Source organism: Curtobacterium sp. MCBD17_034 (genome assembly GCF_003234515.1).
Lineage (GTDB): Bacteria > Actinomycetota > Actinomycetes > Actinomycetales > Microbacteriaceae > Curtobacterium.
The window spans coordinates 569,964-627,117 of record NZ_QKTN01000002.1; the positions used below are offsets into that span (position 1 = coordinate 569,964).

Sequence of the window (57,154 nt, forward strand, 5' to 3'; positions counted from 1 at the left end):
GTCAGGCGGTCGTCGTGGTTCGTGTCGAGTGCCGCGATGTCCATCGCGTTCGCCGAGGCGAGGCGACCGGCGGCCTCACCGAAGGGGTAGCCGGAGCCGTAGGAGGGTGACCAGACCATGCGGGCCTTCGACGTCCCCGCGTGGACGACGCGTGCGAGCTGCCGGAAGGCGCTGACGAACTCGGTCGGCTGCTGCCCCCACCGGACCCAGGTGCCGTTCATCTCGGGCGCGAACCGGACGAGCTGCTCCGTGCCGTACTGCTTCCGGACCTGTTCCAGGAGTCCGTCGGCGCGCCGGGCGTCGGCCGCGTCCAGTCGTGCCAGGGAGGTCCTCGGTTCGAAGCTCACCACGAGGACGGCGCCCTGCGCGGCGGCCTGGCGCGCCGCGGTCCGCCACTGCTCGGCGGCGCGCGCGTCCACCGGGTAGTCGACGTCGATGCCGTACATCGACGGCGTCGCGCCGAGTCGGCCAGCGTAGCCGTCCGGAGCGTCGTTCGCCCAGTCGAGGTCCGGGCCGAACCAGGTGCCGGACCCGCGCGGGGTCCCCGAGGCGGTGACGCCCGCGGGCGTCGACCGGGTGGCCGCCGACGCGACCGGTGCGGTCCCCCCGAGCACGAGCACGACGATCGCGATCACCAGTGCGACCGCGCGCGCCGTGCGCTGCTTCATCGTCGACACACGAGCGTCCAGATGTTGCGACCGTGTTCGTGGCGGTAGTCGAGCCGCTCGAGGCTGGCGAGCGCCAACGCCAGGCCGCGACCGCTCTCGTCCTCGACGTCGGCCATGGTGACGGCCGCGAGGTCAATGTCGGCGGGCAGTCCGTTGTCCTGGAACTCGGCGGTGAGGACCTCGTCCGTCGCGTCGAGGTCGAGGGTGTACCGGCGGCCGCCGACCTCGGCGTCGCTGCGCCGCGAGTGCTCGACGATGTTCGCGGCGATCTCGACGATCGCCGTCTCGAACGAGAACCGCGTGGCGATCGCGGCGTCGTCGCCGAGGTCGCTCCACCAGCGGTCGAACGCGTCCTGCAGGGTCTCGATGCTCTCGAGGGTCGCGGGCACGTCGATGTGGACGCGTCGACCATCGGCGGTCGGGGCGGGCTGCTCAGTCACGGAGGGCGTCCTCGACCGTCGCGCGGGGCTGGAGGATCCGGTCCAGGTTCGTCAGGCGGAGCACCATCGACACCTGCTCGGACGGCGCCACGAGGCGGAGGTCGCCGCCCGCCTGTCGCGCCGACTTGAGCAGGGACACGAGCGCGCCGAGCCCGGACGAGTCGACGAACGTCGTGCCGGAGAGGTCGACGACGAGCATCTGGTCCCCCGCCTCGAGCTGCTCCGTGGCGACCGCACGGAGCTTCGGTGCCGATGCGACCGTCAGCCGGCCCTTCGGCGTCAGGACGACGCCGCCCTCGACGGGTTCCACGTCCACGGTGATCATGCTGTCTCTTCCTTCTCCCGGAGCGCATCCCGCCCCGTGTAGCGAACGGCCCGGATGACGATGCTGAAGATCGCGAGGTCGAAGACGACCCATGCCGAGTTGATGAGGGGGGCGATGCCGTGCGCCTGCCCCGCCGCGTAGCGGACGGCGACGAGCACGAGCGCAGCGACGAGGCACCCCATGGCGACGAGCTGCGGCCGCACGAGGTCCCACCGGTGGCCGGTGAACTCCTGTTTCGTCTTCGGGGTCACGCGGAACCCGAGCGGCTGCCCGAGGTACACGTTGCGGAACGCGGACGTGACCGACTCGATCCAGACCGGGAACAGCGCGAGCGAGTACTGCTGCCCGCGCCACGTCGGGCGTCCGGCCGCGACCACCCAGAACAGCACCTGGTTGAGCACGAGGAACGGGATGAGCCGCGCGAAGAAGTCGACGCTGTACGCCTGGACGGGGACCACCCCGAACGCCAGGCAGAGCACCGGCGCGGCGATGTACACGACCGCGGCGAACCCGGAGAGGTAGCTCCACATGGTCGAGAAGTACATGAGGCGCTGCGCGAACGACAAGCCCCGCTGCACGAGCGGGTTCTCGCGGAAGAACACCTGCATCGTGCCCTGCGCCCAACGGAGTCGCTGCGTCAGCATCGTCGGCAGGTCCTCGGGGGCCAGCCCGCGTGCGAGGAGCTCGTCGTGGTACGCCGACCGCCAGCCGAGGCCGTGCAGGCGCATCGCGGTCGCCATGTCCTCGGTCACCGAGATCGTGGCCAGTGGCATGATCGCCTGGGCCTCGTCGCCACGGCTGACGTCGAGCGCGCCGACGAGGAGCGAGATCGCCTCGATCGCGACGATCGGCGACGCGTCGCGCTGGCCGAGCAGGTCGAGCGCGGAATCGTCGATGGCGGCGAACGTGTCGGCCTCCACGGACAGCGCGGCGAGCTCCGCCAGGTCCTGACGCATGGCGGCGAGGTCGGCGCCGGCGAACCGGAACGCGATCGCGTCGATGCCGCGCTGGAACCGGTAGGTCACGTCGGCGATGCCGTCGCCGTTCGCGAGCTCGGCGCGCGCGCGGTCGACGATCGCCCCGGCCTCGTCGAGCGCCTGCAGCACGCGCGGCTGGCCCTCGGCCTCCTCCCGTGCCCGCGCGAGCAACCGGCGCGAGGTGCGGATCGCGCGGTGCACGCCCTGTTCGACCTCGTCGACGTACCGGGACACGCCCAACTGCATCAGGGCCTCCCGGCGGAGGATCGCGTTCGACCCACAGAAGAACGCGGCGTTCCAGCCGTCCTTCGACTGCTGGATGGGCCCGTAGAAGAGCGGCGCCTGGCTGCCGAGCACGTCGGACTCGGGGACGTTCTCGAACCACTGCGGCGTCTGCACGAGCGCCATCCGCGGCTCCTTGAAGTACCCGAGGGTGCGGTCGAGGATGCGCGGGTCGGGCACCTGGTCGGCGTCGAGGATCAGGAGGAACTCCCCCTCGGTCGCCAGCAGCGCGTTGTTGAGGTTGCCGGCCTTGGCGTGCCGCGGCCGGTCGATCCAGTCCGACGACCGGGTGATCACGCCGATGCCCGCGGCCTCGGCGGCCTCGCGGATCTCCGGCCGCGCACCGTCGTCGAGGATCCACGTGGTGTGCGGATGCCGGATCGCCACCGCGGCGAGCGCCGTGCGCATCACGAGCTCGACGGGTTCGTTGTACGTCGTGATGAAGACGTCGACCGTGACGTCCTCGGCGGGTGGGGCCGGTGGTTCGCCGCGTTCGCGGATCCGCCAGGCGCCGAACGCGAACAGGAGCGAGTCGATGACGCTGTAGGTCTCGGCGAGGATGAGCGGCACGGCGATCCACCACGAGTGCCAGTTGACGGAGGCGACCCAGCGCCATCCGACGTAGTCCGCCCCGGCGAGCGCCGCGAGGACGACGACGACCCGGATGGTGACGAGCCGCCGACGCGAGGTCGTGTGCTCGAGGAGCCGCCGGTCCCGGCGGGTCATCTCGAGGGTCACGGGCGGTACTCCGCGACCACGACGGTGACGTCGTCGAGCGGCACCCGCTCGGCGCTGAGTGACCGGATGCGTTCGACGAGGGCGTGGATGTCGGCCGCCTCGCGCGTGTAGCCGGCGAGCTCGTCCGGCCAGACGATCTCGTCGTCCAGCACGTCGAGCACCCCGTCGCTCACGAGGACCAGGCGGTCGCCCGGGTACAGCGTCGTCGTCTGCGCGGTGTGTGGCTGCGGCAGGATCCCGATCGGGAGGCCCGTGCCGGTGAGCTGCTCGGCCGTCCCGTCCGCGCGCACGAGGATCGACAGGCCCGCTCCGGCATCGACGTAGGCGAGGCGCCCGGTGTCGAGGTCGATGGTGGCGTGGAAGTAGGTCACGAAGGCGTTCGTGCGCTGGAGGTCGCCGGTCATGGCCCGTTCGATGCGGTCCACGGCCGCGCCGAGCGAGACCTCGTCGGTGATCGAGGGCACGATCGTCCGGGCGGCGGCACGGGTGGCGGCTCCGAGGATCGCCGCCGCGGTGCCCTTGCCCATGACGTCGCCGATCGCGACGTGCACGAGGCGGCCGACGACACCGTGGTCGTAGTAGTCGCCGCCGACGCCGAGCGACGGGATGCAGACGCCCTCGACGCGGACCTCGTCCGTGACGAGCGGCCGCTCCGGCAGCAGGGCCTGCTGGGTGTCGCGCGCGCGCACGGCTTCGGCCTCGGCGAGGAGTTCCTCCTGGGCCCACGCAGCGAGGTCGGTGAACTCCTGCATCTCGCGGGGGGAGAGCGTCCGGGGCTCCTTGTCGATGAGGCAGAACGACCCGACGACGTTGCCGGAGGCGTCGGTGAGCGGGTGCCCGATGTAGAAGGCGAGTCCGTTCTCGACGAAGGGCCGGATGTCGGCGAACCGGGGGTCGAGGCGCGCGTCGTCCGTCGTGATGACCTCGCCCGTGTCGGTGACGAGCTTGCAGGGGGTGTCCCCCCGGCCGGACTCGGCGTCGTCGAACCCCGCCCGGCCCATGTAGAGCGCGCGGTCCCGGTCGATCACCGTGACCGAGGACATCATCACGCCGAACATGGCGCGCGCGATCCGGGTGATCCGGTCGAGGCGCGGGTTGCGGTCCGGTTCGGTGAGCCCGAGGCTCTCGACGGCGCGCTGCCGTCGGTCCTCGCGCACGCGGGGCTGGTCGGTCGTCGCGTCGTCGAGGGTCGGTTGGGTCCCCACAGCGCATGCCTCCTGATCACGAGCACACGGAAAACGGTGGCGCGTCCGGGCGGGACCTCCAGGGGGTCCCGGTCGACACGTGCCGCCCGCGCCGGCCGATGGCTTCGGATCCAGCGCGTACCACTCTGTCTACCGCATGATCGGGTGCCGTGCGAGCCGTGCGGGGCGCGCCGGGGTCATCTCGCCCCTGGACTGGGGCAGACCAACCGGGCCGCGCCGCCGCTACCGCACCTCGTCGAGCAGCCGCCCCCGCCCCTCAGCCAGTCGTCCGCCGCGCCGGTACTCCTTGGCCACCATGTCGAGGACCTCCTCGGCCGAGACCTCGTCGGTGCGCTTGTCGAGGGTGATCTCGCCGTGCTGCAGCAGGTTGACGCGGTCGCAGACGTCGAACACCTGCGTGTAGTTGTGCGCGATGAGGATGATCGACACCTCGCCGCGTTCGCGGAGCATCGAGATGAAGTCGAGGATGATGCCACCCTCCTTCGCCCCCATGGCCGCGAGTGGTTCGTCGAGCAGCAGGATCCTCGCGTCGGAGTACACCGATCGCGCGACCGCGATCGCCTGCCGCTGGCCGCCCGACAGGTTCGCGACCTCGTCGTTCACCGACGCGATCCGGATCCCGATGTCGTCGAGGTACCGGCGGGCGTTCTCGCGCATCTCCGAGCGGCGGAGGAAGGGCCCGCGCCGGAGCTCCTTGTTGAGGTAGAGGTTGAGGTACACGGGCAGCGTGTTGACGAGCGCCAGGTCCTGGAACACCGTCTCGATGCCCCGCTCCCGCGCGTCGCCGATGCCGGTGAACGTGACCGGGTCCCCGTTGAGGAACAGCTCGCCCTCCGTCGGCTGGTGGTACCCGGTCAGGATCTTGATGAGCGTGGACTTGCCCGCGCCGTTGTCGCCGATGAGCCCGAGGACCTCGCCCTTGCCGACGTGCAGGTTGATGTCGCGCAGGGCCGTGACGGACCCGAACCGCTTGCTGACGTGCCGTGCCTCGAGGGCCGGTGGCGTGCCTCCCGGCGTGCGGTCGGTCGTGCCCGTACCCGTGGTGGTGGTCATGGCTACTGCTCCTTCGCTCGCTGCCGGAAGCGCGCGAGGTAGATGTTGAGGATCATCGCGAGCAGGATCGCCGCGCCCTCGACGATGACGAACGTGGTGGCGGAGATGCCCTCGATGTTGAAGCCGTCCTGGAGCACGGCCAGGAGCAGCGCACCGAGGAAGGCGCCGACGACGGTGCCGGAGCCGCCGATGAGCGACGTCCCGCCGAGCACCGCGGCCGCGATCGCCATGAACATGAGGTCGTTGCCGCCCGCGTTGGGGTCGAACGACTTGGCGATGTTCGTGCCGTCGAGGATGCCGGCGAGCCCGGCGAACAGCGACGTGAGCATGAACGCCCGGATCTTGACGCGCCGGACCGCGATGCCCGCCTCGGACGCGCCGACGAGGTTCGCGCCCGTGGCGATCGTGTGCACGCCCGACCGGGTGCTCGTCAGCACGACCTGCATGACGATGACGATGAGCACCGCCCAGATGAGCTCGGACCACTGGTACCCGCCGAACACCGCGACGAGTGCGCCCTTCGTGGGGGCCGGCAGCGGTGTGCTCCCCGCGATGGCGAGGGCCACGCCGTGCAGGCCGTACAGCGTCCCGAGCGTCGCGATGAACGACGGCAGCTTGAGGTACTGGTTCACGACCCCGTTGAACAACCCGATGAGCGTCGCGACGACGAGCGCCAGCAGGAGCGCCGTCCACAGCGGCATCGCGTCGGCGAACGTCACCATGAGGATCGGCGTCAGCGCGAACGTCATGCCCGCGGACAGGTCGATCTCGCCGCAGATGAGCAGGAACACCTCGCCCGCCGCGATGATCGCCGCCGCGCTGAGGAAGTTCGCGATGTTGCCGATGTTCGACCCCGTCAGGAACGCGTGGTTCGTCGCGGCGAAGTAGATGATGAGCGCGACGTCGACGACGAGCACCGAGAACTCGCGGATCCGGAGCACACCCCCGAGCGGCCCGCCGCGGAGGCCGCGGCGAGCCGGTCGGGGTGCGGACGACATGGGTGCCGGGGTGGGCGACTCCGTCTGGAGGCCGATGGCGTCGTCGCTCACGACGTGAGGTACTTCTGCGCGGACGAGCTGCCCTCGAACCGGTTCGTCGACTTGAGGTACGGCTTCACGTTCTTCTTCGTGACGAACTTGAGGCCGGTGTCGGTGAGCGGTGGTGCGACGAGCGTGCCCGACAGCTTGTACAGGTACAGGTACAGCGTCGGCAGGAACCCCTGCAGGTACGCGGACTGGTCGATCGTGAAGCTGAGGATGCCGTGGCGGATCGACTTCTCGGTGGAGGCCAGGAGGTCCCACCCGCCGCCCTTGTAGCCCTGCGATGCCAGGTCGTACTTCTTCATGACGTTCGCGACGCCCTGGGTGCTGCCCGCATCGACCGCGAACAGGCCCTTGTAGTCCTTGTTCCCGGTGTAGAACGCGTCGATCGCGCTCTGCTCCTTGCCCTCGTCGGCCCCGGTGGCGATCTGCTTGACCTGGAACCCCTTGTTCGCGGCCTTGAGCGCCGCGATCGCACCGTCCGCTCGCGGCTGGATGTTGAGGGCACCCGGCGTCGCGATGAAGATCGCGATCTTGCTGCCGTTCGGCAGGAGCTTCGCGATGTGCTCGCCGGCGGCCTGCCCCGACGCGTACAGGTCCTGGCCGATGTAGTTGAGCCGCCCGTTCCCGGTGACGTCCGCGTTGTAGGACACGACGGGGATCCCCGCGGCGAGCGCCTTCTTGACGGGCTCGTTGAAGGCGGTCTTGTCGACGAGTGACACGGCGATGCCGTCGACGCCGCCGCTGACCGCGGTGTTGAACGCGCTGACCATCTGCGACACGTTCGAGGTCTCCGAGCCGGTCCACTGGGGCTTCGGCAGACCGAGCATCGAGGCGGCGTCGGCGAGTCCGTACTGCGTGGCCTGGAAGAACGTGTTCGTGGTCACGTGGTTGATGAACACGAACTTGAACCCGGGCGTCGACGGGAAATTCCCTGCCTTCCCGGCCGCGCTCGCCATGTCCCCGCCGGAGAACGACAGCAGGCCCGACGCCAACGCGGCGGCACCTGCCAGCCCCGCTCCGCGGACCAGTCCCCTCCGGCTCGGGCCGGGCCCGGCCCCCATCGCCGCAACTGCGTTCTCGACCGCGTCGTCTTCCACGGATACCTCCTCGTATCGGGCTGCGTGCGGCACCGACGACGAGGACGGCGTCGGTGTCCGACGCGTCTCCCCCGCGCTTCGGTGCCACGGATTGGGGCATTCCTAGACCCGGTCTCTCCGAGCGGTCAAGAAAGCTGAGCGAACGTTCCCATCCGCTGGTTCGTGAACGGTGCTCACACAGGCTTGTCCCCCGAAGGAGGCCCGGTCGCCGGACGACAACGATGTCGGTGCCCGGTCGGGCGCGGTCGCTACGATCACGGGATGGCGGAAGTGAGCGCATCGCAGGCGCGGCGGAAGGACCTGGGACGTCACCAGAACCTCACGTCGCTGCTCCGTCGTGTGCACGCCACGCCCGCCACCAGGAGCGACCTGACCCGGTTCAGCGGCCTCAACCGCTCGACGGTCGCCGGGTTGGTCGGCGAGCTCGTCGACCGCGGGCTCGTGGTCGAGGACGAGGTCCGTGGCGCGGGATCGGTCGGCCGTCCGAGCCCCACGGTCCGGCCCGCCGACCGGGCGGTCGGGATCGCCGTGCACCCCGAGATCGACGCCGTCCGGGTCGCCGCGGTGCTGCTCGGCGGCCGCGTGGTCCGGCGCGTCCGTGTCGACGTGGACCAGCCTCCGACACCGGAACGCGTCGCCTCCATCGCCCAGGAGGCCGTGGCCGCCATCCGCGCGGACCTCCCGCCCGGTGCCGTGGTCGTGGGCGCGGGCGTCGCCGTCCCCGGGCTCGTGCGCGTCGCCGACGGGGTCGTCCGCCTGGCGCCGCACCTGGACTGGCACGACGTCCCACTCGCCGCCCAGCTCGCCTCGGCGCTGGACATGCCGGTCCGCGCCGCGAACGAGGCCTCGCTCGGGGCCGCGGCCGAGTGGGTGTTCGGCGCCGGCCGGGGTGCGGACGACCTGCTCTACGTCAACGGCGGGGCGAGCGGCATCGGCGGTGGGATCGTCACGGGCGGCGTGCCGCTGCTCGGCGCGAGCGGCCACGCCGGCGAGATCGGCCACGTGTCGATCCGGACGGACGGATCCCGCGACAGCGCCGGCCTGGTCGGGACCCTCGAGGCCGCGGTGACCCGGGCTCGGCTCGCCGCGGTGCTCGACGTGCGCGAACCCGACCCCGACACCTTCGAGCGGATGCTCCTCGCCGCGACCGAGGGCGGCAGCAGCCGGTCGAGCGCCGTGGTCGCGGAGGTCGAGCGCCAGATCGACACCCTCGCGATCGCGCTCGCGAGCGTCGTGAACGTGCTCGGCTCGGAGCGGATCGTCCTCGGCGGGTTCCTGGCAGCCCTCGCGGCGGCCGACGGTCCGCGCCTCCGCAACGCGTTCGACGCGCACCTGCTCGCGCCGCTCGTCCCCGACGTGCAGATCCGACGGGCGGAGCTCGGCGCGGACATCCTGCTCATCGGCGCGGCGTCGCTGCCGCTCGAGCACGTGCTCACCGAGCTGCCGACGCTGGGCTGAGCCCCTCGACCGACCGCTCCAGCCGCGGGGTCGCGATACCGAGCGCACGTGCGGTGGCGAGCATGTCCTCCAGCACGGCACGGGGCTCCGCCGCGTGGGGATCGGTGTGTGCTGCCAGGCTCGCCCGTGCGATCGGGAGCAGGCGGGTGGCCCACGCCGCCGATGCGGCCGTCATCCCGGGGAACCGAGCGGGCATCGTCGCGCCGCGGTGGCGCCCGATGTCGGCCCCCCGCGCCGCGAGGACCGGGAGGAGCTCCCGGCTCGTCAGGAACGCCCCGCGAAGCGCGCGGCGATCTCCGATCATGGCCGCCAGGCCGCCGCTCGTCAGCGCTTGGGAGAACATGCCCGCGTCCATGACGAAGTGCGACCACAGCCATCCGCGCATGTCCGGCTCGTCCCGGACCACGAGTCCCGCCTGCTGCAACGTCGTCCGCACCTCGGGTGCCCGTCGATCGCCGGGCGTCCCGCACGAGCCGAGCACGACCGAACGGAGCAGCGCGCCGTGCAGGACGCCGTCGCCGTCGAATCCCCCGCCTGCGCCGGGGAACCCGAACACCACCTGATCCGCGGGGAGCGGAGCCACCGCGGCGACGGGGTCGTCCCACACGTTGCCCAGGACCAGCACCGTGGCCGCGTCGACCACCGGAGCCAGGGACGCCACGGCTTCCCGCAGACGATGGTGCCCGACACTGAGCACGACGAGATCGAAGCCGTCCCCCGGCTCGACGGACTCGCGCAGCCGGGTCGCGAACGTGGTGCGCCGCCGTCGGCCGAGCAGCCCCCGCCTGCCGTCGACGAGATCCGTGCGGACGCGGGCCCCGTACTCGCGAGTCCGGCCCGGGCGGACGAGGAACTCGACATGGTGCCCGGCCTCCTGGAGCACCTGGCCGTGGATCGTCGCGATGACGCCCCGGCCGACCATGAGGATCCGCATCATGCCTCCGATCACTAATGTGGAGACGATCTCCGGTCTGGACGATACGGAGGTCGTCTCCAGTTCGTCAACCGGGAGGGCACATGGCCGAGGAGCGGGCCCTGCGCGCTGACGCGCGCCGGAACCGAGACGCCATCGTCGCGGCCGCGCGATCGGTGTTCGAGCACGACGAACAGATCCGGTTCGACGACTTCGCGGAGCGGGCTGGCGTCGGGGTCGGGACGCTCTACCGCCACTTCCCCACACGGGAGGCACTGGCCGCCGCGGTCTACCAGGACGAGGTGGCGGCGCTGTGCGAGCGTGCCCGGGACGCATCGCGGCCGGCCGGCGAACGGCTCGCCGGGTTCCTCCGCGCGTTCGTGGACCACGTGATCGAGCACGTCGCCCTCGCGCGCGCCTTCGCCGCCCTCGTCAGCCCGGCGACGCAGGCCGAGGGTGGGAGCGAACTCGAGCGCACGGTCGCGGACCTGATGGCCCGCGCGGCCGCGGACGGCACCATCCGCGATGACGTGACCCCGGGCGCGGTGATGATCGCACTCCACGGCATCGGCTCCGCGATCGACCGCCCCGACTGGGCGATGGAGGCCCGCTCCGTCGCGGAACTCGTCATCCGCGGACTGGAGGCCCGCTGACCGAGCGGCGAGACGACGCGCCAGAGGGCCGGCGATCGGTCCGGAGCCGACGCGCCGCGGCGCCCTTGCGGACCCGTCCGTCGTGCAATACGTTGTGACTCACAACAAACCCCTTCAGGAGCGCACCATGGCAACGAAGCCCACCCGCGACGACAAGTTCTCGTTCGGTCTCTGGACCGTCGGGTACAACGGCACCGACCCGTTCGGCGGTCCGACCCGTCCCCCGCTCGACGTCGTCGAGGCCGTCGAGAAGCTCGACGAGCTCGGCGCCTACGGCCTGACGTTCCACGACGACGACCTGTTCGCCTTCGGCTCGACCGACGCCGAGCGCCAGAAGCAGATCGACCGCCTCAAGGGCGCGCTCGAGTCCACCGGCCTCGTCGTGCCGATGGTCACGACGAACCTCTTCAGCGCCCCGGTGTTCAAGGACGGCGGGTTCACCTCGAACGACCGGCAGGTCCGCCGGTTCGCCCTCCGCAAGGTCCTCCGCAACATCGACCTCGCCGCCGAGCTCGGTGCGACGACGTTCGTCATGTGGGGTGGTCGCGAGGGCGCCGAGTACGACACCGCCAAGGACGTCCAGGCGGCGCTCGAGCGCTACCGCGAGGCCGTCAACCTCCTCGCCGACTACGTCACCGACAAGGGCTACGGCATCCGGTTCGCGATCGAGCCGAAGCCGAACGAGCCCCGCGGCGACATCCTCCTGCCCACCCTCGGGCACGCGATCGCGTTCACCGAGACCCTCGAGCGCCCGGAGCTGTTCGGGATCAACCCCGAGGTCGGGCACGAGCAGATGGCCGGCCTCAACTTCACCGCGGGCATCGCGCAGGCGCTCTACCAGGGCAAGCTCTTCCACATCGACCTCAACGGCCAGCGCGGCATCAAGTACGACCAGGACCTCGTGTTCGGGCACGGCGACCTGCAGAACGCGTTCTCGCTCGTCGACCTCCTCGAGCACGGCGCACCGCAGGGTGGCCCGGCGTACGACGGCCCGCGCCACTTCGACTACAAGCCGAGCCGCACCGAGGACTTCGACGGTGTCTGGGACTCCGCCGCCGCGAACATGCGCATGTACCTGCTCCTCAAGGAGCGCGCGCAGGCGTTCCGCGCGGACCCCGAGGTGCAGGCGGCGCTCGAGGCGTCGAAGGTCGCCGAGCTCCGCACCCCGACGCTCAACGAGGGCGAGTCGTACGACGACTTCCTCGCCGACCGCTCGGCCTTCGAGGACTTCGACGCCGACGCGTACTTCGGCGGCAAGGGCTTCGGCTTCGTCAAGCTGCAGCAGCTCACCCTCGAGCACCTCATGGGCGCGCGTGGCTGAGTCGCTCGCCAGCACGACCGACCCCGGTGACGAGGACCTCCTCGTCGCCGGGGTCGACTCGTCCACGCAGTCCTGCAAGGTCGTCATCCGGGAGGCCCGCAGCGGCCGGGTGGTCCGCTCCGGTCGTGCGAGCCACCCGGACGGCACCGAGGTCGACCCCGCCGCGTGGTGGGACGCCCTCGGCGCGGCGATCACCGACGCCGGCGGGCTCGACGACGTCGCCGGGATCGCCGTCGGCGGGCAGCAGCACGGCATGGTCGTGCTCGACGCCGACGGCCGGGTGATCCGCCCCGCGCTCCTGTGGAACGACACCCGCAGCGCCGGTGCCGCGGCCGACCTCGTCGACGAGCTCGGCCCGGAGCAGTGGGTCGAGCGCACCGGCCTCGTCCCGGTCGCCTCGTTCACGGCGACCAAGCTCCGGTGGCTCCGCGACACCGAACCCGACAACACCGCCCGGGTGGCCGCGGTCGCGCTCCCCCACGACTGGCTGTCCTGGCGCCTCCGCGGCTACGGCCCGGCGGACGAGAGCCCGCTCGGACCGGACCTCGACGCACTCGCGACCGACGCGTCGGACGCGAGCGGCACCGCCTACTGGGACCCGGCCCGCCGCGCCTACGACGCCGACCTGTTCGAGCGGGCGCTCGGGCGGGTGCTCCGGGAGGCCCGGCCGGGCACCGCGACGGACGGCGGCGACGCGGTGGTCGTCCCCCGCGTCGTCGAGCCGTCCGCCGCCATGGGCACGCTCGACCGGGAGGTCGCACTCCCCGGTGGCGCCGTCGCGCACGCCGGTCTCGTGGTCGGCCCGGGCACCGGGGACAACGCCGGGGCCGCACTCGGCCTCGGCCTCGGGCCGGGCGACGTCGCCGTGTCCCTCGGCACCTCCGGCACCGTGTTCGGCGTCACCACGGCCTCCCTGGCGGACCCGAGCGGGACCGTGGCGGGGTTCGCCGACGCGACGGGGGCGCGCCTCCCGATCGTCACGACGCTCAACGCGGCGCGCGTGCTCGAGGTGATCGGCGGGGTGCTCGGCGCGGACCACGGCGAACTCGGCGCGCTCGCGCTCGAGGCCCCGGCCGGCGCCGGCGGGCTCGTGCTCGTGCCGTACTTCGTCGGCGAGCGCACCCCGAACCGGCCCGACGCCACCGCCTCGCTGCTCGGCATGACCCCGTTGACGACCACGCGCCCGTACCTGGCACGTGCCGCCGTCGAGGGCATGCTGTGCGCGCTCGCCGACGGTCTCGCTGCCGTCGAGGGCACGGGGACCCGCGTGGAGCGCCTGTTCCTCATCGGCGGAGCGGCGCAGAACCCCGCCGTGCGGACGATCGCCGCGCAGGTCTTCGGGCGCGACGTGCTCATCCCCGACCCCGGCGAGTACGTCGCCGCGGGCGCCGCGCGGCAGGCCGCGTGGGTGCTCGGCGGTGCGCTGCCCGACTGGCCGCTCGCGGCGGACACGATCCCGGCCGATCCGCGGCCGGAGGTGCTCGCCGCGTACCGCAGGAGCCTGTAGATGCCGTTCACGGACCTCCCGCTCGCCGAACTCCGCGCGTACCGGCCGGTGGTGCGCGAGCCGGACGACTTCGACGCGTTCTGGCGGACGACGATCGCGGAAGCGCGGCAGGCCGCGACGACGGCGGGCGTCGGGCCCGTCCTGACGCCGGCCAGCACGCCGATCACCGAGCTCGTCGTCGAGGACCTGGTGTTCCCCGGCTTCGCGGCCGAGCCGGTCCGGGCGTGGGTCACCCGTCCACGCCGGCCGCGGGACGAGCGGCTCCCGGTCGTCGTCGAGTACCTCGGCTACAACGGTGGCCGCGGGTTGCCGGGCGAGCGGGTGCAGTGGGCCCTCGCCGGGTACGTCCACGTCGTCATGGACACGCGCGGACAGGGCAGCGGCTGGGGCAACGGCGGTGACACGCCGGACCCGCACGCGTCGAACGGGCAGGTCGCGGGGTGGATGACGAACGGGATCCTCGATCCGCACGAGCACTTCTACCGGCGTGTCCACACGGATGCCCTGCGGCTCGTCGACGCGGTGCGGACGCTCGCGTTCGTCGATCCGGCGCGGGTGGCGGTCACCGGCGGGAGCCAGGGCGGCGGCATCGCGATCGCCGCCGCGGCCCTCGCCGAGTCGCACGGGGACGGCGTCGTCGCGGTCATGCCCGACGTCGCGTTCCTGGCCGACTGGGAGCACGGCGCCGAGGTGGCGGTGAGCGACCCGTACCAGGAGCTCGTGCGCTACCTCGCCGTGCACCGCGACCACGCCGAGGCGGTGTGGACGACGGCGAGCTACCTCGACGGCGTCAACTTCGCCAAGCGGATCACGGCACCGGCGCTGTTCTCCGTGGCGCTCATGGACGAGATCGTGCCGCCCCGCACCACGTTCGCGGCGTTCAACGCGCTCGCGTCGGAGGACGCCGTGATCGAGGTCTACCCGTACAACGGGCACGAGGGCGGCGGCGGGCACCACTGGCCGAAGCAGGCGAGGTTCCTGGCGGCGCACCTCTAGGCCGCTTCGTCCCCCGCCTCCCCCTCATCCGCGAGATCGCACTTGTTGCCGTTCTGGCGCTGTCCAGAGCGGCAACAAGTGCGATCTCGCGGAGGACCGGAGGAGCCCGGCAGGGTGGGAGGACGATACTGCTGACGTGCCCTCGACGGCGAGGGCGACGGCGGAAGGACGACGATGACCGACACCAGCACCGACCTCGAGGACATCAGCCTCGGGGGCCCCGACCGGATCCCCGTTCCCGAGGGCGCCTCGCCCGAGATCGCGGAGGCCGTGCGCGCGCTCTACACCGACGGCACGATCGGCAAGAAGGGCGCCTTCTCCCGCGAGTGGGCGACCGACATGGCCGAGGACGTGTACGTCGCGTTCCACCAGGCCCTCGCGCGGAAGGGCGGCACGATGGGCCGCGGTCCGCGCCGCTACTACGTCGAGATCCACCCCGAGCAGCTCCGCGGCTGGGTCGACATCGTCGACCACCCGTGGGTGCGCGCGCTCAGCGAGGCGGTCCTCGGGCCGGAGTACCAGATCGTCGAGCTCGGCTTCGACATCCCGTTCCCGGGTGCGAAGAACCAGCCGTGGCACCGCGACTTCCGGATGCCCGAGGCGACGCGTGAGGACCGGCGCCTGACGTCCCTCGCCTTCAACCTCACGGCGGTGGACACGGTCGACGAGATGGGCCCGTTCGAGATCGCCCTCGGCACGCAGTGGGACCTCTCGCCCGAGTTCGACCACGAGATGTTCCCGCCGGCGTCCTTCGCGCCGCGCTACGCCGAGCGTGCCGTCCGCAAGTACCCGAACATGGGTGACATCGCGGCCCGGTCCGCGCTCACGATCCACCGGGGCACGCAGAACTTCTCGTCGCAGCCGCGCCCGGTGCTCGTGCTCGGCATCGACGCACCCGGTGCGGGGAACGCCGAGCACCACGACATGGCCGTCACGCATGCGTTCCACGAGTCGCTCCCCCAGCGGGTCCGCGACCACCTCGTCTGCCCGGTGGTCGACGAGCTCACGCCCATCGTGCAGAAGCACGACATCGAGGGCCTCATGATGGGCGGCGCCTGACCCCCAGGCCCACCTCCGCCACCGAGATCGCAGAAGATGCCGCTCCCCATGGCTTGGAAGCGGCATCTTCTGCGATCTCGCGGAACCGGGGCGGAGGCCCGGCTGCCGCCCGGGGGGCACCGCGCGTCAGACGCCCGACACGACCCGCCAGGCGACGAGCCGCTCGTCCGCCGTCGTGACCTCGTGCACCGGCCCCGCGATCGTGAGCGTCGCGCGCGGCGTCGCGGAGCCCGGGAGGTCCTGCGCCACGGCCTGCTTCTCGTTCACGATGACGCCGCCCGTGGTCTCCTCGGTGTCGACGGGGGCCGCCGACGCCGCCGCGTGATCGCCGACCCAGACCTCGACGTCGCCCGGCTCGACGACCCGGACCATGCGGCGGTCGCTGAAGGCGAACCGCGTCGTCGGCACGTCGAAGGCGACGCGGACGGACTCCCCCGCCTCGAGGTCGACCCGCGCGTAGCCGAGCAGCTGCACCACCGGACGGGTCACGGAACCCTGGACGTCGTGGCCGTACAGCTGCACCACGTGGCCGCTCGCGGTCGCACCGGTGTTCGTCACGGTCACGGCGGCCGTGAACGTGTCCCCGGCGCCGACGGTCCGGTCGACGACGAGGTCCGAGTACGCGACCGTGGTGTACCCGAGCCCGAACCCGAAGGGCCGGAGCGGCGTCGAGTCCGTCGCGGTGACGTCCGACGGCCCGCCGAGCACCGGGTGCAGGTACGAGTACGGCTGCGCCCCCGCGGACCGGGGCAGCGACACGGGCAGACGCCCGGACGGTGCGACGCGACCGGTGATCACGTCGGCGATCGCGAGCCCGCCGCCCTCACCGGGGAAGAACGCCTGCAGCACCGCGCCCGGCTTCGGGCCCGTGCCGTCGAGCGCCCAGCCGATCGCGTACGGCCGACCGGTGAGCAGGACCACGACGACCGGCGTACCGGTGGCGAGCACGGCCTCCACGAGCTGCCGCTGCACGCCGGGCAGTTCGAGCGACTCGGAGTCGTTGCCCTCGCCCACGGTGCCCCGGCCGAACAGTCCGGCCTGGTCGCCGACGACGACGACCGCGAGCTCGGCGGCGGCCGCCGCGTCGACGGCCTCCGCGAATCCAGTCGTGTCGTCGCCCTCGACCGCGCAGCCGACGGCGTGCACGATCTCGGTGGCACCGAGGCCCGCCGCGGCGAACGCGCCGGGCAGTGCCTCGAGCACCGTCGGGATCGTGAACCCGAGTGGCAGGTCGGGGTGACCGGCGAGCACGTGGTTCGCGAACGAGTAGCACCCCTGCAGGGCCTCGGCCCGATCCGCGTTCGGACCGATCACGGCGACCCGGGCGGGTGCCGGACGATCGGCGCCGGAGTCGGCCCCGGACCTCCCGATCGGCAGCACGCCGTCGTTGTGGAGGAGCACGATCGACTCCTCGGCGAGCCGCCGGGCGAGCGCCTGGTGGCGCGGCGAGTCCAGGTCGATCGCCGTCGGCGGCTCGTCCTCGTACGCGTCGTCGTCGAGCAGGCCGAGCGACTCCTTCTGCGCGAGCACGCGGAGCACCGCACGGTCGACGTACGCCTCGTCGAACTCGCCCGAGCGGACGCGGTCGACGAGCGGCTGCAGGTAGGCGTCACCGGTGGGCAGCTCGACGTCGATGCCGGCCTCGAGCGCGAGCGCGGCCGCCTCACCCCGGTCGGCCGCGACGCCGTGCATGACCTCGAGGAACGCGACGGCGAAGTAGTCCGCCACGACGACGCCGTCGAACCCGAGGCGCTCCCGGAGCACCCCGGTCAGGTAGTCGCCGTTGGCCGCCATGGGCACGCCGTCGATCTCGGCGTAGGAGTTCATGACGGATCGGACGCCACCATCGAGGACCGCCATCTCGAACGGGGGCAGGAACACGTCGGCGACCTCGCGCGGCCCGGCGTGCACGGGGGCGTGGTTCCGCCCGGCGCGCGATGCGGAGTAGCCGAGGAAGTGCTTGAGCGTGGCGTGCACGCCGGCGTCCTGCAGCCCCCGCACGTACGCGGTACCGACGGTCCCGACCAGGTACGGGTCCTCACCGATGCACTCGTCGACGCGGCCCCAGCGGGGGTCACGGACGACGTCGAGCACGGGCGCGAGCCCCTGGTGCACGCCGAGTTCGCGCATGGAGTCCCCGATGGCGCGACCGACCTGTTCGACGAGCTCCGGGTCGAACGCGGCGCCCCAGGCGAGTGGCGTGGGGAACGTCGCGGCGCGCCATGCGGCGAGCCCGGTCAGGCACTCCTCGTGCACGAGCGCGGGGATCCCGAGCCGGGTCTCGCGCTTGAGGCGGCGCTGCTCGCCCCAGAGCCACGCCGCGCGTTCCTCGGCGTCGACCGGTCGCGTGCCGTAGACGCGGGTGAAGTGGCCGATGCCGTCGCGGGTGACCTCCGCCAGCGGAGCCGAGGCGTCCTGCCCCGCGGCCATCTCGCCCTGCATCGGCGCGACGACGCCGTTCTGGTCGAGCCAGTAGCCGACGATCTGCGCCGCCTTCTCCTCGAGGGTCATCCGCGCGTGCAGGGCGCGGGCCCGGTCGGACACGGTGGGCATGGCGGGCGGCGTCGCCGCGGCGACGACGGCGTGGTCGTCGACGTCGGTGGTGGTGGTGGGGATCGCGGTGGTCACGCGTTCCTCGCTTTCGTCGGAGTGGGGCGACCGGTGGTCGGGATGGTGCGCGACGCACGCCGGGAGGCGCTCATCCCTTCACCGCGCCGGTCAGGCCGCCGACGATGCGGCGCTGGAAGATCGTGAAGAACACGAGCGCCGGGATCATCGACATCGTCGTGAACGCGAGCACCTTCGCGGTGTCCACGGAGTACTGGGACGAGAACGCCTGCACACCGAGCGGCAGCGTGTACTGCCCCTCGTTGTTGAGGATGAACAGCGGCAGGATGTAGCTGTTCCAGCTCGCGATGAACGCGAGGATCCCGGTGGTGACGACACCCGGCAGCGACAGCGGCACGATCATCCGGAAGAAGAACCCGAGCCGGCTCGCACCGTCGATCGACGCGGCTTCCTCGAGTTCGTCGGGGATCGCCCGGAGGAACGGCACGAGGATGATCACGGTCGTCGGCAGCGCGAACGCGATCTGCGGCAGGATCACCCCGGCCAGGTTGTTCGTCAGGCCGAGGTCCTTGACGAGCAGGTAGAGCGGTGTGATCGCGACCGTGATCGGGAACATCAGCCCCGCGGCGAAGAGCGCGTACAGCGCCCCGCGTCCGGCGAAGTGGTAGCGCGCGAGCACGAAGCTCACCATGAGTCCGAGGACCACGACGCCGACCGTGGTGGCGATCGCCGTGATCGCGGAGTTGCCGAGTTCCTGCCAGAACACCCCGCTCGAGAGCACGCTCGCGTAGTTCCCGAACTGCAGTGGGTCCGGCAGGCCCGCGGGGCTCGTCGTGATCTGCGCGTTCGTCCGGAACCCGCCCAGGACGATGTAGAGGACCGGGGCGAGGTTCGCCGCGATGAAGACGATCGCGACGACGTAGGTGATCGGGTTGACGTGGGTGTTCGCCGCGCCCGACCGACGCCGACGCGTGCTGCCGGGGCCGGGGATGCCGGACCGGACGCCGCGGGACCGGCCCGAGCGGGCCTCCCGGCCGTCGATGGTGGTGGTCGCCATCAGCCGTTCCTCTCGGTGAGTGCGCCCGCGGTGTCGCGGCGCAGGACGAAGCGCTGGTAGAGGAGCGCGACGATGAGGGAGATCAGGAAGATCACCACGGCGACCGCGTTCCCGTAGCCGTAGTTGCCGGAGTTGCGACCGTTCCCGACCATGTACGTCGCCATCGTCGAGGTCCCGGCGGTCGAGGCGATGTACTGACCCCAGATGATGTAGACGAGGTCGAACAGCTGGAGCGACCCGATGATCGACAGGAACGCCCAGATGCGGATGGTCGGTCCGAGCAGCGGCAGGGTGATCCGTCGCTGGATCTGCCAGTAGCCGGCACCGTCGATGGCGGCGGCCTCGAACAGTTCCTCGGGGATGCTCTGCAGCCCGGCGAGGAACAGGATCACGGCGAACCCGATGTACTTCCACGAGATGATGAGGAGCAGGGTCCAGATCGCGATCGACGGGTTCGACAGCCAGTCCGCGCGCAGGCCGCCGAGGCCGATGGCCTGCAGGAGGTCGTTCACCGCCCCGTTCGACTGGAGCATGAGGCTCCAGCCGGTGCCGACGATGACCTCGGAGATCACGTACGGCACGAACACGAGCACCCGGACGAGCGTCCGACCGCGGATCTTCTGGTTGAGGAGCAGCGCCAGGAAGATCGCCAGCGGACCCTGGAGGACCAGGGACAGCACCACGATGAACGCGTTGTGGAGCAGGACGGACTGGAACGCGCTGTCGGTGAAGATGACGACGTAGTTGTGCAGTCCGACGAAGTCGGTCGGGGTGCCGTAGCCCGCCCAGCGGAAGAACCCGTAGTAGGCGGCGAGCACGACCGGGAGGATCACGAACCCGACGAAGACGACGACCGCCGGTCCGGCGAGCACGGCGATCTCGGCGCGCTTGCGCCAGTCGGCCGGAGCCCGGGTACCGCGCCGGCCGGCGGGGCGGGAGGCACGTGGTGCGCCCCGCCCCGCCTCCGGTGCACCCGGGGAGCGCTGCGGGTCGGTGACCCGACCCGCAGCGATGGAGGTGTTCGCGGACACGGGATCAGCCCTTGGCCGCGGCCTGGCTGGTCGTCTTGACGATGTCCGCCGGGCTGCCCTTGCCGGCGAGCAGGTCGACGACGCTCGTGTTCAGCGCGTTGCCGACGTTCTGGCCGTAGAGGGTGTCGAGGTACTGCGAGACGTACGGCGCCTTCTGGTACGCGGCGAGGACGTCCTTGAGGTACGGCTCGGTGACGACGGACTGCGCGTTCTCGTTCACCGGGATGGTGTCGAACGCCTTGTAGTACGCCTCCTGCCTCGACTTCGTCACGATGTAGTTGAGGAACTGGGTGCAGGGCACTTTCGGCGCCTTGGCGGAGCACGAGTAGCCGTCGAGGCCACCCATCATCGCGCCGGCCTTGCCCGAGCCGCCGGAGATCGACGGGAACGGGAAGAACCCGAGGTCGGGCAGCGGCTTGGCGTTCGGGGTGAGCGAGGAGATCACGCCCGGGTCCCAGGAGCCCATGAGCTCCATGGCCGCCTTGTGGTTCGCGACGAGACCGGCGGAGCTGCCGGCGCCCTGCTGCGCCGCCGTGGTGAGGAAGCCGTTGTTGAACGGCTTCGTGTCGTTGAACGCCTTGACGTCCTGGCCGGCCTTCGTCCAGCAGCTGCTGTCGAACTTCAGGTTGGACGCGGTCTTGTTCAGCGTGGCCTGGCTGCACTCCCGGAGCGCGAAGTTGTAGTACCAGTGCGCGGCGGGCCAGGCGTCCTTGGCGCCGACGGCGACCGGTGCGACGCCCGACTTCTTGAGCTTGGCGATGTCCGCGTTCAGTTCGGTCATGGTCTTCGGGGTGCTCGTGATCCCGGCGGCCTTGAACAGGTCCTGGCTGTACCAGATGCCCTCGGGCAGGACGTCGATCGGCATGGCGTAGGTCTTGCCGCCCTGCTCGTAGCCGGCGAACGTGCCCTTGTTGATCGCGGCCTTCGAGGCCTTGTCGATCGAGCCGGAGATGTCCATGACCTGGCCGGCGTCGACCATGGCCTTCATCTTGCCGCCGCCCCGCTGCAGGAAGATGTCGGGGGCGTCGCCGGAGTTGAGGGCGGTCTGGAGCTTGCCGTCGAGGTCCTCGTTCTGGATCGCCTGGACCTTGATGGTGACGTTCGGGTGGGCGGCCTCGAAGTCCTTGACGGTGTCCGCCCAGAACGCCTTGCCCGGGCCGGTGGTCGAGTTGTGCCAGAAGGTCATGGTGACCTTGCCGTTCCCCGACGCGTTGTCCGAACCGCCGCTCGAACAGCCCGTGGCGAGCAGTGCGGTGCCCGCGGCCAGCGCGATGGCCGTCGCGAGCTTGATCTTCCTCGTCATTGTGGAAACCCCTCGGTAGTCGTCGTTGACATGCGGCTTCGAGTGCCGCAGACGAGAGCGTGGCAGGCGTGGCTCGGGTTGTCAATCGATATCGATAACGATTTCGGAGAGTGCGCCGACGACTCGTGTCGCACGATCCGGGCGGTACGGTGAGCACGTGGAGACCGTCGCAGAGTCCGCTCCCCCGCCCGGGCGCGCCACCATCAGCGACGTCGCGCGCGCGGCCGGGGTGTCCGTGCCGACGGTCTCGAAGGTCATCAACGGGCGCGACGGGGTGGCACCCGCGACGTCGAAGCGCGTGCTCGAGGTGATCGAGTCCCTCGGCTACGAGAGCTCCCTCGTCGCCCGGAGCCTCCGTCGGAGCCGCACCGACGTGATCGGCATCCTCGTCACCGAGTTCGAGCCGTTCTCCACCGAGCTGCTCAAGGGCATCTCGTCCGCGGCGACCGGCACGGGGTACGAGCTCCTCGCGTACGCCGGACTCGTGTCGGGCGAGACCCGGCCGGGCTGGGAGCGCCGGTCGCTGTCGCGGCTCGCCGGGACCCTCATCGACGGCGCGATCGTCGTCACGCCCACGACGCTCATGTCGTCGACGTCGGTGCCGGTCGTGTCGATCGACCCGCACACCGGTCCCGAGGGCCACGCGGCGATCGACTCGGACAACGTCGGCGGTGCGCGGGCAGCGACCGAACACCTCATCGGCCTCGGACACCGCCGCATCGCGCACATCCGCGGCCGCGAGGACCTGGCGTCCGCCGAGCTCCGCGAGACCGGCTACCGGGAGTCCCTCGCCGCGGCCGGCATCCCGTTCGACCCGGAGCTCGTGCGCGTCGGCGGGTACCAGACCGCGCTCTCCGCCGAGGTCGCCCGTGCGCTCCTCGCCCGTCCGGACCGCCCCACCGCGGTGTTCGCGGCGAACGACATCTCGGCGCTCGGGGTGCTCGAGGTCGCGCACGAGCTCGGTCTCCGCGTGCCCGAGGACCTGTCGGTCGTCGGCTTCGACGACGTCCCCCTCGCCGCGAACGCCACCCCGCCGCTGACGACCGTCGCACAGCCGCTGCACGACCTCGGCGCCGAGGCCGTGCACATGCTCCTCAACCTGCTCCGCGGACAGGACGTCCCGCAGCACGTCCAGCTCCCGGCGACGCTCGTGGTCCGCGCGAGCACCGGGCCGGCCCCCACGCGCTGAGGCGGGCGGGAGGTCAGTCCCGCCCGGCCGCGCAGGTCACCGTGGCGGCGCTCTGCCCCGACACGGACCCGGGGAGCTGCGCCGTCGTGGCCGGCGCGCTCGGGGTGGACGCGCCCGACGAGGGCGCCGTTGCCGGCTTGGACGGGCCTCCCGCAGCGTGCGACGGCGGAGCGGTCGGGGCGGCCGCCTTCGGCGGGTTCGGGTCGACCACGGCCGAGCGACCGAGGCTGCCGGCCGAGAGCGCGATCGGGTCGTCGTGACGGAGCGCGGCGTTCAGGATCCCCGCCGGGTCCGTCGCGACGTCGACCCGGTTCGGGTCCTCGGGGTCGTCGACCACGGGGTACTGCACGAACACCATGTTCGACAGGCCGACCGTCGTGACGGCCAGCGCGAGGCGCGCGAGGGTCCGCGGATCCGTCAGGGTGTCCGAGAGCGTCATGCTGCGGAACGCGGTGTCGGCCAGGCGGAGCACCTTCGCGGGGTTCGTCAGCGTCCCGGCCGAGACGACCTGGCGCGCGAGGGCGGACATGAACGTCTGCTGGTTGCTGATGCGCGCGAGGTCACTGCCGTCGCCGACGCCGTCCCGCGACCGGAGGAACGCGGCGGCCTGGGCGCCCGACAGCGAGCGGGTACCCGCGGGCAGGTCGATCGCCGGGGAGACGTTGTGGTCGTGGATCGGCGTGGCGAGGCAGACCTGGACCCCGCCGACCGCGTCCGCCATCCGCACGACGCCGTCGAACGTGACCATGCCGGCGTAGGAGATCGGAACGCCGGTCAGCTGGCTGATGGTCCCCGCGACGCAGGCGAGGCCGTGGCGCTCCCCACCGCGCGAGAGCGCCGTGTTGAGCATCGCCCTCGAGGAGGCCGGTGTGACCGAGCCGTCGTCGTTCGTGCACGCCGGGATGGGCACCATGAGGTCGCGGGGGAAGCTGACGACGGCCATGTGCGTGTGGTCCTGCGAGATGTGGACCAGGATCGTCGTGTCGTTGTGCCCGACCCCGGAACTCGCGGCCTGGTTCGCCGCGCCGGTGAACCCCGCGCCCTGCCCGGTCCGGGTGTCGGTGGCGACGAGCAGCATGTCGACCTCACCCGACTGCGCGGTGAGCGTCGGGACGGCCTCGTGCCTCACGCCCGGCAACGCCAGCGTCACCGCGGGCTTGGCGCCCTGCAGGACCTGCCAGGTCGCGATCGCCGCGACGGAACCGGAACTCACGACCGCGACCGCGACGACGGCGGCGAGGATCCGGAGGACGGCGGCGACCCGGCTCGAGCGGCGGAGCCGTCCGTGCCGTGCGATGCCGCCGTTCACTGCCGCACGTTCGCGCGCCATTCGTCCCCCTCGGAGTTCGGTGCCGTCCCAGGATCATCCCGGAAGCGGGTGCGAACCGCGTGCTGGCCGCGCCGCGACCCTGAATCGGCACTCAGGTTCGCCGCCTCCGGCCCCACCGCCGCGCGCGGGAACCGGCGCGGCCGGACGGAGCGGCGCGCGGGATCCGGCGCGACCAGACGCCGTCGCACGCCGTCCGTGTTATGTTCTCGCCCACAACAAACCTGACGACGACGTCCGGAAGGCGCCCGACATGCACGAGACCCTCCCCCCGCCCGGCTCGGCCGCACGGCTCGGCGAGGCCGTCCTCGCCGTCGTCGACGCCGCCGGCACCCCGCAGCCCGCCGTCCCGATCACCGTCGAGCAGACCCGCCACGCCTTCGTGTTCGGCAACATCGGCTTCGACTTCATCGGCCTGGCGAACGGCGAGCCCGACGACGTCGGGACCGAGGCGCTCGCGGAGCGGTACGCCGAGGTGTTCAACACGGCGACCCTCCCCTTCTACTGGGGACGGTTCGAACCGGAGCGGGGCGCGCCCGACACCACACGCCTCCGGGCCGCGGCGCGGTGGTTCCGCGACCGTGGGATCGCGCTCAAGGGCCATCCGCTCGTCTGGCACACCGTGCAGCCGGACTGGCTGCTCGGCCTGCCGCTCGACGAGGTGGAGCGACTGCAGCGTGCGCGCATCCGGCGTGAGGTCGCCGACTTCGCCGGGCTCGTGGACACCTGGGACGCGATCAACGAGGTCGTCATCATGCCCGTGTTCGACAACGGCGACAACGCCATCACACCCCTCGCCCGCGCTCGGGGCCGCGTGCCGATGATCCGGATGGCGTTCGAGGAGGCCCGTACGACGAACCCGGAGGCCCGGCTCCTGCTCAACGACTTCGACCTGTCGAGCGACTACGAACACCTCGTCGAAGAGGTCCTCGACGCGGGGATCACGCTCGACGCCCTCGGTCTGCAGACGCACATGCACCAGGGCTACTGGGGCGAGGACACGATGCTCGCGACGGTCGACCGGTTCGCGCGGTTCGGCCTCCCGATCCACATGACCGAGTCCTCGCTCGTGTCCGGCGAACTCATGCCCGCGGAGATCGAGGACCTCAACGACCACCAGGTGCCGTCATGGCCGTCGACACCCGAGGGCGAGGCGCGGCAGGCCGACGAGATCGACCGGCACTACCGGAGCCTCGTGGGGCACGAGGCCGTCGAGGCCATCACGTACTGGGGCATCACCGATGCGGGCGCGTGGCTCGGCGCGCCGATCGGACTCGTCCGGGCGGACGGCTCCCCCAAGCCCTCCTACGACGCGCTGCGCCGCCTCGTCCGCGACGCGTGGTGGCTCGGACCGACCGAACTCGTCACCGACGGACGCGGTGAGGTCCGTGTGAGCGGCTTCCGCGGCGACTACGCGGCACGGCTCGCCGGCACGACGACGCCCTTCACGCTCGGATCGGACGCGCAGCGGATCGCCCTGACCGTCCCGGCTGCCTGACCGCACCGACCGGCGGCCGGGAGGCACGGCACCGGCCCGTCCTGTCCCTCCCGACCGTCCCCCTGGGTTGCGGAACCACCCGAACGGGCGCGGACAGACGACGAGGGCGCGGTCGCCGGACCGCGCCCTCGTCGTCCGGGCGCGCATCTGCGCGCCCGGCACGCGCATCAGCCGCGCAGCTCGAGGTACTTCGCGATGAGCGCCTTCGTCGAGGCGTCCTGCGACGCGAGCGCCTCGGTGTCGCCGTCGACCGCGGGAGCGATCTGCAGCGCGAGCTGCTTGCCGAGCTCGACACCCCACTGGTCGAACGAGTCGATGCCCCAGATCGTGCCCTCGGTGAACACGATGTGCTCGTACAGCGCGATGAGCTGGCCGACGACGCTCGGCGTGAGTGCCGGTGCGAGGATCGACGCGGTCGGTCGGTTGCCCGGGAACTCGCGGGCCGGCACGACGGACTCCTTCGTGCCCTCGGCGCGGACCTCGTCCGCGGTCTTGCCGAACGCGAGCGCCTTGGTCTGCGCGAAGAAGTTCGCCATGAACAGCGCGTGGACGTCCTGTCCGGGCTGCACGGCGCCACCGTCACCGGTCTCGTCCTGCAGCGGGTGCGCCGGGTTCGCGACGGCGATGAAGTCCGCCGGGATCAGCCGGGTGCCCTGGTGGATGAGCTGGTAGAAGGCGTGCTGGCCGTTCGTGCCCGGCTCGCCCCAGAAGACCTCGCCGGTGTCGGTCGTGACCGGGGAGCCGTCCCAGCGGACCCGCTTGCCGTTCGACTCCATCGTGAGCTGCTGCAGGTAGGCGGCGAAACGGTGCAGGTACTGCGTGTACGGCAGGACCGCGTGGCTCTGGGCACCGAGGAAGTTCGAGTACCAGACGTTGAGCAGGCCCATGAGCACGGGGACGTTCTGCTCGAGCGGCGCGGTGCGCATGTGCTCGTCGACCGCGTGGAACCCGGCGAGGAAGTCGCGCCAGTTGTCCGGCCCGATCGCGATGACGACCGACGTGCCGATGGCCGAGTCGACCGAGTAGCGGCCGCCCACCCAGTCCCAGAACCCGAACGCGTTCTCGGGGTCGATGCCGAACGCGGCGACCTTGTCGAGCGCGGTCGAGACGGCGACGAAGTGCTTGGCGACGGCGTCCTTGCGGGACTCGTCGGTGTCCTCGATCGCACCGGCGGCACCGAGCCGCTCCCACAGCCACTGGCGGGCCAGCCGGGCGTTCGTCAAGGTCTCGAGCGTGCCGAAGGTCTTCGACGCGACGATGAACAGCGTCGTCTCCGGGTCGAGGTCCGCGGTCTTCTCGTAGATGTCGGCGGGGTCGATGTTCGAGACGAAGCGGGCCTCGAGCCCTTGCTGCACGTATGGCTTGAGCGCCTCGTAGACCATGACGGGGCCGAGGTCCGACCCGCCGATGCCGATGTTGACGACGGTCTCGATGCGCTTGCCGGTGACGCCCTTCCACGCCCCTGACCGCACCTGCTCGGCGAACCCGTACACCTTGTCGAGCGTGGCCTGCACGTCGGCGTCGACGTCCTGCCCGTCGACCTCGGAGCCCGCCGGCGGGACCAGGTCGGAACCGGCGGCCGGGCGACGCAGCGCGGTGTGGAGCACGGCGCGGTCCTCGGTGACGTTGATGTGCTCGCCGCGGATCATCGCCTGGTAGCGGCCGGGGACGTCGACGTCCTGCGCGAGCTGCAGCAGGTGGCCGAGGATCTCCTCGGTCACGAGGCCCTTCGACAGGTCGACGGTGAGGTCGGCGGCCTGGAAGGTGTACCGGTCGGCCCGGTCCGGGTCGGCGTCGAACCACCCACGCAGGTCCGGCGTGAAGCCGTCGGCGATGCCGGCCAGGGCGCGCCAGGCCTCGGTCGAGGTGGGATCGACGGGAGCGGATTCGGTCAAGGGGTCCTCCTGAACAGGGAACGGTGCACGGCTCGCGGATCACGCGGCGCTGCGCGGCGGGCCGGGTCCAAATCTATTCCCCTGCCGCTCCCCCCGGCGGCAGGTGGGGACGACCGGGCGACAGGGGACGCTCGGGAGGGACGGGCCGGTCCGGCACCGTCCCTCCCGTCCGTCGCGGCTCGCCCCGCGGGGCGACGACGCACTCGGTCAGCGCCTGATCGGGTCAGCGCACGATCGGGTCAGCGCCCGTCCGGTCAGCGCCCGTCCGGTCAGCGCCCGTCCGGTCAGCGCCGGTCCGGTCAGCGCCGGTCTGGTCAGCGCCCGATGGGGGCCATGTCCGGGTAGCGGTCGCCGGTGGGTGCCGGCAGTGCGGAGAGCCGCGCGACCTGCTCGTCGCTCAGCGTGAGGTCCGCCGCGCCGAGGTTCTCCTCGAGCCGCGAGACACGCTTCGTGCCCGGGATGGGCACGAGGTCCTCGCCCTGCGCCAACAGCCACGCGAGCGCGACCTGCGCGGGTGTGCCGCCGACCTCGTCCGCGACCGTGCGCACCTCGTCGACGATGCGCATGTTCGCCGCGAACGCCTCCTCCTGGAACCGGGGGTTCGCCAAGCGGAAGTCGCTCGAGTCGAGGTCGGACGGCTTCGTGATCGCGCCGGTCAGGAACCCCCGGCCCAGCGGCGAGTACGGCACGAGCCCGATGCCGAGCTCCCGCAGGGTGTCGAGCACCTCGCCCTCGGGGTCCCGCGTCCACAGCGAGTACTCGCTCTGGAGCGCGGTGATGGGGTGGACGGCGTGCGCACGGCGGATGGTGGCGGCGCTCGCCTCGGACATGCCGATGTGACGGATCTTGCCCTCCTGCACGAAGCCGGCGAGCTGCCCGATGACGTCCTCGATCGGGACCTCCGGGTCGACGCGGTGTTGGTAGTAGAGGTCGACGTGGTCCGTGCCGAGCCGGCGCAGCGACCCCTCGAGCGCGATGCGGACCGACCGGGGGTCCGAGGTGATGTGCCGCTCCGTGCTCGGGGTCGTCTCGCCCTCGACGTGACGGATCAGGCCGAACTTCGTCGCGATGACGACGTCGTCGCGACGGTCGCCGAGCGCGCGGGCGAGGAGTTCCTCGTTCGTGTACGGCCCGTACGCCTCCGCCGTGTCGAAGAACGAGACGCCGAGGTCGATCGCCCGGTGGATCGTGCGGACCGACTCCGCGTCGTCCGTGCCGGCGCCCGTGTAGAAGGCGCTCATGCCCATCGTGCCGAGGCCGATCGCACCGACCTGCAGGTCGCCGAGTGTGCGGGTTTCCATGCTGTCTCCTGTCTGCCCGGCCGAGGACCAGCCGGTGCACGACCTCCATCGTGCTCGCCGCGCCTCGGGGGTGCGTGGACACCGCGGGGCGCGCGTCAGGCGTGCATGCGCGCACCCTTCGTGATCTTGTCCACCGCGTTCCGGGGCCCGCGCACGGCGATGCCGACCAGGTCGAGGTCGTCGGCCGCCACGGCGGCGACGGCAGCGCGGTTGGCGGCGTCGTGCCCCGTCGCGAACAGGTCGCGCGTGTACAGGGCGAGCGGCACGCCGCGGGTGAGCGCCCGGGTCCGCGCGGCGGCGAGGACCTCGGGGCTGGCCGACATCACCATCACCGGCTGCCGGAGCATCGGGAGGTACCGGTTGCCGTCCGCGTCCGCGTAGGGCTCCCCGACGAGGTCCGGCTCACTCGTGGCGATGCCGCTCGTCAGGAACGCGGTGACGTTGAGCTCCTGCCAGGGCAGCAGGTGGTCGTGGAGCACCACGACGACCTTCGTGTCGAAGCGGACGGGTTCGGTGGTGGTGTCGTCGAGCGGTGCCATGTCCCCACGATCGCGCCGGGCACACCCGGTCGTCTTGTACGTTCCTTGCATGGTCGAGTCCGTGCGCGCGTGGCGGCCCGCCGTGCCCCTGGTGCGCGAGGTGCTGCACGCGGAGCACCTCGAGCACGCGTACCCGGCGCACACGCACGACAGCTGGACCCTCCTGACGGTCGACGACGGTGCCGTCGTCTACGAACTCGACGGCCGACGGCACCACGTGATGCCCGGGACGCTCACGGTCCTGCCGCCGGGCGTCCCGCACACCGGGCGCACCGCCACCGGCGGCGAGCGCTACCGCAAGCGGGTGCTGTACCTCGAACCGGAGTGGCTGCCGGCGGGGACGATCGGCGGCGCGGTCCACCACCCGGCGTTCACGGACGGGACGCTCGCGGCGGGCGTGGCCAGCATCCACGCCGCGCTCGCGCAGGCCGCGCCGACGACGGCCGCCCTGGCCGTCGAGTTCGGCGTCCTGCGCCTCGGCGCCCGGTTCCGCGACGCGTTCGGCGCGGACGCCACGGACCGCGACGACCCGGTCCTCGCCCGACGCTTCCGCGCGATGCTCGACGAGCACCTGACCGAGCAGCTCACCATCGCCGACGCGGCCGCCGCGCTGCACGTCCACCCGGCACACCTCGCCCGCGTGTTCTCGGCGGCGTTCCGGATCGCACCACACCAGTACGTGTCGGCGCGGCGGGTCGACCTGGCGCGCCGACTCCTGCTCGCGGGACGTCGCCCGGTCGACGCCGCCGCCGAGGCCGGGTTCGCGGACCAACCCCACATGACGCGGCAGTTCCGTCGCGTGCTCGGGACGACGCCGGGGACGTTCGCCGCGGCGTAGAGCGCTCCAGGACGCCGCGTGCTACGAGGACCGCCCGGCGAACGCCGTCACACCATGGACCGTGGGCACGAGCAGGAGGCCGTCCACCGACGTCGGCGTCGCGAACGTCGGCAACGCCGTCCCCGTGTGGAGGGTCTGCAGTCGGCGCCCGGACCGCGGGTCCCACTCCGAGACGGTCCCCGTCGGGTACTCGACGGCCCAGAGGTGCCTGCCGATCAGCGTCGGTCCGCTGTTCGCACCCGCCAGTCGGGGTCCGAGCGTCCGCGTCGCGAGGTCGACCCGCTGGATCCCGCCGCCTCGGCAGGGGACGAAGACGCGGTCCGTGCGGCGGTCGAACGCGGGTGCGCCGTCCGGGTCGCTGCCGCACACGTGGCGGATCGCGGTCACCTGCGACAGGTCTCCCTGCCGCAGCACGAACGCGGTGTCCGTCTTCCCGACGGCGAACACGAGCCCACCCGGGAGCAGCACGGGGTTGCTCGTCGACAGGTCCTCGTCGCCGCCCGCGACGCGGTCCTTGAACGCGGCGAGCGGCCGGAGGTCCGGGGACAGCTCCACGACGCTCTCGGTGTACCGCTCGGGATCGGGGCCGCCCTGCGGCGGATCGGGGTTCGCGTTGCCCGTCGTGACGAAGAGGTGCCCGTCGGCACCGACCGCGATGCCGCCGCCCGACTCCCAGACCGCTCCGCCCTCGCCGTCCGGGGCGACCTCGAACGACACCGGGTCCGGCGCGCCGCTCTCGCGCACCCCGACGACCCAGCCGTGGTAGTGCCCGCAGTCCCCCGCGTTGCCGCCGTAGCCGACGTAGACGCGGCCGTTCGCCACGGCCAGGGACACCCGCTGGAGCAGGTGCACCGGCGATTCGCCGGCCGGGAGGGGCGGGTCGACGTCCTCGGTCCGCACCGTCCGCCCCGTGGCCAGGTCGAGCCCCGAGAGCACGTGGTGCACGACGCCCCGGCCGGCGTCGACCTCGGCGACCACGTACACGATGCGCGTCGCCGGGTCGATCGCGGGCGTGCTCGTGATGCCGAGTGGGTCGATGTCGCCACAGCCCGCCACGGCGGCGACGTGCGTGAGCGGTGTGCCGAGCGTCCGAGACCACAGCACGTGCCCGGTCGTCGGGTCGAGGGCGACGACCCGGTTCCGCTCGGTGGCGGCGACGATGCGTCCGTCCGCAGCGACGGGCTGCCCCTGCACGGTGCCGCCGAGGTCGACCGACCACCTCCGCGTCGCGTGGTCGAGAGGCGCCCCGGCGGGGACCGCACCCGTCAGCGTCGCGGTGCCGTGGTAGCTCGGCCACGAGTCGGACGCGGCGGCTCGGGACGGTCCCGTCCCCGTCGACGGTCCGGACGGGGCGGACGGTCCGTCCGATCTCGTCGGCGCGGTACCAGCAGGCGCTCCGGCGGACGGAGGCGGTGTCGTCGGCGCGACGGAGGGCCTCCCGGCCGTGCACCCGGCGAGCAGCAGCACGGCGACGGGCACGACCAGCGTGCGCAGGCGCACCCCGCGCCGTCGGTCTCGATCGCGATGGGTCGTCATCGAGCCCTCCTCGGCGCCGAGGGTAGCCCGACCGGTCCCCGTCGGTACGCCCGCTGGTCAGACTTCCGTGACCCGGCCCTCCTCGACGTGCCAACGGCGGTCGAGTCGCACGGTCTCGAGCATGCGGCGGTCGTGCGTCACCAGGAGCAGCGTGCCGTCGTAGGCGTCGAGTGCCTGCTCGAGCTGCTCGATCGCGGGGAGGTCCAGGTGGTTCGTCGGCTCGTCGAGCACGAGCACGTTCACCCCGCGGGCCTGGAGGAGCGCCAGACCGGCGCGCGTCCGCTCACCCGGCGACAACTCCCCCGCGGCGCGACCGACGTGGTCGGCCTTCAACCCGAACTTGGCCAGGAGGGTCCGCACCTCGGCGGTGGACATCTCGGGCACGAGCCCCTCGAACACCTCGGCGAGCGCCGTGGCACCCGTGAACCGCCTGCGCGCCTGGTCGATCTCACCGACGGCCACGTTCGACCCGGTGGACGCCGTGCCGGAGGTCGGCTCCTGCCCGCCGAGGAGTGCCCGCAACAGCGTGGACTTGCCTGCGCCGTTCGGACCCGTGATCCCGATGCGGTCGCGCGCGGCCACCTGGAGCGAGACCGGACCGAGCGTGAAGTCGCCCTGCACGTACGTCGCCTCGGACAGCGTCGCGACCACCGACGACGACCGCGGCGCGGTGCCGATGGTGAACTCGAGCTGCCACTCCTTGCGGGGCTCCTCGACCTCGTCGAGCCGGGCGATCCGTGACTCCATCTGGCGGACCTTCTGCCCCTGCTTCTCGCTCGACTCCGCCGACGCCTTCCGGCGGAGCTTGTCGTTGTCGGGGCTCTTCCGCATGGCGTTCCGCACGCCCTGGCTCGTCCACTCGCGCTGCGTGCGCGCGCGGGCCACGAGGTCCGCCTTCGTCGCCGCGTACTCCTCGTAGGCGTCCCGCTTGTGCTGCCGGGCGAGCGCGCGCTCCTCGAGGTACGCGTCGTACCCGCCGCCGAACAGCCGGTGCGACGACTGGGCCAGGTCGAGCTCGAGCACGGCCGTGACCGAGCGCGCCAGGAACTCCCGGTCGTGGCTCACCAGGACGACACCGCCGCGCAGGCCCCGGACGAACCCCTCGAGCCGGGCCAGGCCGTCGAGGTCGAGGTCGTTCGTCGGCTCGTCGAGCAGCACCACGTCGAACCGCGACAGCAGGAGCGCCGCGAGGCCCACCCGTGCCGCCTGGCCTCCGGATAGCGACGTCATCGCCGAGTCGACCGTGAGCGAGCCGTGGCCCGTGTCGACGTCGAGTCCGAGATCCGCGAGGACGACCGGGATGCGCTCGTCGAGGTCCGCCGCACCGGAGGCGAGCCACCGTTCGAGCGCGACCGCGTAGTCGTCACCAGCAGCGTCACCGGCGGCGGGTTCGGCGAGCGCCGCGGCTGCGTCGTCCATCGCCGCGGTCGCCGCCGCACATCCGGTGCGTCGCGCGAGGTACCCGCCGATCGTCTCGCCCTCGACGCGCTCGTGCTCCTGCGGCAGCCAGCCGACGAACGCGTCCTTCGGCGACAGCGCGACCGACCCCGCCAGGGGTTCGTCGACCCCGGCGAGCAGGCGGAGCAGCGTCGACTTGCCGGCCCCGTTCACGCCGACGACGCCGATGACGTCACCGGGCGCGACGGTCAGGTCGAGCGAGTCGAAGAGGGTGCGAGCGGCGTGCCCACCGGCGAGGTCCTTGGCGACGAGCGTGGCGGTCATCTGCTCATGCTCCCACCCGGGGGAACGCGATCGTGGCGCTCCCCCGGGTGTGGTGCAGTGCGGTGCGGGCCCGGTGCCGCAGCGGTGGTGCCGCTACTTCGCGGTGGCCGCGGCGAAGGTCGCGTAGGACGCCTTCTTCTGGTGCGACGACGTGTACAGCCCGAAGTCGCCGTCCACCCCACCGTCCTGCCAGTCGTAGAGGAAGACCGGGCCGACCTGCGGGTACTTCGCGGCGACCTGGAACAGTCCCGTGATCGTCTGCTGCTGCTGCGCGACCGTGTACGTCGGGTACCCGCCGTCCGGGCCGGTGGGCATCCCGCTCTCGGTCCACCAGATCCGCATGCTGGCGTCCTGTTGCTGCTTCATGAGCGCCAGCAGGTCCGGCAGGACGGACAGCATGTTGTAGCCGCCGTCCGCGGCCGTCGGCATCGCCGGGTACGTGTACGGGTGCAGGTTCACGGCGTCGAAGGACCCGTGTCCGCCCTGCTTGTACAGCTGCCGGATGAAGTCGATGGGGTTGTAGTTGTTCCCCTGGGCGACGCTCCCGGGTGCCTGCTTGCCGTAGGGCGCCATGCCCGCCATGAGCACCACGGCGCTCGGATCGGCCGCGTGGATGATCGGGTGGACGGTCTTGAGGAGCCCCACGTACGCGGTCGGGTTCGCCTTCCCACCCCACTGGGCGCCGAGGTTGACCTCGTTGCCGACCTCGAAGTGGTGCACGCCCATCGACGCCAGACGCTTGACCGACGACGTCAGCCAGCCGTTCTTCGCCGTGAACCCGGCCGACTCGGGCATGGTCGTCGTGCCGTCCCCGAGGACCACGGTGACGTCGAGTCCGGCCTTGCGAGCCTGCTGGATGGTCTGGTCGCTGGCGCCACCGTGGGCGCTGACCGACCCGGCGTAGTTGTAGTCGAGCCGCACCCACTGCACGCCCACGGACCGCATGTCGGTGAACACCGACAGCGCTCCGCTCGCGGACATGCGGTTGATGGTGTTCTCGTACACGCCGCCGGGCGAGACGCCCTTGCCGTGCTCGGCAGTCGACACTGCGGCCGTCGTGACCACGTTCGGCGAGGGCGTGCCCGCCGTCGTGGAACGCGCGACGTCGATGGCCGCCCGGACGGTGCCCGTGGAGGCCGTTCCGGTCCGGATCGCGCCGGGTGCGGTGTGGGATGTCACCGATCGGCCGGCGCCACTGGTCGGCGTCGGCGCACTGGTGTTCGTCGCGCATCCGGTCAGCGCGATCGATGCGATGACGGCCGTGGTGAGGGCCGACACGATCCCGCGCGTCCGGACGCGACTCCCGGGTTCCGCGGCGCGCCCTGATGCGCGCCGCTGGAAGCCGTGGCTGGTGTCCTGCTTCGAGTTCCTGATCTCCATGGGCTCGTCCCCTCCCTGAAAGGTCGTGAGCGGAGGGAACGCTAACGGTTTTTCGTCCCCCCGATGCACGGCGTTTCCTCAGGTTCAGAAGCCCGGAGTGACGGGACCTGGGGAGCCTACCGCGCCGTTTCGGGGTACGTCACGCGTTCGGGGGGCACCTGGACCTGAGTGAACTCGCAGATGCATTCAGGTTCGGACGCGCCGTCACGACGGTCGCAGGCGGATCCTGACCAGCTCGTACACGAGCAGGAACGTCGTGAGCACCGGACGTTCCCCCCAGACGAAGTCACGAGCCGGGCGCAGACGACCGGCGAGCTCGGGCGCCTGCCGGGTCAGGTAGCGGCGCGCTCGCCGCGCGTGGAACGTGTTCGAGGCGAACCGGATCGTGTCCGCGGTCCGCAGCAGGTCCACCGTGTTCCGGACGTTCTCCCACGTCGTCCGCGACTCCTCCTCGAGCACCACCCGATCGGCGGGGAAGCCCCGGCGCACGGCCTCCTCCGCCATCACGGAGGCCTCCGACCGCACGCCCCGCGTCGGGCCGCCCGTGAACACGAGGCGTCCGTGGTCGGAGACACTGCGGAGCGCGATCCCGGTCCGCCAGCGCTGCATCGCGTTCGTCCGTCCGCGGGGACTCGACCGGTACCCGAGCACCACCACGAGTTCGGCGCCGTCGTCCGGACCGTCCGCGGTCAGGTCGCGCGATGCGAACCAGGTGAGGGCCTCCGCGACGGCGAGCCCGCCCGTGACGATCGCGGCGAGGCCGACGACGAACCCGAGGGGAGCGCGCGCTGTCACGGCACCCATGGTCGCATCCGCCACGGCCGCCACCGCCACCGCGTCCGGCGCATCCGTCGCGTTTAGCGCATCCGTCGCGTCCAGGCGCGGAGCAGCGCGCGACGCGGTGGGATGATCGAAGCGGCGACACCGCGTCGCGCAGTCGAGGGGCAGGAGCGCGGCATGCAGGACGACGAGCAGCGTGCGTTCCGACCGGAACCGGCCGCGGTGGCACCTCAGCGCCGGACCGCCGACGGTCTCGCGTTCCCCGCGATCGGGCTCGGCAGCCTGGAGGCCCGGGGCAGCGACGGCGTCGCAGCCGTCACCTCCGCACTCGGGCTGGGTTACCGCCTGCTCGACACTGCGTTCATCTACGACAACGAGGGCACGGTCGGCCGCGCGCTCCGCACCGCTCCGGTGCCCCGTGATGACGTCGTCTTCTCGACGAAGCTGCCGGGGCGTGCCCACAGCGCCGACCTCGCGCTGCAGTACGTCGAGGAGAGCCTGTTCCGCAGTGGCCTCGACCACCTCGACCTCGTGCTCATCCACTGGCCGAACCCGCGGGTCGGGCTCTACACGGAAGCCTGGCGCGCCCTCGTCGAGGCGCGGGAGCGCGGGCTCACCCGGATGATCGGCGTGTCCAACTTCCTGCCGGACCACCTCGACCGTCTGATCGACGAGACGGGGGTGGCGCCGGCCGTCAACCAGATCGAGGTGCATCCGTACTTCCCGCAGCTCGACCTGCAGGCCGAGAACGCCCGACGTGGGATCCTCACCGAGGGTTGGTCTCCGCTCGGCCGCGGTACCGACCTGCTCGAGCACCCGGTGGTACGGCGCATCGCCGAGGCGCACGCGGTCTCCCCCGCGCAGATCGTCCTCGCCTGGTCGGTCACGCTCGGCGTGATCCCGCTCCCCCGGGCGGCCGACCCGTCATGGCAGGCGGAGAACCTCGACGTCTTCGCGATCCAGCTGAGCGAGGACGAGGTCGCTGCGCTGTCCGGGCTCGCACGCCCCGACGGCCGGGTCAGCGGGCAGGACCCCCGGACGCACGAGGAGTTCTGAGGGGCTCCGAGTTCCCGGGCATGCCGGCAGTCGTTCGGACGGCCCTGTCGGCGTCGCCGATCGCGCTCACCCGGCTGTCCCGGTCCCAGAGGAACCGGGGCGGGTGCCGCGAGCGCTGGCGGATCGCGGCGGGTTCTTGCGCACGTGCGCGCGCACCTTCCCCAACACGGCACCGAGCGCCTGGGAGGTGAGGCCACTGCGGCTGGAGACCACGCCGTCTGCCAGATCCGTCACGCGAGCGCTGCCCGATGATCGGTCGTCGCCAGCAGTTGGAACTGGACGGAGCCGAGCTTCCCGGCGTCGCGCAGCTGCTGCTCGACGGAGTGTCGCAGCAGGCGGCTCACCTCGATCAGCGCGAAGTACGCGTCGAGGTGCGCCGGATCGATGCGAGGGGGCGCGTTCTCCATGCCGTGATCCTCCTTGCTTCACGTTCGAAGCAGTGGTACGGTTCTGGCATTGCTTCGAATCCGAAGCAACCGATTCGCAAAGCACAGGAGCGCGCTCATGGCACTCGAGTTGGATCCCGAAGTCGCAATCGCAATGGCTCCGATGGGGCAAGCGATGGCGTCGATGACCCTGCCCGCCGTCGGAGACGTCGAGGGACGGCGGATGATGTGGGAACCGATCCTGGCAGCCGCCAGCGACGCGGTCCCGGCCTCGCCCGACGTCACCGTGACCGAACGGACGATCCCGACGGCGGACGGCGCGACCATCACCGCGCGCTGGTACGTGAAGAAGGGTGCCGAGCCCGGTCCCGCCGCGATCTTCTTCCACGGTGGGGGCTACATCTTCGGGCACATCGAGCAGTTCGACGGCCCCGTCGCCCGGTACGCGTCGCTCAGCGGGGTGTCGATGCTGTCCGTCGAGTACCGACGCGCCCCCGAGCACCCCTACCCGACCCCCCTGGAGGACGGCTACGCAGCGCTCACCTGGTTGCACACCCACGCGGACGAGCTCGGCGTGGACGTCGACCGGATCGGCGTCATGGGTGACAGCGCCGGCGGTGGATTGGCGGCTGCGGTGTCGATCCTCAGCCGCGACCGGCGCGGGCCGGCCATCGCACAGCAGATCCTGCTGATGCCGATGCTCGACGACCGGACGACCACCCCGGATCCACACATCGAACCGTTCCTGATCTGGTCGTACGACGACAGCCGCACCGCCTGGCCCGCGCTGCTCGGTGACCGTGCCGGCGGCCCGGATGTCCCGGCGACCGCTGCTCCCGCACGTCTCGACGACCATGCAGGGCTGCCGCCCGCCTACATCGAAGTCGGTCAACTCGACGTCTTCCGCGACGAGGACACCGCCTACGCGACCGCCCTGAGCCGCGCCGGTGTTCCGGTGGAGCTGCACCTGCGCCCCGGCGTTCCGCACGAATTCGACTCGATCGCGCCCGATGCCGACGTGTCCGGCCGTGCGCTCGCCGACCGGATCCGCGTCCTCTCCTCTCTCTGACCCCCCGACGGCGGTCCCCGCTGTCCCGAAACGACCAACCCATCCGGCGTTGACCGACACGCCATCTCTGATCGGAGCATCATGACCAGTTCTCGAACCCCCTTCGCCGTCATCGGCGCGACAGGCAACCAGGGATCAGCAGCGGTGGACGAGCTGCTCGCCGCCGGAGCCCCGGTGCGTGCCCTCGTCCGCCATCCGGACGCCGATGCCGCCTCCGCCCTCCGAGACCGCGGTGTCGAGGTCGTCGCCGCGGACCAGGAGGACCGCGATGCGCTCGAGCGCGCCCTCGCCGGCACGGCAGGACTCTTCTTCTTCACCACCTTCGAAGGCCCCGACGGCACCGAAGGGGAGGCCCGTCGTGGGATCACGGTCGCCGACGCCGCCGCCCGTGCCGGCGTCCCACGGGTCGTGTACTCGTCGGTCGGTGGCGCCGAGCGCACGACCGGCGTCCCCCACTTCGAGAGCAAGCGTCGCGTCGAGGAGCGCCTGGAACAGCTGGACGTGCCGGCGACCTTCGTACGACCGGCCTTCTTCATGGAGAACCTGCTCCAACAGCTGCCGACGAGCGACGCCGACGACTTCGTGCTGCGGTTCCCGATGCCGGCCGACCTGCCGATGCAGATCATCGCCGTCCGTGACGTCGGCCGCACGGCGGCGCGATTGCTGCTCGACCCGGACCTGCTGGCCGGCTCGGCCATCGAGATCGCCGGCGACGAACTCACGATGGACCAGGTCGCCGCCACCATCGGCGAGGTCTACGGCATCGAAGCGCGGTTCGAGGCGCTCCCGGTGGAGGTCCTCGCCTCCGACGCGGACATGCACGCCATGTTCAGTTGGTTCGCGACCTCGCCGTCATACCTGGCCGATCGACCCGGGACGCGGAAGATCGTCCCCGAGGTTGCCGACCTGCGAGGCTGGCTCGAGACGCAGCGCCGTCGCCCACAGGACCCGGCAGCGGCGTGACCGATTCGGCTCCCGCTGTGTCCGCGAGGCGCAGCGGGAGCCGGGCGGCCCCGCGGCGGACCCGAGGTCCTCCATGTCGTCGACGGCGACCAGAGCCGCTCCTGGCCAGGGCCACATGCGCACCTGCCTAGGCTCGAGGGATGTCCGCCTACCCTCGCACTCTCAGTCCCACTTCTCACGAGCACCTCGGATCCCACGTCGTGCCGAGCGTGGAGGTGGCGTTCCCGAAGTGGACTGGTGCCCCCATCGCCGACGCGTACGGGAGGAAGCCGGTCGTGAGCCGGCGGATCGAGCCGATGTTCGTGGAACTCGCGGTCGCCTCGATGGCGACCGCGTACGGGTGGGACGCCCGATGGCTCGACGAGCTCCGGCACGACAGCCACGATGACCGTCCCCAGATGATGTCGTGCTGGGACCCGAGGCTGGGCCGGCACGACCAGATCCAGGACCCCGTCTCCCATGCACCGTCCAGGGCAGCGCTCGAACGCATCGCCGAGCAGCGGGGCAGCTGGGCCGGCGCCTGGTCGGTCGCTGCGGGCCATGAGGGCGACGTCGTGTTCTACCAGACGGTTCGTGGACGCACAGCACCGACAGCGAGTCAGATCGCCTGGCTCGATGCGGCCGTGGCAGCAGGAATGTCCCCTGACCAGTTCGTCGTCGCTCGCTGGCGCCTCCACTGACACTCGGCTCGGCCGACCTGCTTCCGCCGCAGCGGAGCCGGCGCCTGGTCCACCGCCGCGGCGGGCGCCTCCCGGTCGGATCGTGCGGGGGCCGGACTCGCACCCCGGGGAAGGCCGACTCGCATGTCGGTCGCGTATCGTCACGACCAAGCGCGACTGCGTGAACTCTGCTGCACCGGTTGAAGGACCGATCCTGACGGAAGGCTGGTCCTTTGACGACCACCGATCCGATCGTCGCGGGATACACCCGCACCCGCCCCAGCTCCGGCGGCCGTTCCGGCACGTCGACGTACTCCGCGCTCCTCGCGCAGGTGAAGGACCACCACCTGCTCCGACGCCGAACCGGCTTCTACTGGTCGCTGTTCGGCAGCTTGGCCGGCACGCTCACCCTTGCATGGGTCGCGTTCGCGTTCCTCGGTGATTCCTGGTTCCAGCTCATCGTCGCCGCCGCACTCGGCGTGATCTTCACGCAGTTCGCGTTCCTGTCCCACGAGGCCGCGCACCGCCAGATCTTCACCTCACAACGGTGGAACGACCGCGCCGGCCGCTACATCGGCACCTTCCTGGTGGGGCTGAGCTACTCCTGGTGGATGAACAAGCACACCCGGCACCACGGGAACCCGAACACGGTCGGCAAGGACCCGGACATCGCGCCGGACACCATCCGATTCCTCCCGGAGGACGCCGCCGCGGTGCGGGGGCCCCTGCGGTGGCTGATGCGCGTGCAGGGCTACGCGTTCTTCCCGCTGCTCGCCTTCGAGGGCATCAACCTCCACTGGCTCGCGGTGCGCTCAGTCGCCACCGGCAAGGACACCAAAGCGGACGTGCGGCACCGTTGGCTCGAGGCGGGACTCCTCGCGGTCCGGTTCGGTCTCTACCTCACGGCCGTCTTCTGGTTCCTGCCCTTCGGCATGGCGTGCGCGTTCCTCGGCGTCCAGCTCGCCGTCTTCGGGATCATGATGGGCGCCTCGTTCGCGCCCAACCACAAGGGGATGCCCACCATCGCCCACGACGCGAAGGTCGACTTCTTCTCGCGACAGGTGCGGACCTCCCGGAACATCCGCGGCGGCTGGTGGGTGTCGTTCCTCATGGGCGGCCTCAACTACCAGGTCGAGCACCACCTGTTCCCGAGCATGCCGCGGCCGGCGCTCAAGCAGGCGCGCCTGTTGGTCCGCGACCACTGCGACACACTCGACGTGCCCTACACCGAGACAACGCTCCTCCGCAGCTACGGCATCGTCGTCCGCTACCTCAACCGCGTCGGTCTCTCCGCGCGCGACCCGTTCGCATGCCCCATGGTCGCGGAACTCCGCATCCATTGACGACACCAGCCTCGGCCGGCCCATTCACGTGATCCCCGGTCGAGGTCCCTCCGGACCACTTGCATCCCGTGCCCGGCTCGACCATCCGAGATCAGGCCGGCACGACATGTCCACAGGCACCGTGAAATGGTTCGACAACACCAAGGGCTACGGCTTCATCACCCCCGACGACGGCACCGATGACGTCTTCGCCCACTTCTCCAGCATCGTCCCGGCCGGCGGAGAACGCGTCCTGAACGACCACCAGCGCGTGCAGTACGACCTCGGTCCAGGGAAGAAGGGACGCAACAAAGGACCCCAGGCCGAGAACATCCGCCCGCTCCCGTGACGCCCAGCGCCGCACGCGCATGACGAGCGCTGCGGACGCCGGACGAAGCGCAGGGACGGGATACGTCATCACCCTCGGCCATGGCCCCCGATCTGGGTTCCCTGCGAGGCCTCTCAGGCTCGGTTCGGCTCGTTATCGTGAGGGGTGGGCCGGCAACACCACCGGCCCGGATCACCGCATTTCGATCAGGAGAGATGACGATGACGTCGCTCGCAGCACTTCGACCGACGACCGCGAAGGTCGTCACGGAATCAGCGACGGGACTGGACCCCGATCGCGTCCTCGTGTTCGGGGACGCGCTGTTCCCGCCCGGCAGCGCCCTCGACCAGGGCGCGCGCATCACGGCGGATGCGCTCGCCGCGATGACCGGCCGCGGGGCTGACGTCACGGCCGTGTCGTGGTCGGCCTGGCCCGGTGAGCCGCTCGCCGCTGCAGCGACCACGCTGCGGTGCGTCAACTACGACATCGTCGTCGTCACCCTCACCGACAGCGTGCTCCACGGACGGACCTCCGCCGCGGCCGTGGCCGCGGCCGCGGCAGATCTCCTGGAGCAGGTGGACCGGTTCCGGCAGCGACTGCTGCCGACGACCGAGGTGATCGTGGTGCTCTCCCACCGCGAGGACCAGTCGGACCTCGCCGTAGCCCTGCAGGCGGGACGGGACGAGGTCGTCATCCTGGCCGTGGACAGCACGACGATGAACGGGTTGCCCCGGGTGCTCGAGGTGTCCAGGGCGCTCCTCGCCCATCAGCGCGCCACTGCGCGGAGCCCACAGTGGCACCGCGACGCGCCTCAGCCGTGCCAGGAGCGGTACGAGGCGGTGGACCAGCTCGGCATCCTCGACACGGCTCGGGAGGCCCGGTTCGACCGCATCGTCGACAGCATGGCGCGGGTATTCCGCACCGAGGGTGCGGCGATCACCTTCATCCCGGAGAACCGGCAGTGGACCAAGGCCGGCCGGTGGTTCCCGGTCGGCAGCAGTCCACTGCAGAACTCGTTCTGCAGGACGACGGTGCTCGGCTCCGGCCCGCTCGTCGTCGGGGACGCCTGGCAGGCGAAGCGGCCATTGCCGCGGAACGACGTGCGGTTCTACGCCGGGTACCCGCTCGAGACGCTCGACGGCACGCGTGTGGGTGCCGTGTGCGTGTTCGACCCGAAGCCGCGGGACGAGGCCTCCGTCGAACTCGATCTGCTCCGTGACTACGCGGTCCGCGTCCGGCGCGAGCTCTACCGACGGTGACGCGCTGCTGCTCCCGGCCCGCGTGCGCGTGGCCGCTGGCATGGCCCTCCGGGCGATGCCAGCGCTGACCGACCCACGGGAGGCCTCTCGCCGAGAACGGCAGACTCCCCCTGCCGCGGGTGAGCCGTAGCACGTCGTGGCGCGGGCGGCGGCCGAGTGCTGCTGCTCGGCAGCCGGCGTCCGGATGATCCCGCTGGGGAGGCCCTCCCTCCCGGCACGAGATCGCGCACCGACGCGCAGAGGCGCCTGCCCACAGCGGTGGCGGCGGCTCTCACGACTGGAACTCGGCGTAGTCGTCGGGGTAGACGTCTCCCTCCGGCAGGGTCGTCGCCTTGGCCGGGTGGACGAGGGCTTCGATCTTTTCCCGCAGATAGGTGTCCGCGTCCGCGTTGTCGGGCTCGGGCACTGTGGTGGTCGAGGTCTCGGCCATGAGCGGTGCGCCTTCGCCGAGGAGGAACGTCGCTTCGACGTCGTCGCCATCGGAGCTCATCGCCTTGACGGTGACCGCGTCCGCGGTGCCGTCGGTGCCGAGGGCACTGGCGTACTCGAGGAGCAGATCTGCCGTGGTGTCGCCCAACAGGAGCGACTTGTCCGAGTACGTCACGTGCTTCATGAGTCGACCGTACGCGCCGGAGCATCTGCACTCGCACGCCGCTGCACGGCTCCTGGTGCACACCGATCCGTGCGCTCCGACAGGTCGAGCTGTCGCGGCCTCCATCGGGTTGCCCCGGGTGGCCACGTTTCCGGGTCCGAGCAGACCAGCGGCACCCCGGACACCGTCGCCTTCTCGGTGCTCCTCGAGAGCGGTGACGTCGCCCCAGCGGAGATCCTCCTCGGCCGAGCAAGCCAGGTCATGAACGTGCCAGAGCCCCGCGAACACGAAGGCATCGTCGACGAAGACCTCGTCCGGAGCCTCGAGCAGAAGACCCCCGCCCTCGGTCGTTCTCGGCCCGAGACGGAGAGCGGGGACGGCGTGCAGCAGGGCCATCCCGACGACTCCTGCAGCGTCGCGGACACGAGAACGTCATGGCCGCCGGGGCCCGGCCTCGGATATCGCGAGTAGGATAGCCCCAGGGCGCTTCGCAGGTTGCGGGCGGCCGCATCTTGTTCGCCAATGGGCGGCCCTGATGTCCAAATTGGATGAGGGCGCATCATGGGTAGCTTGACGTACGACCACTCGCTCAACGTCGAGTTCGACGACCGGCTCCTCGGGCATCTGCAGATCGTGATCGGCCTGAAGCTGCGCCGGAACGAAGCGTTCTACTTCTCTTGGAAAGACGACCGACGGGTCGGCGACGGCCGAACCACCATCTGGATCCATCCGACGATCCCGCTGGTGTTCAAGTTCTACGGCAGCCGGATGCCCGCTCTCAACCGGGAGTGGATCGCCGCCCTGGAGCTCTCCTCGAACACAGCGCAAGGGCTTCAGGTCCTCGAGGAACCGCGCTCTCCGGCGACCGGGAACGGCGACAACTGACCATGAAGCGGATCAACATCACCTACGGCGGTATCGAGTACAGCGTGACTGACGCGGACCTCGACGAGGTCAAGGCGACGCTGCTCGCTGCGGTCCGGGCGGAAGCCCCGATATGGATGCGCGTGAACCACGGCGAAGGCTCATACCGGCAGACCGAACTTCTGATCGAGCCCGGTGTCAGCATCGCCATCACCGGTATCGACGCGGACTGACGCGCTCCCGGCCCCGTCTCAGCACGAGCCTCACTGCCCACCACCGAACGGCCTGGTCGTCAGTCCAGCGTGCCGGTGGTGTCGAACGTGAGCCCGAGCGCCGTTGCAAGCTCCCGGCCGAACACTTCTGCTTCTGCGGGCGTGTCAACGCGGAGCAGCGGTGTCCTGCCGACCGACAAGAGCCATTGCGCTCCGGTGGACCGGGCGGTGACCGCGTTCCGCCTCACCATGGCCACGCCGTCCCCTCCTTGTCGAGCAGACCGCACCTGTCGGCTCCTGGCACCCACGAGCCACCCAACCTCTCTGCAAGCGCCGAGGAGAGCAGCCGCGGGCTGACACGGTAGGTGTGCAGGCGAACCGATCGCTGCGGCAGATGCCGTTCCCGAGTCAGTGTTCGAAGATGGAAATGGGCGGCACGATCGACTCGATACAAGGTCAGCTCCTACGGATTCGTGAGACACAGCGAGCCAAGGTCACGAGTGCTCGGAGCGGCTGACGGGGACTGAGCCAGCACTTGAAGCGTAAGGACGGCCCCGTCCCGAACAGGAGGGTTTACGAAACGCTCATCATGAGGTATGCGTCTGTACCGCGCCGTGCGCCGTCGCCTGCAGCGAATCGTTCCATCGGGCCGATCGGACGGGCAGACGGCCCTGCAACACTCGTGCCGAACCTGCAGCAGTCCCTCGTGCCCTGGGTCGAGCTGCCGGACAGCTCGAAAGCACAGGCAGCCGCCGAAACGAGAAAGAAGCCCACCGAGATCCTCGGTGGGCTTCTTCTTGTGAGCCGGTTCTTCAGACGATTTTCACGTTGGCCCCTTGGTGGTAGTTAACGAGTCGCGCAGATCCCTGTACTGGCGCCGATGGGCGCACAGGCGACAGCACCCTACGGCACAACATGGTGAGCACTGTTGGCACAGAAGGCACCCTTGGGAAAGGATTTTGCCTTGCGTTTCTGCGACGGGGGCTAACGTCATCGGGGCCTCGCGCAGTCCACAAAAGCATTTCGGCGACCGCCCGTACGTTGCCCAGTTTTCGGCTGCCCGATGGGCTAGAGGGCGTTCTATCGGGTCCGTTTGCCGCGAAGCCGGGCTGTCGCGCGGCGGGCGTGCGGCGGGAGCTTGCCACCGCCTGACGGGGGCGGTAGGAGCCGCATGGCCGCTACTGAGGCGTCCATCTCGATGGAGTGCGGCTCGACACCGTCAAGCAGGGTCTGACGTAACAGACCACCCCGGCGATCAACCAGAAGCACAAGGCACCGATCGGCCCCAAGCTGGTACTTCTTCGCGCGAGCATAGCGATGCAGCCGGTCGAACTCCTGGTCCACTGAGTTGCCGCCGGCGGGGGTGCCGAGCGCGACGCAGCTGTAGCCCCACTGCGATGCCATCGAGTCGAAGAACGTGTGCCGGTCGCCGTCCGCTCGGCTGTGCTCGAGCATCGCTGCCATCATGTCGGCAAACTGATTGCGTGCCTCCTCGCCGAGGTTGAGTAGGTCGGCGCTCATCCGCAACCATCCCGAGCCTCGTGCGGCGACGAGCGTCTGAACAAATCGATCGACGCGGTCTCTGCGTCCGGCGAACTCGGGCTTGTTCGCTGGAGTGTCGCTACTGCCCTCCTGGAAGGTCATCCACGCGTCGAGTGCGTCCGTCCAGGTGTGCACCCTCGTGATCGCAGCCTGAGAACGGTACTTCTGGCGGGCGGTCGCTTTCGGACGGTCTGACGTCGGATAGCGGCGGTAGATCATGTCGGGATCAGGGTCGACCCAGAGGCGTCCGCGGACGAACAACATGACGAGATCGAGTTCGTCGGTAGCTTCGTAGCGGCGTGCGATCTCAACGTCGGTGCGGCGGCGAAGGAATAGGAGAAGCTCTTCAGCCCGGTCCAGGATCGTCGTGGTCACGATTAGGTCGTGCAGCGACACCACCCAGGGCACCCCCTCCGGCGGCAAGACGCGGGCGCGGACCAGCGCGTCAAGAGAGCATCCAAGGGAACTGAGGTCTTCGAGCGTGACCGCAACGGCGTGGACTTCTCTGACGTGTGACAGGTCGAGCCAGGTACCGTCAGGTCGCCAGAGCCCGCGATTCGTCTCAATAAGCGCGGTAAGGCGGGCTGCTTGGTTTCGCGCTTCACCAACGGTCTTCTCAAGATCGGTGGCGAGTTTCCGGACGCTGCCTTGCCGAGAACCTTCGGAAATCGGCCGTCCCTTCACCTCGACGCAAACGGCGATCCCGTCGACGATGAGGAGCCCGTCCGCTTCGGTTTGGTCGCCAACCGTGCGCGGGTCCGCCGCATCGGGTCCGAGGGCGACGACGTCAAAATCTTTCCTAGGCATGAGATATTCAAGCGACCGATAAGTGACATCGGGGCGCAATGCTGCGGCAAGGCAGTCAACGGCCATCCGCTCACTGATTCGGCTGCGGTGGTTTTGGTACGCCTGCAGCGAGGATCGTTTCAAAGCCGCCTCAAGCACTGGGCGCAACCCGTCGACCGCGAGGTCCCCGCCGCTCGGCAGGTAGTCGCCGCGATCGTCCCAGATCAAGTTGCGGCTGAGCAACGGGTTTTCGCCGCTGAGGAATCGATGTGCCGCGTCCGTCGGATCCGTTGCAAGGAACGGCAACGACAGCTCAACAACGATCCGCTCGCAAACCTCAGCAGGTAACCCGGAGCGTGCGGCGATGGCAGCAACGGTGACAGTGGACGTCGCGCCTGGGTGTTCGAAGAACGCGTCCCAGACGCTTCGGATCTGTTCCGCCTCAGCTTGCGAGGGCTCGAGAATCGCGCCGGCCATAAGTCGCTGCATGCCTTCCAGCAACTTGGTTCGCGATGCGCTCCATTCGTCACCGATCGCCCGCCGCACGGCGACGACGTCGTCGTAGTCGAACCCGATCTCGGCCCGCAGCCGCTTCGCAATGTCCCGGTCCTGGAACAACTCACGCTCTACCGCCGCTTGCACGGACCCGTACTGGCGCACACGAACGCGCAACTCGGTCGCGCGGTACTGCGCCGCGAGTGCTGCCAGTGGATGCTTGAGTCGCGCTGTCTCGGCGACGAGCAGATGACCGGCAGTCGCGAGCACTTCGTTTGCGGCGTTCAGCACGTCCTCAACGATCGCGGCGGGGCGCTGCTCGTCCGCCTGGGCTGGACGGCTTGGACTGCGCGAACCGCGGGAGAGCAGGAGGATGACAACGAGTTCGACTGCCGCTGGCGTGGCAGTGTTCTCACTCTCCTTGAAACCGTCGAGGCTCAACGGGGCTTGCGCCATCCGCACGAGTTCGATCAGGTCGAACGCATCGAAGGGGGCCGCGAGTTCTAGGATGAGCCTCAGCCGATCCGCGATGAACGATTCGGCCCGGTGGATGCCGTCGGCTTCGGATTCCCCTGGTCCAAGCACGGAGGCCGCCTCGGCAGCCTGTCGCAGGATCTGTCCGGGATCTTGCGCGTCGGTCAGCAACTCGTATGCGACCGGTCGGCGCTTCTGTCGGCTCACGATTCCTCCGTCGCTGGGTCGGCTCCAAGCGCAATACTTGCATGTGAGACGCCGACGGTTCGCGCCTCGTCGACAGAGATATAGGGGTGCAGGAGCTTCACCGAGCACTGCCCCGGGAGGAGCTTGAATATGGCGAAGATGGACGTTGAATGGGCCGCCGCGGAGCTTGATGCCTTCTTGAGCGTCACCTCACAGGTGGTTCCACGCAGCACGGGTGGCGTTGCCTACTTCGGAACCGTCATGTCCGGTTCGCAGTCTGAAGCAGATCAGCGCAGCCACGTCGTCGAGCAAATCCTTGACCGAGCGACGCCGGGGTGGGCGTCGGATCGGCCAGAAGCGGATAAGAAATACACCTGGCTGCGCGCCAAGGTTGCTCGTGGGAAGGCGGCGCTAGAGCGCGCCGAAGAGATTGCTGAGAAGCTCGGCGATTCGGCGCCGGAGTTGGACGCGGGCAAGCTGCACGCTTGGGCGTGGGAGAACGGCGCTTCCTATTGGCGCACTGGTCATTACCATCAAGCGGTGATGCAGGCGGCGATCCGCGTGAACTCGGAAACCCAGGCGAAAGTGGGACGTCGGGATGTGTCCGAAACGGCTCTTTTCAACGAGGCTTTCTCGCTTGATGACCCAAAGCCCGACAGGAGCCGGCTCCGACTAACGAAGGACGACGGTGGCGACACCTACCGCAACTTGCATCGAGGAGCCCGATCCTTCGCAGAGGGCCTCTACGCTGCCATCCGCAACCCGGGAATGCACCAGGCACATGATGTGGACGACGAGCATCTCGCACTTGAACAACTAGCCGCGTTCAGCATCCTGGCGCGGTGGGTCGACGAAGCGGCAGTGCTGACCGCCTAGACGACAGCCCCTCCGGAGCCGTCGAGCCAGTCCAGTCCGCGAGGCGCGTTGCCGAGCCGGAACCCACACAGCCCGTCAGATGACGCCGGCCGCTGCTACGGGCTGCTGCGCGGTTGGTCTCGGCGCGATGAGCAGGGACCAACTGCACTCGGCATACTGCGGCGACACAGAACGCACGGCCCTCGCTGACCCTCGGGGCATTCGCCGTGCATCGTCGGCGTCGGCTGAGGTCCGTGCGGTGTAAGAGCCGTCCGCTGCCACTGCAGACGACAGGATGGTCACTATGAGTGGAAAGTCAGCGAAGGCCAAGCGGAAGTCCGTGGTAGAGACAGCTGAGCAGCGGCGTGAGTTGGACGCGGTGATGCTCCGGGACGACGTGTCGTGGTGGACCTCGTTGGTGACGTCGGCGGTCGGCACGGACTGGGAACCGACGGTTGGGCTGTCGATCCTCCCGCAGGTTGCGCGTGTTGTCCATGAGGGACTGGACCAGCTGAAGCGCGTTGACCCTGGAGCCGTCGACCGCGTCACGGCGGGTTGGGATGTGGACATCGCCACAGCTCGACACACGGTGAAGCTCCTCGATGACGACAAGAAGTCTGTGGACTCCGTGCTCGACCAGTTCGCCTCGATCGCCGCTGAGCACACCGCGGCGTTCTCGTCGCTGAACGACTTCGCGTTGTTGGAAAGCGACGGACGTGCGCTCGCTTCCACCCGGTTGGGGTCCTATCAGGCGGCGGACCTCAACGATCGGTGGGCCGCTGACGAGGACTCACGGTCGTTCAATCTGGGGCAGACGATGGGGCAGCGCAGCGTGGAGCTTCAACGCGCCTTCGGCATGGGAGATCCTGTCATTCGTCAGGTCACGCTGCCAGCGGTTGCTGTACCTCGCCTCGTCGACACGACAGCTGTCCTGTTCGACGCGACGTCCTATCCCGACTTCGGCACCCCGTCCGTGAAGGACCTTTTGCTGATGGTGGAGTGCTCGGTGAACGCGGCACTGTGGGTGTTCGCCCCTACTGCCGCCACGCATCGGTCAAGCCTTTTCCGCGTCCGGTTCGTCGTGGCGACGCACGCGCTGAGTGCGCTCGCGCAGATCTTCGAACGTTTCGACGTGGACGCCGGCGCAACTGCCCAGCAGCAGGTAAAAGCAGTTTTGCAGTCTGAGCAGGCCGCCCGAGTCCTCCAGATGCGAGCCCTCCGCAACCGGTCCATGCACTATGGCGTCCCGAAGACGCTGACAGGACTCTCCGCCAGCAAACCCGCGTACGGCCTCGTGGAAGCCACGACTTCGGGCGCAGCGAGGTATGCAGAGGTCGAGGCAGACGTTGTGGAGTTGCTGACGAAGCTCTCGGACGCACTTCGCGCCTGGCGACGCGCCTGAATCAGCGGGCGACCCAGGGAGCCTGCGGGTGTGAGTCGCGCTCGAGACAGCTGCATAGGGGCATCTCAGCGATGGCGCACGAGCCACCTCGACGACAATACTGAGCAAGTACGGATTGACATAGAATCCGCTGGTGCTGCTCGATCCCGGATCAATCACTGAGGTCGCTGAGAGCGCTGTGGATGCGATGCTCGCTATCAGCCCCGACGACGCGATGTTCGTTCGGTCGTGGTGGCCACACTCGGCCTGCGATGTCTCGGCAATCGTGATCAGTCAACTTCTGCTTGATCGTGGAGATCGTTCGTGGCGCGTCGTGACTGCAGAGTCAGAGACTCGGCGAGCCGCCCACACCTGGCTGGAGCGCCGCAACGACTCGGGCCAAGTCGAGTTCTCCATCGACGTCACCCTCCATCAGTTCGCCTGGATCACCGACAAGCCGTTCTGCGGCGCGGGGGGAAAGCCCTGCCCGACAGCACTTCACCAGAGTCACCCACGACTACCCCGCAACGAGCGTTCCGTGGATCGGCACGGAGGATCAGGTGCACCTGACGACCCTTCGACAGGTCCGAGCCCTGATGACCTGACTCCCACACGTCGGTAGCTGCAACCGGGGAAGCAATTACGCGTCGGGGATGCTGACGGTTATTGCTGCAGGAACCGGAACACGGGAGCGCAGGTCGAGACTGCAATCGGTCCGGCAGCTGTCGTCCTGATCGCAATGTCGTTCGGGCGCGGGTTAGGCGATTCACCCGGTCGTAATGCCCGACCGACCTAGAGAATCGGGGGATGACTGACGGCGAAGACGAACAGCTCCCGGTGGCGAGCTTCGGGGGCAGAGCGAAGCGGGTCGAGCGGGACGAACTGAGGGCGTACCTGATCAGGCTCGACGCGATGTGGGCTTCCGCCGGTGACCGCGTAGACGAGGCCGACGCGTTTCGGAAGCGACTCGGCAGCAAGTACGCAGACGGGTTCCAATCCTTGGATCGGATGCTCGAGGAGGCGATGGATGCCGCTGATTGGGCATCTTCGGCGCTGGATGGTCTGCGTGCGAATGCTGCTGACGGCCAGCAAGTGCAGTACTACGCGGTGATCAAGGGGTTGTGTGCTCGGGCGTTGAAAACGTTCGGCGAGGTGCTGTGGCTGCTCAAGGGCGGCTACCCGGATGGCGCGACGGCGCGCGCTCGGACGCTCCATGAGATCGCTGTGACCATCACCGTGATCGCCGTATACGGCGGCCCCGGTCGCCAGTATCCGGAGCTTGTCGATCGCTTCGTGACCCACCGCGAGGCGATGGTGCCAAGATTTGCGCGCTCGCTCGTCGCGTCTGGGATGCGCGAAGCGACCGACATCCTTGACGAGGAAACGCTGCTGGGCTTGGAAGCTCGTCGGCGTGAGCTGGCGGAGCAGTACGGGAAAGATTTTGTGCAGCCGAACGGTTGGGCCGCACCGCTCTTCAAGCCGAAGACACGCATCACGATAAGCGCGCTGATGAAGCTCGTGTCTCCAAGCTTCGAGTTCTACTACTCGATGGCGAGCCATCCAGTACATGCGGATTCGGATGGATGGCACAGCGCGATCGTGCGTGATGGCCACGACGTCGTCCTTTCAGCGGGCATGACGAACCTTGGGCTTGGTCTTCCCGCGGAGGTTGCATCCCTACTGCTGTTGCACGTCCTCGACGCGACCGTACCGACGCGCGTCGTAACCGGGAAGCGTGTTGACACGTCCGGGGCCTTCCTACTCGCAGGCATCGAGCACTTCCGCGACATTGGCATGCAGGCGATCAAGACCGCGGAGGAGGCGATTCTCGCTGCGGAAGCAGCACTCGGCCAAAGGTCGGCGGGGCCAGACGGGACAGCATCTGATTCGCGCCAGTCTGCTCCCGAGTCCAACGTGACCTGTCCCGGGTTTCCCGGACACTTGAGTTGGGGCGATGATCGTCCCGGAGAAGGAGTCCGTGATGCCTGCTGCGAAGCCTGAGGAGTTCCGCCGCCGCGCTGTGGCGCTCGCTCGGCAGGGTGAGAAACCGGTCCGTGAGATCGCGAAGGACCTCGGGATCAGCGAGTCGGGCCTGCGCCGCTGGATGAGCGAAGCGGCCGTCGAAGAGGGCCGCGCCGAAGGGATAACCCGGGACGAACGAGCCGAGCTGGTTCGGTTGCGTCGGGAGAACCGGGTGCAAGCGATGGAGATCGAGATCCTGAAGCGGGCCAGCGCCTACTTCGCGCGGGAGAACGTGCTCCCAAAATAGTGTTCCGGCTCGTCCGCGAGCTCGCCGATGACGGGGTGCCCGTCGCGGTGACGTGCCGGGTCCTGCAAGTCTCGCCGTCGAGCTACTACGAGTGGCGATCCCGCCGTGCCTCGGACCGCGACATCGACGACGCGTACCTGATCGACCAGATTCGGGAGATACATGTTCGCTCTCGCGGCACCTACGGGGTTCGTCGGGTGCACGCGGAGCTGGTTCTCGGGCAGCGGCGCCGGATCGGGCACGGCCGAGTCGAGAAGCTCATGCGCCTTGACGGGCTGCAGGGAGTCCATCACCGGAGATGGCGCACCAGCGGCTCGGGCCGGCTGCCGGCCGTGTTCGAAGACCGGGTGAAGCGGGTGTTCGCCGCAGACGCGCCGGACAAGCTGTGGGTCACCGACATCACCCAGCACCGCACCGGCGAGGGGTGGTTGTACTGCGCGGCGGTGATCGATGTGTTCTCCCGCCGCTGCGTGGACTGGTCGATCGCGGACCACCTCCGCACCGAACTCGTCGTCGACGCGATCCAGATGGCCACCGGGCGCCGCCAGCCCACGGGAACGATCGTCCACTCGGATCGTGGAGCGCAATTCACGTCATGGCTGTTCGGCAGCCGGCTGCGCGAAGCAGGCCTGCTCGGATCGATGGGGCAGGTCGCGTCCGCGTATGACAACGCGCTGATGGAATCGTTCTTCGGCTCGATGCAGATCGAGCTGCTCGACCGCTGCGACTGGCCCACCCGCGCCGAGCTCGCGTCGGCGATGTTCGAGTGGATCGAAGCGTTCTACAACCCCACCCGTCGCCACTCCGCGCTCGCCTACTACTCGACCATCGAATTCGAGAACCTCTCACCGCCGCCGAAACCGCGGCATGATCAACACAAAGAGAGCGTCCGGGAAACCCGGGACAGGTCACTTGCGCCCTGGCTCGAGCACTACAACACTGGCCGGATCCACTCGAGCCACGGCTGCACGCCCGCAGCCCGAGTGTCACCAACCTGATGGCTCAGTACAGCTAGAACTTCGTGGGGCAGTTCCTCGCATCATGCCCGCGGTAGCCGCAGAGGCTGCATTGACCAGCGTTGACGCGGACCATACACGTGCGAATGTCGTGCCCAAGCTCGCCGCAGTTGCTACAGGTCCTCGATCCAGAACTGCTCATCGCCACCTCCATCTGTCCTATCCAGTGGTGCGATTCTAGTGACCTACGCGACCAGCTCTGAGCGCCAGGGCCCGGTCGACGGCAAACCGCAATCGTGCCCGTAGGAAGCTCGGCGCGGATTAGTGTCAGACAGAGAGCCCGCCGTCTGACAAGGTCGACGGTCGCAGTGACCCCTCGGGGAACTGGATGTCCTCGGGTTGTACTGGCGCTCCCACCCCGAACACGCGCCAGCCGAGAGGGCCCTCTTTCACCAGGGTCACGAACGAGACCTCCTTCACCAATATCGGGTCGGGTCCTTGCACACCCGATCCTTGGAGCCCCGGATCGCCGACGAGCTTCACGTACGCCACGTGCTCAGTGCGGTAGTCCACGAAGTTCGTCGGCGCGAACGGACGCAGTTGCCGCCCTATCTCCGCCCAGTCAGCTCCAGCCCAGCCTTCTGCGAAGCTCGCAACTGCCCCGACTGGACTCATAGCGGGGTCTGCGGGCCGCCCCTCATCCTCGGCATCCGCCGCGTCCCAAACAGCACTTAGGAACGCGAACACGAGCATCGTCGGATTTGTCGGGTCTTCCTTGCCGATCTGCGCCGGTGTTGCGGCAGGCATCGGCTTCCAGCTCGTAGCTTGGTTGGAGGCGTCTTCGAGGTTACCTTCGGCCGTCCGCAGCCACTTCGTACCGTTCGGCGCAGTGAACGAAAGCTCCGCACGCGGATCACTTACGTCGAGTTGGGCAGCCATTGCACCAGAGATGTCGTACTCCCGAACCGACCGTGGAGGCAGCACTGCGATTGGACATGGAGAGCTCAGGCTCCCGAGCGAGGTGCGCTCCGCCCCGACGATGACGTTCACGAACGCTTCGAACACCGGCTCATTGCTTTCGTTGCCCACGTGAAGCGTCGTCAGACGGCTGTAGGTCCTACGGTCATCGTTCACTCGGAAGTCCACGGTCACCCATGCAGAGACAAGCCGCGCGACGCTGCCTCGCTCCTGGCGCAGGGAGCGCCCGGCGAGCCACACCGCTACAACAGTTGCGCCCACCGTACCGATACCGCTCAGCGCGTCCCAGATCGACCCGTCGACGCGCACGGCTCCGGATCGACCAGACGCGAATACGAGCCACGCCGAGACCACCACTAAGGCGGTAGACACCGCCGCAAGCAACAGACGAAGGACGTTCACGTTCACGGGCTCAGTATGGATGCGTGAGGGGTTTCGGAGGGGTTGACGCATCCGGAACGAGGAAAGCCCCGACAAAACGTTCGTCCTATCGGTGCTTTTCGGTCGGGCTGACAGGATTTGAACCTGCGACCCCTTGACCCCCAGTCAAGTGCGCTACCAAGCTGCGCCACAGCCCGAGAGCCCGACGAGCGGACTCTGGTGCCGCTCCGACCAGAGCGACCCGACAAGCATAGCGGACCCGCGCCTCCCGGCCGCGCACGCCAGCCAGCGGGCGCTCGGCGGGCCAGACCGCCGGGGAGGACCGTCCTCAGCCGCGGAGGAACGACGCAGCTCTCGCGCCCCACCCCCGGATCGTGTCCGGCGTCCCAGCGACCTCGAGCGTGGCGGACGGCAGCAGCTCGGCGAGCCGTTCGGCCGTGCTCACCGGATGCCCCGAGTCCGTCGCCCACGGCAGCAGCAGCGTCTCGTGTCCGATCGTGGCGACGGCGTCGGCATCGGGGAAGTCCGACCCGGCGGCGCCGCGGAACACCGACGGCAGCAAGTCCGCAGGCACATCGGGGTCGCGATCGAACGCCCACCCGCCCTGCTCCAGGATCGGCACCGACGGAGCTGCCGCCATGGCACGGCGCCACCCGTCCATCCCCTCGCGTTCGACGAGGTCGGCACCCGCCCGGTACAGGTTCCCCTGGTTGGCCCGTGTCTCCCACGCCGTCGGCGGGATGCTGAGCACGAGGCGACGGAACCGTTCTGGGCGTCGCGTGGCTGCCCAGATGATCGTCGCCGTGCCCATCGACGCACCGATGGCATCAACTGGTGCACCCGGCGACACGGCGTCCGCGAGCGCCAGCAGGTCGTCGGCGAGCGCCGCCCATTGGTAGTCGGACGGCTGCGCAGGACCGGTGGAGACGCCGTGGCCGCGAGCGTCGTACCGGACGAGGCGGGCGTCCGCGGCGACCGCGGACCAGTCGAACACGCCCTCGGCGTCCTCCGCCGCCCGGCTGGCGCCGAGGCCGTGCGCGACGATGACGACGCGGTCACCGGCGCCCGAGACGTCGTACGCGAGCCGGGAGCCGGGGATGTCGAGGTGTCGATCGCTCATGCCACCACGGTAGGACGAGTCCGCGACGAGCGCCGTGCCTCCCGACGGATCCTGTGGACTCCGGTGGAGACTGGAGCGCATGTGGACGGGGACCTTGGAGTTCGACCTGCTGCTCGGTGATGTGCATTCCCTCAAGGAGAAGCGTGCGGTCGTCCGTCCCATCGTCGCGGAGCTCCGCCGTCGGTTCACCGTGAGCGCTGCGGAGACCGACCATCTCGACCTGCACCGCCGCGCGGGCGTCGGGCTGGCGGCCGTGGCTGCCTCCGCCGGGCACGTCGTCGAGGTACTCGACGCGGCCGAGCAGTGGATGGCCGAGCGGCCGGAGGTCGACCTGCTGTCGGCACGACGCCGTTTGATCAACTCCGAGGACTGATTCCACAGGAGGGTTTGCCCGCCTCCTTGTCCAGAGGCAGGCCGGGAGGCCCAGGTGTTGTCGGCCCCGCCTGTCACCATGGAGTGGTGACCAGCGATCCCGCCACCGTCGTGGCCCCGTCCGAAGCCCTCCGCGCCGAGGCGCTCGAGGCGCTGCACGCCCTGACCGGGCGGCAGGACGCCGTGTTCCACGACGGCCAGCTCGAGGCGATCAGTGCGCTCGTCGAACACCGGCAGCGTGCGCTCGTGGTGCAGCGCACCGGGTGGGGAAAATCGGCGGTCTACTTCCTCGCCACGTTGTTGCTGCGTCGCCGCGGCGCCGGTCCGACCGTCCTCGTCTCGCCACTGCTGGCGCTCATGCGGGATCAGGTGGCGGCCGCGGCACGGGCCGGCGTTCGAGCGATGGCGATCAACTCGGCGAACGCGCACGAGTGGGGCGACATCACCGCCGCGCTCCGCGCCGACGAGGTCGACGTGCTCCTCGTCTCCCCCGAACGCCTCAACAACCCGCGCTTCCGAGACGAACAGCTCCCGACCCTGGTCGAACGGCTCGGCCTGCTCGTCGTCGACGAGGCCCATTGCATCTCCGACTGGGGTCACGACTTCCGCCCCGACTACCGGCGTCTCGCCGACCTGATCCGAGCCCTGCCGGACGGGGTTCCCGTCCTCGCGACGACCGCGACCGCGAATGCCCGGGTAGTGGCCGACGTCGAGGAACAGCTCACGGTCACACCGGACGCGCCGGTGTTCACGATCCGGGGTTCGCTCGCGCGAGCGTCGCTGCGTCTCGGTGTGCTGGACCTCCCGGACGCGCGTGCTCGCCTCGGTTGGCTCATCGCGCACCTGCAGGACCTGCCGGGCAGCGGGATCATCTACACGCTGACGGTGTCGGCGGCCGAGGACATCGCTCGCCTCCTCCGCGAGGCCGGCCATGCCGTCCGGGCCTACAC

53 protein-coding genes and 1 tRNA gene (2 of these 54 only partly in view) are annotated in these 57,154 nt (G+C 70.1%); 26 read left to right on the forward strand and 28 right to left on the reverse strand.

Annotated features, from left to right (window positions below; genetic code table 11):
- The 8 genes from opgC to DEI92_RS06375 form a co-directional block, all read right to left on the reverse strand.
- Positions 1-668: the 5' end (the start) of an OpgC domain-containing protein gene (gene opgC, locus DEI92_RS06340; protein ID WP_146249116.1), read on the reverse strand. It extends 1,852 nt beyond the left edge of the window; only the first 668 of its 2,520 coding nucleotides appear in the window; it begins with the start codon at positions 666-668; its stop codon lies beyond the left edge, outside the window.
- Positions 665-1,108 (reverse strand): ATP-binding protein, encoded by a 444-nt coding sequence (locus DEI92_RS06345; RefSeq protein ID WP_111012778.1) that lies wholly within the window; start codon positions 1,106-1,108, stop codon positions 665-667. Before DEI92_RS06345 ends, opgC begins: the two co-directional genes overlap by 4 nt.
- Positions 1,101-1,433 (reverse strand): STAS domain-containing protein, encoded by a 333-nt coding sequence (locus DEI92_RS06350; RefSeq protein ID WP_111012779.1) that lies wholly within the window; start codon positions 1,431-1,433, stop codon positions 1,101-1,103. Before DEI92_RS06350 ends, DEI92_RS06345 begins: the two co-directional genes overlap by 8 nt.
- A complete protein-coding gene (locus DEI92_RS06355; protein WP_111012884.1) occupies positions 1,430-3,418 on the reverse strand; it encodes a glycosyltransferase family 2 protein in 1,989 nt (662 codons plus the stop codon). Before DEI92_RS06355 ends, DEI92_RS06350 begins: the two co-directional genes overlap by 4 nt.
- 8 nt (positions 3,419-3,426) lie before the next feature.
- The gene (locus DEI92_RS06360) at positions 3,427-4,635 is read right to left on the reverse strand and encodes a PP2C family protein-serine/threonine phosphatase (RefSeq protein ID WP_111011458.1); all 1,209 of its coding nucleotides are present in this window, start codon (positions 4,633-4,635) and stop codon (positions 3,427-3,429) included.
- A 222-nt stretch (positions 4,636-4,857) separates the two neighbouring features.
- Positions 4,858-5,688: an ATP-binding cassette domain-containing protein gene (locus tag DEI92_RS06365; RefSeq protein WP_111012780.1), complete on the reverse strand. Its 831-nt coding sequence runs from the start codon at positions 5,686-5,688 to the stop codon at positions 4,858-4,860.
- Positions 5,689-5,690: 2 nt separating this feature from the next.
- Positions 5,691-6,737, reverse strand: a complete 1,047-nt coding sequence (locus DEI92_RS06370; RefSeq protein ID WP_220037234.1) for an ABC transporter permease — start codon at positions 6,735-6,737, stop codon at positions 5,691-5,693.
- Positions 6,734-7,828 (reverse strand): substrate-binding domain-containing protein, encoded by a 1,095-nt coding sequence (locus tag DEI92_RS06375; RefSeq protein ID WP_220037457.1) that lies wholly within the window; start codon positions 7,826-7,828, stop codon positions 6,734-6,736. Before DEI92_RS06375 ends, DEI92_RS06370 begins: the two co-directional genes overlap by 4 nt.
- 261 nt (positions 7,829-8,089) lie before the next feature.
- On the opposite strand from DEI92_RS06375, the gene DEI92_RS06380 reads away from it, so the two are divergent.
- Positions 8,090-9,286 (forward strand): ROK family protein, encoded by a 1,197-nt coding sequence (locus DEI92_RS06380; protein WP_111012781.1) that lies wholly within the window; start codon positions 8,090-8,092, stop codon positions 9,284-9,286.
- Here DEI92_RS06380 and DEI92_RS06385 read toward each other — a convergent pair.
- Complete coding sequence (locus tag DEI92_RS06385; protein WP_258370094.1) at positions 9,261-10,223, reverse strand: ketopantoate reductase family protein; 963 nt, start codon at positions 10,221-10,223, stop codon at positions 9,261-9,263. The genes DEI92_RS06380 and DEI92_RS06385 overlap by 26 nt on opposite strands.
- A gap of 80 nt (positions 10,224-10,303) precedes the next feature.
- Here DEI92_RS06385 and DEI92_RS06390 point away from each other — a divergent pair, with 80 nt between their 5' ends.
- From DEI92_RS06390 to DEI92_RS06410, 5 genes are all read left to right on the forward strand, one after another.
- Positions 10,304-10,852 carry a TetR/AcrR family transcriptional regulator gene (locus tag DEI92_RS06390; RefSeq protein WP_111012782.1) on the forward strand — a complete coding sequence of 183 codons (549 nt, stop codon included), beginning with the start codon at positions 10,304-10,306 and terminating at the stop codon, positions 10,850-10,852.
- A gap of 127 nt (positions 10,853-10,979) precedes the next feature.
- Positions 10,980-12,173 carry a xylose isomerase gene (xylA, locus tag DEI92_RS06395; protein ID WP_111011453.1) on the forward strand — a complete coding sequence of 398 codons (1,194 nt, stop codon included), beginning with the start codon at positions 10,980-10,982 and terminating at the stop codon, positions 12,171-12,173.
- Positions 12,166-13,680, forward strand: coding sequence for a xylulokinase (gene xylB, locus DEI92_RS06400; RefSeq protein ID WP_111012783.1), 1,515 nt, complete (start codon positions 12,166-12,168; stop codon positions 13,678-13,680). The genes xylA and xylB overlap by 8 nt, the downstream gene beginning before the upstream one ends.
- Positions 13,681-14,676: an acetylxylan esterase gene (locus DEI92_RS06405; RefSeq protein ID WP_111012784.1), complete on the forward strand. Its 996-nt coding sequence runs from the start codon at positions 13,681-13,683 to the stop codon at positions 14,674-14,676.
- A gap of 174 nt (positions 14,677-14,850) precedes the next feature.
- On the forward strand, positions 14,851-15,735 hold the full coding sequence (locus DEI92_RS06410) for a phytanoyl-CoA dioxygenase family protein (protein ID WP_111012785.1): 885 nt from the start codon (positions 14,851-14,853) through the stop codon (positions 15,733-15,735).
- Between the two features lie 126 nt (positions 15,736-15,861).
- Here DEI92_RS06410 and DEI92_RS06415 read toward each other — a convergent pair whose 3' ends face one another.
- From DEI92_RS06415 to DEI92_RS06430, 4 genes are all read right to left on the reverse strand, one after another.
- Positions 15,862-18,288: a beta-glucosidase gene (locus DEI92_RS06415; protein WP_111012888.1), complete on the reverse strand. Its 2,427-nt coding sequence runs from the start codon at positions 18,286-18,288 to the stop codon at positions 15,862-15,864.
- A gap of 145 nt (positions 18,289-18,433) precedes the next feature.
- Positions 18,434-19,360 (reverse strand): carbohydrate ABC transporter permease, encoded by a 927-nt coding sequence (locus DEI92_RS06420; RefSeq protein WP_258368746.1) that lies wholly within the window; start codon positions 19,358-19,360, stop codon positions 18,434-18,436.
- Positions 19,360-20,391, reverse strand: coding sequence for a carbohydrate ABC transporter permease (locus DEI92_RS06425; RefSeq protein WP_258370095.1), 1,032 nt, complete (start codon positions 20,389-20,391; stop codon positions 19,360-19,362). The genes DEI92_RS06420 and DEI92_RS06425 overlap by 1 nt, the downstream gene beginning before the upstream one ends.
- Before the next feature lie 4 nt (positions 20,392-20,395).
- Positions 20,396-21,694: an ABC transporter substrate-binding protein gene (locus DEI92_RS06430; RefSeq protein WP_111011332.1), complete on the reverse strand. Its 1,299-nt coding sequence runs from the start codon at positions 21,692-21,694 to the stop codon at positions 20,396-20,398.
- 157 nt (positions 21,695-21,851) lie between these two features.
- Between DEI92_RS06430 and DEI92_RS06435 the strand changes: the two genes are divergently transcribed.
- A complete protein-coding gene (locus DEI92_RS06435) occupies positions 21,852-22,883 on the forward strand; it encodes a LacI family DNA-binding transcriptional regulator (RefSeq protein ID WP_258370096.1) in 1,032 nt (343 codons plus the stop codon).
- Between the two features lie 13 nt (positions 22,884-22,896).
- On the opposite strand, the gene DEI92_RS06440 is transcribed toward DEI92_RS06435, so the two are convergent.
- Positions 22,897-24,213: an LCP family protein gene (locus tag DEI92_RS06440; RefSeq protein WP_111012786.1), complete on the reverse strand. Its 1,317-nt coding sequence runs from the start codon at positions 24,211-24,213 to the stop codon at positions 22,897-22,899.
- 250 nt (positions 24,214-24,463) lie between these two features.
- Here DEI92_RS06440 and DEI92_RS06445 point away from each other — a divergent pair, with 250 nt between their 5' ends.
- Positions 24,464-25,708 carry an endo-1,4-beta-xylanase gene (locus tag DEI92_RS06445; protein ID WP_111012787.1) on the forward strand — a complete coding sequence of 415 codons (1,245 nt, stop codon included), beginning with the start codon at positions 24,464-24,466 and terminating at the stop codon, positions 25,706-25,708.
- A 167-nt stretch (positions 25,709-25,875) separates the two neighbouring features.
- Here DEI92_RS06445 and pgi read toward each other — a convergent pair whose 3' ends face one another.
- From pgi to DEI92_RS06460, 3 genes are all read right to left on the reverse strand, one after another.
- A complete protein-coding gene (pgi, locus tag DEI92_RS06450; protein WP_111012788.1) occupies positions 25,876-27,603 on the reverse strand; it encodes a glucose-6-phosphate isomerase in 1,728 nt (575 codons plus the stop codon).
- Between the two features lie 314 nt (positions 27,604-27,917).
- Entirely contained in the window at positions 27,918-28,904 is a 987-nt protein-coding gene (locus DEI92_RS06455; RefSeq protein ID WP_111012789.1) for an aldo/keto reductase, read from the reverse strand.
- Between the two features lie 95 nt (positions 28,905-28,999).
- Complete coding sequence (locus tag DEI92_RS06460) at positions 29,000-29,443, reverse strand: DUF2000 family protein (protein WP_220037458.1); 444 nt, start codon at positions 29,441-29,443, stop codon at positions 29,000-29,002.
- 49 nt (positions 29,444-29,492) lie between these two features.
- On the opposite strand from DEI92_RS06460, the gene DEI92_RS06465 reads away from it, so the two are divergent.
- Positions 29,493-30,281, forward strand: a complete 789-nt coding sequence (locus tag DEI92_RS06465; protein WP_111012791.1) for an AraC family transcriptional regulator — start codon at positions 29,493-29,495, stop codon at positions 30,279-30,281.
- 21 nt (positions 30,282-30,302) lie between these two features.
- Here DEI92_RS06465 and DEI92_RS06470 read toward each other — a convergent pair whose 3' ends face one another.
- The 3 genes from DEI92_RS06470 to DEI92_RS06480 form a co-directional block, all read right to left on the reverse strand.
- The gene (locus DEI92_RS06470) at positions 30,303-31,817 is read right to left on the reverse strand and encodes a PQQ-binding-like beta-propeller repeat protein (RefSeq protein WP_111012792.1); all 1,515 of its coding nucleotides are present in this window, start codon (positions 31,815-31,817) and stop codon (positions 30,303-30,305) included.
- Positions 31,818-31,874: 57 nt separating this feature from the next.
- Positions 31,875-33,539: an ABC-F family ATP-binding cassette domain-containing protein gene (locus DEI92_RS06475; RefSeq protein WP_111012793.1), complete on the reverse strand. Its 1,665-nt coding sequence runs from the start codon at positions 33,537-33,539 to the stop codon at positions 31,875-31,877.
- Between the two features lie 93 nt (positions 33,540-33,632).
- Entirely contained in the window at positions 33,633-34,586 is a 954-nt protein-coding gene (locus DEI92_RS06480; RefSeq protein ID WP_146244926.1) for a hypothetical protein, read from the reverse strand.
- A gap of 43 nt (positions 34,587-34,629) precedes the next feature.
- Here DEI92_RS06480 and DEI92_RS06485 point away from each other — a divergent pair, with 43 nt between their 5' ends.
- On the forward strand, positions 34,630-34,938 hold the full coding sequence (locus DEI92_RS06485) for a hypothetical protein (protein WP_146249117.1): 309 nt from the start codon (positions 34,630-34,632) through the stop codon (positions 34,936-34,938).
- A gap of 185 nt (positions 34,939-35,123) precedes the next feature.
- Here DEI92_RS06485 and DEI92_RS06490 read toward each other — a convergent pair whose 3' ends face one another.
- Positions 35,124-35,723, reverse strand: coding sequence for a YdcF family protein (locus tag DEI92_RS06490; RefSeq protein ID WP_146249118.1), 600 nt, complete (start codon positions 35,721-35,723; stop codon positions 35,124-35,126).
- Between the two features lie 153 nt (positions 35,724-35,876).
- Between DEI92_RS06490 and DEI92_RS06495 the strand changes: the two genes are divergently transcribed.
- The gene (locus tag DEI92_RS06495) at positions 35,877-36,755 is read left to right on the forward strand and encodes an aldo/keto reductase (protein ID WP_111012891.1); all 879 of its coding nucleotides are present in this window, start codon (positions 35,877-35,879) and stop codon (positions 36,753-36,755) included.
- 230 nt (positions 36,756-36,985) lie between these two features.
- Here the strand turns inward: DEI92_RS06495 and DEI92_RS16830 are convergent, their stop codons facing one another.
- Positions 36,986-37,162: a hypothetical protein gene (locus DEI92_RS16830; protein WP_258370097.1), complete on the reverse strand. Its 177-nt coding sequence runs from the start codon at positions 37,160-37,162 to the stop codon at positions 36,986-36,988.
- 154 nt (positions 37,163-37,316) lie between these two features.
- Between DEI92_RS16830 and DEI92_RS06505 the strand changes: the two genes are divergently transcribed.
- From DEI92_RS06505 to DEI92_RS06530, 6 genes are all read left to right on the forward strand, one after another.
- Positions 37,317-38,210 carry an alpha/beta hydrolase gene (locus tag DEI92_RS06505; protein ID WP_220037459.1) on the forward strand — a complete coding sequence of 298 codons (894 nt, stop codon included), beginning with the start codon at positions 37,317-37,319 and terminating at the stop codon, positions 38,208-38,210.
- Positions 38,211-38,291: 81 nt separating this feature from the next.
- Positions 38,292-39,173 carry an NmrA/HSCARG family protein gene (locus DEI92_RS06510; protein ID WP_111012798.1) on the forward strand — a complete coding sequence of 294 codons (882 nt, stop codon included), beginning with the start codon at positions 38,292-38,294 and terminating at the stop codon, positions 39,171-39,173.
- A gap of 200 nt (positions 39,174-39,373) precedes the next feature.
- Positions 39,374-39,853, forward strand: coding sequence for a hypothetical protein (locus tag DEI92_RS06515; protein ID WP_111012799.1), 480 nt, complete (start codon positions 39,374-39,376; stop codon positions 39,851-39,853).
- A 212-nt stretch (positions 39,854-40,065) separates the two neighbouring features.
- The gene (locus DEI92_RS06520; protein ID WP_181434687.1) at positions 40,066-41,175 is read left to right on the forward strand and encodes an acyl-CoA desaturase; all 1,110 of its coding nucleotides are present in this window, start codon (positions 40,066-40,068) and stop codon (positions 41,173-41,175) included.
- A gap of 106 nt (positions 41,176-41,281) precedes the next feature.
- Entirely contained in the window at positions 41,282-41,503 is a 222-nt protein-coding gene (locus tag DEI92_RS06525) for a cold-shock protein (RefSeq protein WP_111012800.1), read from the forward strand.
- Positions 41,504-41,703: 200 nt separating this feature from the next.
- Positions 41,704-42,741: a GAF domain-containing protein gene (locus DEI92_RS06530; RefSeq protein WP_146249119.1), complete on the forward strand. Its 1,038-nt coding sequence runs from the start codon at positions 41,704-41,706 to the stop codon at positions 42,739-42,741.
- Positions 42,742-43,012: 271 nt separating this feature from the next.
- On the opposite strand, the gene DEI92_RS06535 is transcribed toward DEI92_RS06530, so the two are convergent.
- Positions 43,013-43,354 (reverse strand): hypothetical protein, encoded by a 342-nt coding sequence (locus tag DEI92_RS06535; RefSeq protein ID WP_111011350.1) that lies wholly within the window; start codon positions 43,352-43,354, stop codon positions 43,013-43,015.
- Positions 43,355-43,894: 540 nt separating this feature from the next.
- On the opposite strand from DEI92_RS06535, the gene DEI92_RS06545 reads away from it, so the two are divergent.
- Together DEI92_RS06545 and DEI92_RS06550 are read left to right on the forward strand one after the other, a co-directional pair.
- The gene (locus DEI92_RS06545; protein ID WP_111012803.1) at positions 43,895-44,218 is read left to right on the forward strand and encodes an ATP-dependent DNA ligase; all 324 of its coding nucleotides are present in this window, start codon (positions 43,895-43,897) and stop codon (positions 44,216-44,218) included.
- A gap of 2 nt (positions 44,219-44,220) precedes the next feature.
- Complete coding sequence (locus DEI92_RS06550; RefSeq protein ID WP_111012804.1) at positions 44,221-44,430, forward strand: hypothetical protein; 210 nt, start codon at positions 44,221-44,223, stop codon at positions 44,428-44,430.
- 59 nt (positions 44,431-44,489) lie between these two features.
- Here DEI92_RS06550 and DEI92_RS16500 read toward each other — a convergent pair whose 3' ends face one another.
- Entirely contained in the window at positions 44,490-44,666 is a 177-nt protein-coding gene (locus DEI92_RS16500; RefSeq protein ID WP_181434689.1) for a hypothetical protein, read from the reverse strand.
- 823 nt (positions 44,667-45,489) lie between these two features.
- Complete coding sequence (locus DEI92_RS06555; RefSeq protein ID WP_111012805.1) at positions 45,490-47,913, reverse strand: hypothetical protein; 2,424 nt, start codon at positions 47,911-47,913, stop codon at positions 45,490-45,492.
- Between the two features lie 129 nt (positions 47,914-48,042).
- On the opposite strand from DEI92_RS06555, the gene DEI92_RS06560 reads away from it, so the two are divergent.
- The 5 genes from DEI92_RS06560 to DEI92_RS06580 all read left to right on the forward strand — a co-directional run bounded on the left by DEI92_RS06560 (position 48,043) and on the right by DEI92_RS06580 (position 53,395).
- A complete protein-coding gene (locus tag DEI92_RS06560) occupies positions 48,043-48,768 on the forward strand; it encodes a TIGR02391 family protein (RefSeq protein ID WP_111012806.1) in 726 nt (241 codons plus the stop codon).
- Positions 48,769-49,051: 283 nt separating this feature from the next.
- Complete coding sequence (locus tag DEI92_RS06565) at positions 49,052-50,149, forward strand: hypothetical protein (protein ID WP_146249120.1); 1,098 nt, start codon at positions 49,052-49,054, stop codon at positions 50,147-50,149.
- A gap of 786 nt (positions 50,150-50,935) precedes the next feature.
- Complete coding sequence (locus tag DEI92_RS06570; protein WP_111012808.1) at positions 50,936-52,129, forward strand: DUF5677 domain-containing protein; 1,194 nt, start codon at positions 50,936-50,938, stop codon at positions 52,127-52,129.
- The gene (locus DEI92_RS06575) at positions 52,110-52,397 is read left to right on the forward strand and encodes a transposase (RefSeq protein WP_181434691.1); all 288 of its coding nucleotides are present in this window, start codon (positions 52,110-52,112) and stop codon (positions 52,395-52,397) included. Before DEI92_RS06570 ends, DEI92_RS06575 begins: the two co-directional genes overlap by 20 nt.
- Positions 52,397-53,395 carry an IS3 family transposase gene (locus DEI92_RS06580; RefSeq protein ID WP_181434692.1) on the forward strand — a complete coding sequence of 333 codons (999 nt, stop codon included), beginning with the start codon at positions 52,397-52,399 and terminating at the stop codon, positions 53,393-53,395. Before DEI92_RS06575 ends, DEI92_RS06580 begins: the two co-directional genes overlap by 1 nt.
- Before the next feature lie 285 nt (positions 53,396-53,680).
- Here the strand turns inward: DEI92_RS06580 and DEI92_RS16305 are convergent, their stop codons facing one another.
- From DEI92_RS16305 to DEI92_RS06595, 3 genes are all read right to left on the reverse strand, one after another.
- Positions 53,681-54,739, reverse strand: a complete 1,059-nt coding sequence (locus DEI92_RS16305; RefSeq protein WP_146249121.1) for a hypothetical protein — start codon at positions 54,737-54,739, stop codon at positions 53,681-53,683.
- A 96-nt stretch (positions 54,740-54,835) separates the two neighbouring features.
- Positions 54,836-54,909 (reverse strand) — tRNA-Pro (locus tag DEI92_RS06590).
- A 131-nt stretch (positions 54,910-55,040) separates the two neighbouring features.
- Positions 55,041-55,832: an alpha/beta fold hydrolase gene (locus tag DEI92_RS06595; RefSeq protein WP_111012893.1), complete on the reverse strand. Its 792-nt coding sequence runs from the start codon at positions 55,830-55,832 to the stop codon at positions 55,041-55,043.
- 79 nt (positions 55,833-55,911) lie between these two features.
- Between DEI92_RS06595 and DEI92_RS06600 the strand changes: the two genes are divergently transcribed.
- Together DEI92_RS06600 and DEI92_RS06605 are read left to right on the forward strand one after the other, a co-directional pair.
- A complete protein-coding gene (locus DEI92_RS06600; RefSeq protein WP_111012812.1) occupies positions 55,912-56,205 on the forward strand; it encodes a DUF503 domain-containing protein in 294 nt (97 codons plus the stop codon).
- Positions 56,206-56,288: 83 nt separating this feature from the next.
- On the forward strand, positions 56,289-57,154 hold the beginning of the coding sequence (locus DEI92_RS06605; protein WP_111012813.1) for an ATP-dependent DNA helicase RecQ. Its footprint extends 1,279 nt past the window's final position; 866 of the gene's 2,145 nt are visible here — the first part of the coding sequence; its start codon is at positions 56,289-56,291; its stop codon lies beyond the right edge, outside the window.

Bases quoted from the DNA above. Each gene is read 5' to 3' on its own strand.
- DEI92_RS06570 (WP_111012808.1), top strand. From the start codon at position 50,936: ATGACTGACGGCGAAGACGAACAGCTCCCGGTGGCGAGCTTCGGGGGC.
- DEI92_RS06445 (WP_111012787.1), top strand. From the start codon at position 24,464: ATGCACGAGACCCTCCCCCCGCCCGGCTCGGCCGCACGGCTCGGCGAG.
- DEI92_RS06410 (WP_111012785.1), top strand. From the start codon at position 14,851: ATGACCGACACCAGCACCGACCTCGAGGACATCAGCCTCGGGGGCCCC.
- DEI92_RS06460 (WP_220037458.1), bottom strand. From the start codon at position 29,443: ATGGCACCGCTCGACGACACCACCACCGAACCCGTCCGCTTCGACACG.
- DEI92_RS06510 (WP_111012798.1), top strand. From the start codon at position 38,292: ATGACCAGTTCTCGAACCCCCTTCGCCGTCATCGGCGCGACAGGCAAC.
- DEI92_RS06545 (WP_111012803.1), top strand. From the start codon at position 43,895: ATGGGTAGCTTGACGTACGACCACTCGCTCAACGTCGAGTTCGACGAC.
- DEI92_RS06430 (WP_111011332.1), bottom strand. From the start codon at position 21,694: ATGACGAGGAAGATCAAGCTCGCGACGGCCATCGCGCTGGCCGCGGGC.
- DEI92_RS06560 (WP_111012806.1), top strand. From the start codon at position 48,043: ATGGCGAAGATGGACGTTGAATGGGCCGCCGCGGAGCTTGATGCCTTC.
- DEI92_RS06470 (WP_111012792.1), bottom strand. From the start codon at position 31,817: ATGACGACCCATCGCGATCGAGACCGACGGCGCGGGGTGCGCCTGCGC.
- DEI92_RS06455 (WP_111012789.1), bottom strand. From the start codon at position 28,904: ATGGAAACCCGCACACTCGGCGACCTGCAGGTCGGTGCGATCGGCCTC.
- DEI92_RS06530 (WP_146249119.1), top strand. From the start codon at position 41,704: ATGACGTCGCTCGCAGCACTTCGACCGACGACCGCGAAGGTCGTCACG.
- DEI92_RS06465 (WP_111012791.1), top strand. From the start codon at position 29,493: ATGGTCGAGTCCGTGCGCGCGTGGCGGCCCGCCGTGCCCCTGGTGCGC.
- DEI92_RS06535 (WP_111011350.1), bottom strand. From the start codon at position 43,354: ATGAAGCACGTGACGTACTCGGACAAGTCGCTCCTGTTGGGCGACACC.
- DEI92_RS06350 (WP_111012779.1), bottom strand. From the start codon at position 1,433: ATGATCACCGTGGACGTGGAACCCGTCGAGGGCGGCGTCGTCCTGACG.
- DEI92_RS06495 (WP_111012891.1), top strand. From the start codon at position 35,877: ATGCAGGACGACGAGCAGCGTGCGTTCCGACCGGAACCGGCCGCGGTG.
- DEI92_RS06390 (WP_111012782.1), top strand. From the start codon at position 10,304: ATGGCCGAGGAGCGGGCCCTGCGCGCTGACGCGCGCCGGAACCGAGAC.
- DEI92_RS06595 (WP_111012893.1), bottom strand. From the start codon at position 55,832: ATGAGCGATCGACACCTCGACATCCCCGGCTCCCGGCTCGCGTACGAC.
- DEI92_RS06575 (WP_181434691.1), top strand. From the start codon at position 52,110: ATGCCTGCTGCGAAGCCTGAGGAGTTCCGCCGCCGCGCTGTGGCGCTC.
- DEI92_RS06385 (WP_258370094.1), bottom strand. From the start codon at position 10,223: ATGATGCGGATCCTCATGGTCGGCCGGGGCGTCATCGCGACGATCCAC.
- DEI92_RS06355 (WP_111012884.1), bottom strand. From the start codon at position 3,418: ATGACCCGCCGGGACCGGCGGCTCCTCGAGCACACGACCTCGCGTCGG.
- DEI92_RS06475 (WP_111012793.1), bottom strand. From the start codon at position 33,539: ATGACCGCCACGCTCGTCGCCAAGGACCTCGCCGGTGGGCACGCCGCT.
- DEI92_RS06420 (WP_258368746.1), bottom strand. From the start codon at position 19,360: ATGGCGACCACCACCATCGACGGCCGGGAGGCCCGCTCGGGCCGGTCC.
- DEI92_RS06440 (WP_111012786.1), bottom strand. From the start codon at position 24,213: ATGGCGCGCGAACGTGCGGCAGTGAACGGCGGCATCGCACGGCACGGA.
- DEI92_RS06365 (WP_111012780.1), bottom strand. From the start codon at position 5,688: ATGACCACCACCACGGGTACGGGCACGACCGACCGCACGCCGGGAGGC.
- DEI92_RS06565 (WP_146249120.1), top strand. From the start codon at position 49,052: ATGAGTGGAAAGTCAGCGAAGGCCAAGCGGAAGTCCGTGGTAGAGACA.
- DEI92_RS06600 (WP_111012812.1), top strand. From the start codon at position 55,912: ATGTGGACGGGGACCTTGGAGTTCGACCTGCTGCTCGGTGATGTGCAT.
- DEI92_RS06505 (WP_220037459.1), top strand. From the start codon at position 37,317: ATGGCGTCGATGACCCTGCCCGCCGTCGGAGACGTCGAGGGACGGCGG.
- DEI92_RS06405 (WP_111012784.1), top strand. From the start codon at position 13,681: ATGCCGTTCACGGACCTCCCGCTCGCCGAACTCCGCGCGTACCGGCCG.
- DEI92_RS06550 (WP_111012804.1), top strand. From the start codon at position 44,221: ATGAAGCGGATCAACATCACCTACGGCGGTATCGAGTACAGCGTGACT.
- DEI92_RS06415 (WP_111012888.1), bottom strand. From the start codon at position 18,288: ATGCCCACCGTGTCCGACCGGGCCCGCGCCCTGCACGCGCGGATGACC.
- DEI92_RS06490 (WP_146249118.1), bottom strand. From the start codon at position 35,723: ATGGGTGCCGTGACAGCGCGCGCTCCCCTCGGGTTCGTCGTCGGCCTC.
- DEI92_RS16830 (WP_258370097.1), bottom strand. From the start codon at position 37,162: ATGGAGAACGCGCCCCCTCGCATCGATCCGGCGCACCTCGACGCGTAC.
- DEI92_RS06380 (WP_111012781.1), top strand. From the start codon at position 8,090: ATGGCGGAAGTGAGCGCATCGCAGGCGCGGCGGAAGGACCTGGGACGT.
- DEI92_RS06525 (WP_111012800.1), top strand. From the start codon at position 41,282: ATGTCCACAGGCACCGTGAAATGGTTCGACAACACCAAGGGCTACGGC.
- xylA (WP_111011453.1), top strand. From the start codon at position 10,980: ATGGCAACGAAGCCCACCCGCGACGACAAGTTCTCGTTCGGTCTCTGG.